Origin of the sequence: Agrobacterium vitis (assembly GCF_014926405.1) — a bacterium.
Classification (GTDB): Bacteria; Pseudomonadota; Alphaproteobacteria; order Rhizobiales; family Rhizobiaceae; genus Allorhizobium; species Allorhizobium vitis_H.
Genome location: NZ_JACXXJ020000003.1, coordinates 1,220,073 through 1,276,414 on the forward strand (window position 1 = coordinate 1,220,073; position 56,342 = coordinate 1,276,414).

Here is a 56,342-nt window from a genome sequence, read left to right on the forward strand (position 1 = left end):
TTTGGAGCTGGCGGTGACACGAAGAGGCACACCAGGGCTGTTTCTGGCAAATGCCGTTTTCGATCCCATTCGGGATGACAGCCGCTTTTCCAGAATTCAGCACCAGATGGAGCTGGCACATTAGGCCCAATATGTCGGCAACAAGGCCGTGTGAGCACCCTAAAACACATCGACCGCAGGAAGCAGTCATGCTGCCAATGGGGTAATTGCACTATGCCGATCTCATGGGGCGCTCCACCAAGGTCTTCGCTGACGCAGTGGTCGACGATATAAAAACCCGTTCGATCAGACTTTCACACGCTGCACGCCGATTGCGATAATGGAGGCCAGCACTGTGTATGCACAGCACGCCAGCGCCTGCCATGACAAAGGAAAGCCGGCATCAATCAGCAATCCCATGATCACAGGTGAAGCACCGCTTGCTATAACAGATCCGGCTTCGACCGCAGAGCGCACGCGCGCCAGCTCATTGGCTCCAAAAAGTTCGACCCAAAGCGCGGTGGCAAGCGTGGACCCGAAGGCGGAGGATATGCCCATCAGAACCATATAGACCAGCGCAACCCATGACGAGGAAAGCAATCCCAATGCAAGCATTCCAATGGCTTGTGGCAAGAGAAAATAAGGCAGAATTCGCTTCGTTCCAAAACGGTCGATAACCGGACCAATCACCACGACGGAGACCGCCTGTACAATGGCAAAGACCACAAATCCGGCAGCGAGCCATGTGATGTCCCAGTGCTTCTGCTCCGCCAGGCGGCCTTGATGGAAGAAGAAGCCTGTAACGATGAAGGGGCTTGCCAGAACAGCTGGCAGGGTCATGAGGAGCCGTCGGTCGAGCAACAAGGATGTCCGCCTGGGCTCGGTTGAGGCCTGTCCTTTGGGCCTGCGCTGACGCAAAGGCCGATCGCCCGCCCTTGGCAAGACCGCGAGTGCTACGCCGACAGCGGCGAAGACAAAGAGCGCGTTGATAGCCCAGGATGCACGCCAACCGAACGTGTCGTTCATCGTTACTCCGGCCAGTGGAAAAGTAGCCTGCGCGACAGACATGCCCAGAGCGATAATGCCGAGCGCTTTACCAGCATCTGCTGGAAACGTGCGGGCTGTTGCAGTCAGCGCCGTATGAACCATCAGGCCCTGGCCGCCCAGGCGCAGGAGGTAGAACGCAAGTAGGAGCACATAGACATTGGGGCTGAACGACACCAGTCCACATGCGCAAGCCAGCAGAACGGCCACCGCCCAACTGAACGCTCTTACCGTTGTGTAGTCGATCAGGCGACCGGCCCAGGTGAGTGTCACGGCGCTTAAAAACGTGCCTATTGCATAGACAGTCCCCAAGCCACCGTCGCTTAAACGAAAAGCGTCTCGAAAATGCGCCCCCGAGATCGAAATGAAATAGGTTTGGCCGAAACTCGAAATGGCCAGAAGCATTGCGCCAAATGTCAGATGCTGCCAATTGCGGCTGGAAAATTCCCAATAGTTTTTGATCATTCTGGACTTTCAAACAAGGACAATGGCGCTAGCCAGAGTTCCTGCATGTTACATTACAGCGCTGTGCGTTGTAAAAAACGCACAGAAAAGAGTGTTCGCTTCGAGATCAGCGGAAAATCAACACAGGCACTTTGCAGGCCCGGATCATTTCCGTTGTCGTTGACCCTAGGAAAAGTGCGCGCAGCCTGGAATGGCTATAGGCGCCCATTATGAGCAGGTCGCATTCCTCACGCTCGACAATGTCAGAAATCGCCTTATCCGGTTGCCCTGCAACAATGGCCGTCTCAACCGGCACATCCGCATCCGTAAACCTAAGCTTACCTTCAACAAGGGCTTGACGGGCTTCCGGCGTATCGTCCCCCACCGTTACCAGTTTGATAGAGAGCCCGGCAAACATCGGATTCCCTGATATATAGTCAACCGCCTTCATCGCCATCGCGCCGCCGTCATAGGCGATCAGCACTTTGTGGATCGGCTTGAAGGCACGTGATGCGATGGCGATCATCTTGTGACTGGAGCGGACTACCCGTTCGAGATTTGAGCCAAGGTGCAGTTGCGCAAAATCGGCGCCTTCGCCACGCTTGCCAATCACGATCAGGTCGGCGCTTTCCTCCAGCTCTTGCAGGGTTTCAGCCAGATCGCCATTGCGCAGCATGGTGTTGACGCTATCGATGCCCATGGTTTGAAGGCGCGCCTTTGCGTCTTCCAACAAAAGCCGTCCACGGTGTTGGGCGGTTCTTGCTTTTTGCGCGTCCAGTTCCGCCAGTTCCGCCAGAAGCGCCGTTCGGGCGCCCAAGCCGATATTGCCGCTGAGATTGACCGGCTCCGTGGAAAGGTCTCGACGGCCAATGACATGCAGAATGTCCACGGACACCTCGGAACGGCCGGCAATCCATGCGATATGATCGCAGACGCTCTGGGCATATATCGAACCGTCTATCAGTCCTATGATCTTGATCATGATTGTCTCCCTCAATGGCCCATAAGGCGTTCCATGGCGCCGGGCTTGTCGTGAATTGCGAGCTTGTCAACGATTGTCTCGCTTGCCCGGTTCAGTCCGAGGATAGAAACCTCGGCTCCCTCTCTGCGGAATTTCAGCACGATCATATCCAGTGCCGCGACACTGGATATGTCCCAGATATGGGCGCGGGATACGTCAATGATGACGTTTTCCAACGCTTCCTTGAATTCAAATGCCTGGTTGAAATCCTCGACGGAGGCGAAGAAGATTTGACCTTCGACCTTATAAGTGCGCGTTTTACCATCCGGTGAGAGGGTCGAGGTTATCTGGAATATCTGGGCGATTTTCCAGGCGAAGAAAACCGCCGATAACAGCACGCCAACCAGGACACCGACGGCCAGATTATGGGTGGCGACGACGCCGATCACCGTGGAGATCATCACGAAAGAGGACGAGCGCGGGTGATCCTTCAAATTGCGGATCGATGACCAGGAAAAGGTGCCAATGGAAACCATGATCATGATCGCCACTAGAGCGGCCATGGGAATTTGACGCACCCATTGCCCAAGCACGAGAATCATGAACAGCAGGAAAACACCGGCGCACAAACTCGACAATCTGCCGCGCCCCCCGGATTTCACATTGATCATCGACTGGCCGATCATCGCGCAGCCTGCCATGCCCCCCAAAAACCCGGTTATCGTATTGGCAACTCCCTGGCCGATGCATTCGCGGTTCTTGTTGCTCGGCGTATCCGTCAATTCATCGACAATCGCAGCTGTCATCAGCGTTTCAAGCAGGCCGACAACGGCAACTGCCGCGGAATAGGGCAGAATGATCAGAAACGTTTCAACATTCAGAGGGATATTGGGAAGGAGCAGGACCGGCAACGTCGAGGGCAACTCACCCATGTCGCCGACAGTTCGAATGTCCAATCCGAAATAGATCGAAACCGCCGTCAACACGACAATACAGACGAGAGGCGACGGAATGGCCTTCGTCACATAAGGAAATAGATATATGATCGCCAAACCCGCCGCCACCAGCACATAGGTCAGTGCAGGGACATGGATCAGCTCCGGCAGCTGCGCCATAAAGATCAATATTGCCAATGCATTGACAAAGCCAGTCATGACGGACTTGGACACGAAACGCATCAGGCGGCCGAGTTTCAGCAGACCGGCAACAATCTGGATGATGCCGGCCAATATGGTGGCGGCCAGCAGATATTCCACGCCATGGGTTTTGGCCAGCGTGATCATCAACACGGCGGTGGCGGCGGTGGCGGCAGAAATCATCCCGGGCCTGCCACCCACGAACGCGATCAGCACCGAAATGGAGAAGGATGCATAAAGGCCAACCTTGGGGTCGACGCCAGCGATGATGGAAAAGGCGATGGCTTCTGGAATAAGCGCCAGGGCCACAACGACGCCGGCCAGCGCATCCCCTTTGATATTACCGAACCACTCTGTTCGAGCTTGATGTAAACTATTGCTAGACAATGATATTTCTCCTGACCGCCATATATTTCGGCCAATCTTGAGCAGAGCGCTGAATGCCCTGCAGGTGTAACGATGAATGGATGAATGCCCGCGCCTATTCGGCGACACGGCTTAAGGGAACGGGCTTGCAGATCTCCAGCTCCCGCAGGCGGCTTTCGGCGGCATGAATATAATCGCGCCGCAGAGGAGCCGCGGACTGATCGCGCGCCAGCTGAATTTGAAAAACCATCATCCCCTGATACCGAAATGCGGTCTCCGATGACGCCAGATAGAATTCCCACATGCGGGCGAACCGCTCGTCATAAAGGGCCACCGCTTCGTCCCGCCGGGCTAGGAACCGCTCGCGCCAAGCTTTCAAGGTTTCGGCATAGTGCAGGCGCAATATCTCGATATCGCAGACCACCAGCCCTTGCCGTTCGATTGCCGCCAGCACTTCCGAAAGAGATGGAATATAGCCGCCTGGAAAGATGTATTTCTGTATCCAGGGATTGGTATGGGAGGGCCCATCGAATACGCCGATGGAATGCAAAAGCATCACCCCGTCAGGCTTGAGCAAAGCCCGGATTTTCGCAAAAAACTCATCGAAATGGCCAATCCCGACATGTTCAAACATGCCGACGGAAACGATCCGGTCGAATTGTTGCTTGATATCCCGATAATCTTGCAGCAAAAATCGAGGCCGACGCGAGGATGCAATGTCCTTGGCACGACCATTCGAAATTGCATGCTGATGTTGCGACAACGTGACGCCCGTGACGTCCGCCTGGGTCATCTCGGACAGATAGAGCCCAAGTCCACCCCATCCTGATCCGATATCGAGAACACGATGCTCCGGCTCGATCAACAGCTTGGCAGCCAGATGCCGTTTTTTGGCAAGCTGCGCTTCTTCCAGCGAACTGCCCCGCCCTTCAAAATAAGCACAGGAATACTGACTGTCGGAATCGAGAAATAACCGATAGAGCGAGCCATCGAGGTCGTAATGGTGGGCCACATTGCTCTTTGATCGCCCGACCGGATTATACTGGTGAATACGCCGTTTCAAGCGTGTGAAACGCCGCATAAATCGGGCGACGCCCGTCAGGCGATCCACACCCGTGTTCTGAAATACCAGTTCAAGCAGTTCATAGATGGTGCCTTGCTCAATGCACAACTTGCCATCCATAAACGCCTCGCCAAGCGCGAGTTCGGGATTGAACATAATGGACCGTTGGGTTGCACGGTCTGCGAAACGGATAACGATCGGCTTGCCGCTTTCGTCTCCGATACGCGTATGGTGACCATCGCAGGTGATGACAATGAGGTTGCCCACCTTGATGTGGTGGGACATGAAACGAGTGAAAAACGAAGACATTCAATATCCTGAAATGCGTCGTCGTACCCTGAAAACATGCGTCATCGAACTGAAAACCCATATACGAGCTGATCAGTGGAGACTGATAACGTTAGACATGATCAAGCCGCTGTGTGGAGACGGCTATCGATCCCAACAGATATCAAGAAATTTTCATTTTCATGGGTTTAATCAACGGATAGCTCATAACGCCAAAAATGACGTTCGTGAGTTAACTGTGGCCGGGGGATAGGCGCCCGGAGAAGCCACTCGTCAAAACGAGTCCGATGCAGAAAAATTACTGCTACAAAATCTTGCCGATTGCAAGACACATATGTGTTATTTTTTAAACGCGAGATAGGAAATCTATACACCATGAGCAGACATGCCACTGCATGATTCCTTAGATCGAAATCGATTTAAGGAGAAAATTATGTAGCAGATTTAAAGTGTTACATCGCCGTACGTTTGACAAAACGCATAGCGATGTAACGTGCCCCCAGTGAGAAACCAGTGCATCGTGACCAACTGGTAGAAACGATAGGATCGAGGCGTTACGCGGATCGATACACCTTACCGGCGCTTCCCCAATGCTCGGCGAGCTTTCCATTGGAGATGCGGAACGCGTTGAAAACATACCGCAGACATATCTCACCGGGGTGCTCGGGATCGGGCTGAGGCATGACGGCGGAAAGAACCACCATGTCGCCTTCCGCGACGATAAATTCCGGCGGATGTTGGAGTTGTGGAGGCGTCGGCACCGGGCCGTCAGGAAAAATGGTGCGAACAAACGCTTCCAGCGCGGCTAGGCCACTCGGAAGCTGGTCGGTGTGCTGGATATAATCCTCGGTAACGAAATCGCGCGCGGCATCCGGGTTACGCGCCTCGAAGACACAGCGGAAGAAGTCGAGCACCAGGCGTTTGTTGGCAGCGGCGCGATCTTCGCTCATAGCATACCCCAATCGATGTCATTTGAGGGTGGATTGGTAAAAAATTTAAATGCGCAGCAGCTCACCAATGCTTGGTGCTGCTGCGCATATGTCACTCGACAGAGAGGCAAACCTCTCAGCCGATGAAACGTCCTTTCATAGCCGACTCCTGGAGCGGACGGCGCCCGTTTGGCTGCTCACGCTCCTGCAGGGGCGGCGGCAACAAGCTCTTGTCGCCGATCCTGCCGATCGCGATGACGGCTTCAACCCGAAAGCTGTCTGGGACCCCAAGCACTTCGTAGCTGCGTGGAACGTCGAACCCAGCCATGCCATGAGCATACCACCCGAGGCGCGTTGCTTGCAGTGCAAGATAGGCCCAGGCAGCACCTGCGTCGAAGGAATGGCTGTAAGAGGGAACCGGCTCAGTCTGCATTGGCATGATCGCTGTATTTGCGGAAACAATCACCACCAATACCGAAGCACGAGATGCCCACGCCTGGTTCATCGGCGCGAGCAGACCGAAAATATTCTGCCATTCCGGCGTATCGCGCTGCGCGTAAATGAACCTCCAGGGCTGGGCATTGAATGAGGACGGCGCCCAACGAGCCGCCTCCAAAATCGTCATCAGATCTTCCTCTGACATTGCCTGGGGATCAAGTGCCCGAGGAGACCAGCGATCCAGAAAAATCTGATCGATATCGTAATCCGAAGAGCGATTATTTGAAGAAATGGACACCTGAGTATTCTCCTTGGACTATTGACACAGCACTGCGCCACGATCAGCCGATGCGCAGAGTTCGTCGCTGTTATTTTTGCGGAAGACCGCCCGCGAACATCTTGAAGGGTGGCAGGCCCAGCACGTGCCGGCCGGCGATTTCGGCGGCCGGATCCTGACGGATAGCCCCGTGCGAGATAAGAACGCGTGCGTCACGCGCAAACCGCTGAATAGGATTCTTCAATGTGACCGTCGAGGACCCGAGGCAGATCTGCATCATATCGATAGCATCTGCGCAGAGGCGGGCAGCGAATACCAGGTTCATGGTATTCAAAGCCTCTTCACGCGGCTCGAAATCGAGACCGGAAGCTGCACGCCTGTCCACCTCATCGGCCACACCATGGATCAGTGTTTCCGCTGCATTGATCATTGCGTTCACCCGTCCGGCAACAACCTGGGTCGAAGGCGTTTCCGCAACAGTGTCATAAGGAAGGTTGAACGGTTTGCGGGCATTCGCCTGTTGGGAAAATTCCTGCAAACACCCTTTTGCCATACCAAGCGTGATCGCCACGTTGGAAATGGTCACTGTCAACATCATTCCAAAGGCACCGGTCTGGTAGCCGACCCCCTCAAACCGGTTGCGGATTTTCGCGAGGCGGATCGGCATTTCGGCCGAAGCCATCGTGCGGCGCGTGGGTACGAAGACTTCATCGAGCGCGGTGATACTATTGCTCGACGTACCCTGAAGACCCATGACGTGCCAATCGTCGACAATTTCATACTGGTCACGGGAAAGCAGGGCGATCCCCCGATGGGGAACGCCCCCCTCTTCCCACTGGATTCCGACAAATGCCCATTTCGCGTGTTTGCACCCGCTGCCGAAGCTCCACTTGCCGCGGACCATAAAACCGCCATCGACCAGTCTTGCATCGCCGACAATCTGCGAGAAGACCGATGCGCCAACCATGAGAGGCCCCACCCAGGAGCCGGCATCCGCCATCAATTCGGAAACAGTTTGCTCATCAAAAACAAATGCGTTTCTGAGGCCAACCGAGACAAAGCCTGACCATGCTGTCGATCCATCACCGGTCGCCGCTGCGCCCACAACCTCGGCAATGTCACGGGCGCCAAACCCATAACCACCATATTCGCGGGGCAAGGTGATTTTGAAAAATCCGACTTCATTCAGCGCATTGACGACCGCAGGCGTCATTGCGCCCAATTTCTCACCGGCTTCGGCTTCGCGTCGGATCAAAGGCACCAGCGCCAGCACTTTGTCGCGCATGATCTGTCCTGCCTCGCTTGGGCCAACAGACACAGCTGCGTAGGGTTGCCGGGCGCTTTCCTCATGCCGAGGCGCAGATGCCAAATTCATAGACTCTCTCCCTGCATGACGACATACGTTCTTCTCAATCCTCACCGAACAACGCTGTCGCCTGTTTTAATGCCTGACTAATGGGCTTTCACAGCCGCCCGCAAAAGTCACGAGAGGTTACAGATGCCATGTAACAATGAGCTGAGGCCTCAAATTTAACGCCTATAGATTGCATATCGTCGCCGCAGACATCAGGGCAGTCGGCTCCGGTCAATCAGGGTACAGATCGCGAAATGCAGCAGATTTAAAGCGTTACAGCGCCGTTTGTGCGTTTTATAAAACGCACGGCGCTGTAGAGGCGATGAGGGTATTTTCTCAAGTGTTGGCAAAAAGGTCAGCGACGACGTCGAGCGCCCAGCCAAGCGTGAAGCACCGGCTGGGCGTTGGCGAAGGACTGAGACGAATGCCGCTCAACGTTCACTTGCGAATATAATCCGGATATTCCGCACTGATGAGATCGATGATCGACAGCGTACCCGACAGGTGTTTTTTAAGCGCCGAGGCAGCTGCCTCGGGATTGCCGGATGCAATGGCTGCGACAATCGCTTCATGATCCTCGAGTACGGTCTGCATCTTGCCGGGCATTGGCAGGTTGAGACGCCGCAGCCGGTCGAGATGGACGCTTTGTCGTCGCACATTTGCCCATAGCTGTAGAATGCCGCTCTTCTCATAAAGTTTACGGTGAAACTCGCGGTCTATGCCATCAAAAGTGTCATAGGTCTCTTGTGTGGCCACCTCTTTTTGACGGGCCAGAATGGCGCCCAACTCCTTGGCGGTCTCGCCCGGCGCCTCCTCAGTCAGGCGCCGGACTGCTTCGAGTTCGATCGATAGCCGAAGGAATTGCGCCTGTCTGGCGTGATCGATATCGATCTTGGCAACGACCGTTGCATATTGCGGATAGACTTCGACAATGTCCTCTTCCTGCAAGCGCATCAGCGCATCGCGCACCGGTGTCTGGCTCACGCCGAATTCCAGTTGCAACGAGGCGCGCGACAAGATCGTGCCCGGCACCAATTGCACCTTTAATATCCTGTCACGCAGGATCTCATGAACCTGTAATGCCACCTGTCGCGAGCGGTCCAACTGCCCACCCCTGATCGTTCCGTTCATGCACCCATCCATCCATGTCGCCGTTAAAAACACTAGAGCACATATTCGGGGTTGATGCACTGATGTTTTAGTGCTTCAATGCATTTGTCCGCTTTGGGAGAGAGCGGCAAGCGTCAACCAACGAATTGAAAAATGGGAACCGGTTTTCGGAACATCTGATGCGCAACAAAGGGCGAGCATGATGAAGCGATCCTGTTTCCCGCTGCAAAGCGTTAAATCTGCATCCTTGGGAGGAGAACCATGCGTTTCTTTATCGGCGGAGTGACCGCCATTGCCCTTGCTTTGGGATTGGCCTGTCCAAGCCAGGCACAGGAGAAAACCACCCTGTCCATCACCCGCCAGCCTGGGATTCTTTATCTCGCAAGCCATGTGATGGAGACCCAGAAGCTGATCGAAAAACAAGCGGCGGCCGAAGGTCTTCAAGGTATTACCGTCGAATGGCGCACCTTCAGCGGTGGCGGCGCGCAGACCGATGCGCTGCTGGCCGGCAACGTTGATGTCGTCAATACCGGCACCGGCAATCTTCTGCTTCTATGGGATCGCACCCGCGGCAAGGTGAAGGGGATTATCACCAGTTCTGCCCAGCCAGTAATCATGGTCTCCAACGACCCGCGCATCAAAACACTGAAGGATATCCAGGACAGCGACAAAATCGCCGTGCCGACCGTCGGCGTCTCGACCCAGGCGATCCTGCTGCAAATGGCGGCGGCCAAGCTTTATGGTGACGATCAGGTCAAAAAATTCGACAAAAACACTGTGCAGCTTGGCCATCCGGATGCGCTGGCGGCAATTGCCAATTCAAAGCATGAGGTCAAGAACCACTTTTCCGCGCCCCCCTTTCAATATGTCGAGTTGAAGCAGCCGGGCGTGCATAAAGTCACGGATTCCCGCGAGATCATTGGGGGAGCACTGACCCAGGCAACCTTCTTCACCACGACCAGTTTTGCCGAGGCAAATCCGAAGCTGGTCAAGGCATTGCGGGTCGCAACGGAAGACGCCATCGCCTTTATCAAGAAAGATCCGAAGGCTGCACTTGAAGCCTACAAAACCGTGTCCGGTGACAAGACCAGCCTTGATGACCTGATGGTCATGATGAAGGAACCCGGCATGGACGAGTGGCGCACCGATCCACAAGGCACGATGAAATTTGCCGAACATCTCCATAAAGTCGGCACACTCAAATCCATGCCGAAGGCCTGGACCGATTATTACCTGCCCGACAGCGCCTATCTCAACGGGAATTGAACCTCATCGTCCCTGCAGCGGCATCGCCTGCCGCTGCACTTCCTTCCGCTTGTCAGGCATCGGGTTCCCCGACCCTGATATGCCGGAAGACGTTGAGTTCGACCTTCCCGAAAAACAACCGACACCACAGAGATCGAGAGTCTGCCCGGTTCAATAAGAATCTGAAGGACTTTAGGGAGTGACTATCATGATGCAGGCAACCGCTGCCGCTGAGCGCCTTGCGCCGGCCCCCGAAAAAGCGCCGCTTCTTTCCGTTGATCGCGTTACGCTGCGTTACAAAACGCCCAATCTGCTGATTACCGCCACCGAGGATGTCAGTTTCGATGTGCGGGAATCCGACCGCTTCGTGCTGCTCGGCCCGTCCGGCTGTGGCAAGTCGACGCTGTTGAAAGCCGTTGGCGGTTATATGACGCCGGTCTCCGGCACGATCCATATCAATGGTCGTCAGGTGAAAGCCCCGGGACCGGACCGGATGATGGTGTTCCAGGAGTTTGACCAGCTGATGCCCTGGAAGACCGTGCTGGAAAACGTAATGTTCCCGCTTCTCGTCGCGCGTAAAATGCCAAGGCACGAAGCCGAGGCACTGGCCCGCCATTATATCGACAAGGTCAAGCTGACCAGGGCCGTTAATAGCTACCCTCATACGCTGTCAGGCGGCATGAAGCAGCGCGTAGCGATTGCACGCGGCATGGCCATGCAGCCGGATATCCTGTTGATGGACGAGCCTTTCGCCGCACTCGACGCGCTGACCCGCCGGCAGATGCAGGACGAATTGCTTCAGCTTTGGGAAGACACCAAATTCACCGTGATTTTCGTCACCCATTCGATTGCCGAGGCGATCAAGATTTCCAACCGCATCCTGCTGCTGTCGCCTCATCCGGGGCGGGTGAAGGCCGAGGTCGTCGATGTCGACAAGGTGAGCCAGGCGGATGGCAGTGCCGCAGCTTTGGAGCGCGATATCCATAACCTGCTGTTCTCCAACGAACCCGGTCACAAGGAATAGAAACATGCTTTCCCCCAACATCATCCTTGCCGCCGATGTCGCAGCGGCCAAGCCCTATGACAATATCAAGCCGGTCGAACAGAAACTGAGCGTCTTTGAAACGCTTTGGGGCATCAGCGCCTTGCGCAAGACGCTGTTGATCGTGGTTCTGGCGATCATCTGGCAGGTCTATGCCTCCTTTCTCGATAATCCGCTGCTTTTTCCCACCTTGAGCGACACATTGGTGACGTTGACCGACCGCTTTGCCGACGGCACCCTGCCCGCCCGCATCTGGACGACGCTGCAAGTCCTGTTCATGGGCTATACTGTCGGCACGGTGCTTGCCGCGCTGCTGACGGTGCTTGCCATCAATACCCGCATCGGCACCGATTTTCTGGAAACCATGACAGCGATGTTCAACCCGCTGCCAGCCATTTCGCTGCTGCCTTTGGCGTTGATCTGGTTCGGGCTCGGTGCCTCCAGCCTGGTCTTCGTGCTGGTTCATTCGGTCCTGTGGGCCGTGGCGCTCAACACGCATTCCGGCTTTCTCGGCGTATCACGCACCTTGCGCATGGTCGGTGCCAATTACGGCCTGACGGGTATTTCCTATGTGCTGCGCATCCTGGTTCCGGCGGCCTTCCCTTCGATCCTCACCGGCTTGAAAATCGGCTGGGCCTTTGCCTGGCGCACGTTGATAGCTGCCGAACTGGTGTTCGGTGTCTCCTCGGGACAGGGCGGCCTTGGCTGGTTCATCTTCGAAAACCGCAATCTGCTGGATATTCCCGCAGTGTTTGCAGGCCTGCTGACCGTCATCATTATCGGCCTGATCGTAGAAAATCTGGTCTTCCAGACGATCGAGCGCCACACAATCCAGAAATGGGGCATGAAGGAATAGCACTTGCCGTATTCCACTTTCGCCCCCGCAGAAGGTCAGTTCCATGACAAGCAAGAAAACGCCTGAAACGCTGCGCAGCGCCCGCTGGTTCGCCCCCGACGATCTGCGCAGTTTCGGTCACCGATCCCGGATGATGCAGCTCGGCTACGCGGAAGAGGATTTCCGCGACAAACCGGTGATCGGCATCCTCGATACCTGGTCCGAACTCAACACCTGCCACGCCCATTTCAAGGAGAGGGTGCAGGACGTGAAGCGCGGCGTCACCCAGGCCGGTGGCTTTCCGGTCCAGATGCCGTCGCTGTCCGTCGATGAAAGCTTCACCAAGCCAACCTCCATGCTCTACCGCAACATGCTGGCGATGGAGACGGAAGAAATGATCCGCTCGCATCCGCTCGACGGCGTGGTGTTGATGGGCGGCTGCGACAAGACCACGCCCGGTCTGGTGATGGGCGCGATTTCGGCTGGCGTGCCAATGATTTACCTCCCAGCCGGCCCAATGCTGCGCGGCAATTATGCGGGCAAGATCCTGGGTTCCGGTTCGGATGCCTGGAAATATTGGGACGAGCGGCGGGCCGGATATATTTCCGACGCGGAATGGCTTGGTATTCAGGGCGGCATCGCCCGTTCTGCCGGCACCTGCATGACCATGGGTACGGCCTCGACTATGACGGCAATCGCCGATGCCATGGGCCTCACCCTGCCGGGTGCCTCCTCAATCCCCGCGGTCGATGCCAATCACCAGCGCATGTCGGCCTCCTGTGGCCGCCGCATCGTCGAGATGGTCTGGGAAGACCTGACACCGGACCAGATCATCACCGACGCCGCCTGCCGCAACGCCGCTATCGTCGCCATGGCCACCGGCTGTTCCACCAACGCCGTCGTTCACCTGATTGCCATGGCCCGCCGGGCCGGTGTCGATCTCACCCTCGATGACCTCGACGCGCTGGGCCGCGTCACACCGTTGATCGCCAATGTGCGCCCGTCCGGCAAGGATTACCTGATGGAGGATTTTTTCTATGCGGGCGGCCTGCGCGCATTGATGAAACAGCTCGAAGAGCGGCTTGACCTTTCAGCCATGACCGTCACCGGGAAAACCATGGGCGAAAATCTCGAGGGCGCAGAGGTTTATAACGACGACGTCATCCGGCCGCTGTCAAATCCGGTCTATCACCAAGGCTCGCTCGCCGTGTTGCGCGGCAATCTCTGCCCGACCGGCGCGGTCATCAAACCGGCGGCCTGCGACCCGAAATTTCACGTCCACCAAGGGCCAGCACTGGTGTTCGACAGCTATCCCGAGATGAAGAAGGCTGTTGACGACGAACATCTCGACGTGACCCCTGATCATGTTCTGGTGTTGCGCAATGCCGGACCTCTGGGCGGACCAGGCTTTCCTGAATGGGGCATGCTGCCGATCCCCAAGGCGCTGATCAAACAGGGCCACCGCGACATGCTGCGGATTTCTGATGCCCGGATGTCCGGGACATCCTACGGTGCCTGCGTGCTGCATGTCTCGCCGGAAAGCTATATCGGCGGCCCGCTGGCGCTGCTGCGGACCGGCGACATCGTCCGGCTGGATCTTCCCAATCGCAGTCTGGACATGCTGGTCGATGACGCGGAACTGGCCAGCCGCAAGGCTGCATGGACGGCACCGGAACCGCATTTTCAACGCGGCTATGGCTGGATGTTCTCCCGCCATGTGACGCAGGCCGACAAGGGCTGCGATTTCGATTTTCTTGAAACCAGCTTCGGCAAATCGGCCGGTGAGCCGGATATCTATTAAGCAAAAAAGGAACGACGATGACAGATTATGTGCTGAGCGACGCGACGCGCGCCAAATACAAGAAGATCTCCACCGCATCGATTGCCACCGCGCTGTTCAAACGCGGCTTGCGCAACCAGTTCATTCAAGGCGTCGTGCCGGTAGCGCCAAAGGCCGAGACCATGGTCGGCCAGGCGTTTACGCTTCGCTATATCGTGGCGCGCGAGGACCGCAACCCGATCACCGTGTTCCGAGACCAGAAGCATCCGCAGCGCGTCGCCATGGAAATCTGCCCTCCCGGCCATGTGCTGGTGATGGATGCGCGCAAGGACGCCCGTGCAGCGACCGCCGGCTCGATCCTGATCACCCGTCTGGCGCTGCGTGGGGCAGCGGGCGTCGTTTCCGATGGCGGTTTTCGTGATGCGGAAGGGATTGGTGCCCTGGACATGCCCGCCTATTACGCAAAACCATCGGCACCGACCAATCTGACGCTGCATGAGGCCATCGATATCAACGTGCCGATCTCCTGTGGCGATGTCGCGGTATTTCCCGGCGATGTGCTTGTTGGCGACCGTGATGGCGTCATGGTCATTCCCGCCCATCTGGCGGACGAACTGGCCGACGAATGCACCGATATGGAAAGCTACGAGGATTTCGTCCTGGAACAGGTCAAGGCCGGAGCGGTGATTATCGGCCTTTATCCCTGCACGAAGGACGAACATCAGCAAAAATACGAGGCCTGGCGCAAGGAACATGGGCGCTAAAGTTCCCTAGGGAAGGCGTAGCCCACTTTTCCATAAAACACATAGAACCAATATCATGTGTCGCATTTCAGCGTTTCCGTTAAACGCTGAAATGCTCTCCAGATGCAATACAAGCAAGCCGTCCAACACCGCTGAAATCAGGGCCAGTCGTGATAGTCCATATTGGTACCAAGACCGGGATTTACTGATGATTGCCGGACCATGCGCCGATAGGCTGCCGGGGAAAGGCCGGTTTTCCGTTTGAAAAAATGGCTGAAATGCGCAGGATCCCGAAACCCGAGTGCTTCTGAAATGTCGCGTGCACTGCTATCGGAGCGCTCCAGCCGGATACGGCCCTCCTGCGCCAACCGCTCATGCACAAGCTCAATTGGCGCGCGGCCGAGATGTTTGCGGCAAAGCGCATGCAAACGGTCGGTCGAGATCCCCAGGCGAGCGGCATAATCGGCAACGGGCCGATGATGACGATAGTCCGCCTCCACCAATTGACGGAATTGATGCAGGATTGGCGCTGCACCACCGGAAGACAGCGATGCAGCTGGTCCGGAAGGCATATTGTGGCGCCAGACCCAATTGATCAACAGCCGAAGATAGGCTGACACCACCATATGCGAAGGTTGTCCATCCCGGTTCAATTCGTCGATAAGGCCACGCATATGCGGTTCCAGTGCGCTTGCCTGCTGCGGCAACAGTCCCGTCATGATCGTTGTCGTTGTGATGAACAGTCTAATTGGCTGGGATTCAGGATAATCTCCGATGGCATCGCCGATAATATCCATGGCCGCGCCAATGACATGGCCGCATGAGCCAGCAGAAAGGCGCAGCCTTACCAGTTCCGAAGATGGTAGCAGCAGGAGACACGGGCCTTGCAGCACGCCCGCAGTGTCACCGGCACCAAGCCTGACCGTACCCAGCCGAATGAAGACCAGATGGGTAAACCAACGATAGGGATGGTTGCCAATACCGATGATGCGTTGTGAAAGCGTCGGCTCCAGGCTCTGGCCCCAGGCCCGCCGCATCAGCGCGTATTCCTCCACCATAGAGACAGTCTCCAAATTGCGGCAATTGACCAAAAATCGACAATAAGAACCCAGATATCTACATTCTTCTTTCTGTGCAAATCGTTAGAGTTGCCCGCAATACATGTCTGACGGATTTTCTCACCATGAAGAATTCCAGAAAAACAGCCTGAAACAGGCTGCTTCGGATCAATGGTGAAAACGCTGTCGGGGACACGCCTTTGGGAGGAGGCATTTCATATGGCCATGGAACGGTCCGCAACACCTGGAAATTCCAGCCTGGACTGGATGGATATGGCAAGTGGCACTCCCACGCCTTTTGCAGCCTCCCTGCTGATCGGAGGAAAGTCCGTCGACGCGCAAGGAGACAGGGTCTTTACAAGAGCCAATCCCCTGACCTCGCACATCGTCACTGTCGCTGCCGCCGCAAGTCTTGCGGATGCCGAAAACGCAGCACTTGCTGCTGCTGCTGCCTTTCCAGGCTGGTCAGCATCGCCTTGCGCCATGCGCCAGACTATTCTGGAACAGGCAGCCATCCTGCTGATCGAAGCCGCCGAGGTTTTCACCCGGACAATGATGGCCGAAACGGGAGCCACCCGTGATTGGTGCCGATTCAACATCGACTATGGAGCAAAGATCTTCCAGGACGCCGCTGCCATGGCCGTGCATGTGCCGGGATCGATTTGCCCGGATGATTTGATCGTTGGAACGTCCTTTTCATTGCGCCAACCGGCTGGCGTCTGCCTCGCCATCTCGCCTTGGAATGCGCCAATCCTGCTTGCCGTCCGCTCGATTGCCTTGGCACTGGCCTGCGGCAATTGCGTGATCTTGAAAAGCTCGGAATTGGCGCCCGCCACGCAGCGGTTGCTGGGCGATCTGCTTCAGCAAGCCGGTCTACCCGATGGCGTTTTGAATATCATCTCCAATGCGCCTGCCGATGCAGCGGCGATTGTCGAAACCCTGATTGCCCATCCCGTTGTTCGCCGGGTGAATTTCACCGGCTCAACGCGGGTCGGCAAGATCGTTGCGCAAATCGCCGCCCGCCATTTAAAGCGCTGCCTGCTGGAACTTGGTGGCAAAGCGCCGCTGATCGTGCTTGATGATGCCGATCTCGAACAGGCCGCCCACGCCGGAGCCTTCGGGGCGTTTTTCAATCAGGGTCAGATCTGCATGTCCACCGAGCGGATCATTCTGGTCGATGCCATCGCCGATGATTTTCTGTCGCTCTTTGTCAGCAAAGCGAAAACCGTCAAGGCCGGTGACCCGGCACTTGGCCTGACACCGCTTGGTTCATTGATCTCGATAGAGTCCGGACGCAGAATTGCCAGCATGATCGACGACGCCGTTGCCAGGGGTGCGCATGTTCTGGCAGGCGGACGCGTTCACGACACGTTGATGGATGCGACTGTTGTCGATCATGTCCTGCCCGGCATGCGGCTCTATCGTGAAGAAAGTTTCGGACCGGTCGTGTCGATTATTCGCGTCGCTGACGCCGATGAGGCCGTGACCGCCGCCAATGATTGCGAGTACGGCTTATCCGGCGCAGTGTTCAGCCGCGACCTGCACCGCGCCCTCGACGTCGCACGGCGGGTGGAAACCGGCATTCTCCATATCAACTGCGCCACTGTGGCCGACGATCCGTCCATGCCGTTCGGAGGCGTCAAGGCCTCCGGCTATGGCCGGTTCGGCGGCGAGGCGGCGCTGGACGAGTTTACCGAATTGCGGTGGGTGAGCCTCGCCTCAGGCCCGGCAGATTATCCGATCTGAACGCACAACTCCCGCATAATGCAGTAACCGAACCAACAAAGACTGCGACAGGGGTCGCATATAAGTGGAGGAAGAAGACATGCACGAAATCCAGCAAATTATCGGTGGCAAGAAAGTCGGAGCCTTGTCGGGCAAGACCTTCGACCGGATCGATCCATTCAATGGCGAGATTGCGTCCCGCGCCCCGGCCTCTGGCCTGGACGATGTCAAGGCAGCGATTGCCGCAGCCCAGGCGGCCTTTCCCGCCTGGTCACGCACCGGCCCCGGCGAAAGGCGGGCACTGCTGTTGAAAGCCGCCGACATCATGGCCTCAAAAGCGGCAGACTTCACCGCGCTGATGATCACGGAGACGGGCGCAACCGGTCCCTGGGCCGGTTTCAATACCATGCTTGCCGCTGGTGTGCTGCGGGAAGCTGCCAGCATGACCAGCCAGATCCAGGGCGAAGTCATCCCTTCCGACAAGCCCGGTACATTGTCCATGGCGGTGCGCCAGGCAGCAGGCGTCTGCCTTGGCATTGCGCCCTGGAACGCACCAATCATTTTGGGCACACGCGCCATTGCCATGGCAATTGCCTGCGGCAACAGCGTCATCCTGAAGGCATCCGAAGCCTGCCCCGGCGTTCATGTCCTGATCGGCCAGGTGCTGGTCGAAGCTGGCCTGCCGGATGGCGTCATCAATGTCATCACCAATGCGCCTGAAGATGCTGCCCAGGTGGTGGAGGCGCTGGTCAGCGCACCGGAAGTTCGCCGCGTCAATTTCACCGGTTCCACCAAGGTCGGACGCATTATCGGTGAATTGTGTGGTCGCCACCTGAAGCCCGCCCTGCTTGAACTCGGCGGAAAAGCACCCTTTCTGGTGCTCGAAGATGCCGATATCGACGCTGCCGTCAATGCGGCGGTGTTTGGCTGCTACATGAACATGGGCCAGATCTGCATGTCCACGGAGCGGTTGATTGTCCATGAAAAGGTCGCCGACGAATTCGTGGCAAAGCTGGCCGCCCGGGCAGCCTCGCTTCCCGCTGGCGATCCGCGCGGCCATGTCGTGCTGGGCTCGCTGGTCAATCCTCAGGCCGCCGTCAAAATGCAGGAATTCATCGATGATGCCGTCGGCAAGGGCGCAACTCTCGCCGCTGGTGGCAAGGTCACGGGCAGCGTGGTGGAAGCGACACTTCTCGACCACGTCACATCAGGAATGCGCAGTTTCGATGAGGAAAGCTTCGGCCCGGTCAAGCCGGTCATCCGGGTCAAGGACGAGGAAGAGGCCATCCGCATCGCCAATGACAGCGAATACGGCCTGTCTTCGGCGATTTTCAGCCGTGATATCCAGCGCGCCCTGGCGATTGCGGCCCGTATCGAAGCCGGCATTTGCCATATCAACGGCCCGACCGTTGCCGATGAGGCACAAATGCCGTTTGGTGGGGTGAAAAGCTCCGGTTTCGGTCGGTTTGGCGGCAAGGCGGCGATCAACGAATTCACCGACCTGCGCTGGATCACCATTGAAGATCCGAACCAGCATTATCCGTTCTGATCTGTTGGATTGAATGATAATACGAAGATTCATTGAAAATGACTCTTCGTATTCCGTTTGAAAATATCTCAAGCCTCTGACGCATTTGAGATATTTTCAATTCTTCAAGTCGAGGATGCGTCAGCATGTCAGAGACTTGGTATAAGATGGCATGCATTGTCAAAAATGCATGCCATCACACCCGCCCTTGGAGTGGACAGATTACGACATCCTTGCGTGGTCCTGCTCGATGGTGCCAATCATCGCCGCCGCTGCCTCTTCGGTAAGGCCGCGCTCAATGGCGGCGACGAGAGCCCGGTGGCTTTGTAGCACAGAGCTAAGATCGCAGACTTTCCCGTCGCGCACAGCGGGCAAATAAGCGAGCGCATGCGACAGTTCGATCACGCCCTGCAAGGCCCGCAGGAACGGATTGCTTGATGCCTCAGCGATAATCCTGTGCAGCTCGAAATCGGCCAGGCTGAAGCTTTGCGGCTCATCCAGGGCAAGCTCCATCTGCCTCAGCCAGTAATGCATCAGACGGATCTGGTCACCGGTATGATCGCGGGCAGCATCACCAGCCGCCAGCGGCTCCAGAGAGCGCCGTACCTCGCCAAGCCCGCGTAAAAAATCGTCATCCGGCTGGGTTTCGAGACACCAGGCCAACACCTGGCGATCATAGAGGTTCCAGCGACTTTTCTTGGCAACCTTGGTGCCGACCTTGGGCCGGGCTTCCACCAGGCCCTTGGCCTCCAACGTTTTCAAAGCCTCTCGTAGCACAGTGCGCGAAACGCTGAATTCATCCATCAGAGCAGCATCGTTGGGCAGGATGGAGCCAACGGCAAAGCGTCCGGAAATGACGCCAGCTCCGATTTCGTTGATGACGTGAGAGTGGAAATTGCGCGCCGTGATCCGCCCGGAAAGGGAGCGAAGCAGGCTGCCTGGTTCGATCATGCAGACGCCTTTTTCGTCCTCGTCCGTCCATTTCCGGCATGAAATACCAGCTTCTGCAACAGAATGAACATAAACAGCAAAGCACCGATGGCAATCTTCGTCCACCAACTGGAAAGCGTGCCTTCAAAAACAATATAGGTTTGCACCAGCCCTTGTAGCATGACGCCAATCAAGGTGCCGAAGATGAAACCATATCCTCCAGTCAGCAATGTGCCGCCTATCACTACCGCCGCGATGGCGTCAAGCTCTATGCCAACCGCAGCGAGAGGATAACCTGCCGAGGTATAAAGCGAATAGACGATGCCTGCCAGACCGGACAGGAAGGCGGAAAGCGCATAAATGCCAATCGTCACAGGCCCGGTGGGCACCCCCATCAGCGCTGCCGAAACCGGATTGCCGCCGATCGCATAGACGTAGGAGCCGAACCGGGTGCGGTGGGCGATAAAGCCGCAGACCAGAAACGCTGCCAGCATCAACAAACCGATGGCGCTCAACCGGCCTCCGCCGGGCAGGCGAAAATAGGCCTGCGAAATAGCACGGTAAATCGGATGATCGATAGGGATGCTGTCCTGGGTCAAAACCGAGGCGATGCCCCGTGCCAGAAACATCCCCGCCAGGGTGACGATAAAGGGCGGCACCTTCAGGAAATGGATAACCGCCCCCATCACCGCGCCGAAACAGGCCGAAAGTACCAGCACCAGCGGAAAGACCACAATCGGATCGAGCCCCGCATAGCTGATAAGGAGGGCGGTGATAACGCCTGTCAAGCCAATGACGGCGCCGACGGACAGATCGATGCCGCCCGACAGGATGACAAAGGTCGCCCCAACAGCAGCAATGCCCAGAAATGCATTATCCGTCAGGAAATTACCCAGGACACGGGTTGAAAACATGCCGGGATAGCTGATGACACAGAGGGTATAGGCAACGATGAAAATCAGGGTCGTGGCAGCAAGGGGCCGATAGCGCGGGTTCATCCTGTTTTCTCCGGAGCCTGGATTTTAACCTGAGTGTTTTTGGGCAAGACGGCTGGCCGGTGTTTCCAAAAACTGACCAACTCGCTGACGCGGTCCGATTGCAGAACCAGAATGATGATGATCACGCTGGCCTTGACGATGAGATTGAATTCCGGCGGCAGACCGGACACCAGAATGCCGGTATTCATCGCCTGGATAATCACTGCGCCCAAAACCGACATCGGAATGGAAAACCGTCCTCCCAGAAGCGAGGTGCCGCCGATAACGACCGCAAGGATAGCGTCCAGTTCCAGCCACAGCCCGGCATTATTGGCATCGGCGCCGCGAATATCGGCAGCGGCGATGGTGCCGGCGATACCCGCGCAGAGACCGCCAAACGCATAAACCCCAAGAATCAGTGAGCGGCTACGAAGACCGGTATAATTTGCCGCCGAAAGATTGGTGCCGATGGCCTCGATGAACAGACCAATGGCGGTGCGGCGCATGAAAATATGGGCTGACAGCATCAGCACCAGGGCAATCACCACCGGCATCGGGAAACCAAGCAGTGATCCTGTTCCCACGAAAATAAGCGCCGGATCGCTGAAGGTGACAATCGAGCCGGATGTAACCAATTGCGCCAGTCCCCTGCCCGCCACCATCAACACCAGCGTCGCCACAAAAGGCTGAATACCGAGATAGGCGACCAGCAGGCCATTCCAGATGCCGCAGGCGAGCGCCACGGCAAGCGCTGCGGCCAAGGTCACCACCAAGGGCTGGGCTGCGACGGCGCAGGTGGCGGCAACGGCACCCGCCACGGCCATGACCGCGCCGACGGAAAGATCGACACCGCGTGTTGCAATGATGGCTGTCATGCCGATGGCAAGAATGGCAACCGGTGCGCCACGATTGAGCACGTCAATCAGGCTACCGAACAACCGGCCATCGCGCCAGGCGATATCGAAGAAGCCGGGAAACACCATCCAGTTCAACAGCAGGACGGCGATAAGCGCTGCAAATTGCGGCTTCAAGACAGACGACATGGAGCGAATTTTCATGAGAATGCGCCTTCGGACTGGGCAGGCGTGTTGGATTGGGCGGCAATTGTCTGAACGATAACGTCAGGGGCAATATCAGCGCCGTGCAGTTCGGCCACCATGGCCCGGTCCCGCATGACGACGATCCGTGATGAATAGCTCACGACTTCGTCCAGTTCTGACGAAATGACGATCAGCGCCAGGCCATCCTCGCGCAGGCGGCTGATCATTCGGACAATTTCCGCATGGGCTCCGACATCGATACCGCGGGTCGGCTCATCAAGGATCAGGAAGCGAGGATCGGTTGCCAGCCAGCGCGCCAGAATAGCCTTTTGTTGGTTGCCGCCAGACAGAAGCTTGATCGGCAATTCGGCAGACGCGGTGCGAATGTCCAGCGCCTCGATGAATTGCCCGGCGATTTCCATCTGCTCGTCATAGCTCAATGTGCGCAACCAGCCGAGTTTGGCCTGCATGGCGATGATAATGTTTTCCCGAACCGAGAGATCCCCGAAAATACCGTCAGCCTTGCGATCCTCCGGGCAGAAGCCAAACCCCAGATCGATAGCCTGACGCGGCGAGCGGATCTTAAACGACGCTCCATTCAAGGTAAGTTCGCCCTTGTCAGCGGAGTCGATGCCAAACATCAGCCGGGCCATTTCCGTGCGCCCGGACCCGAGCAATCCGGCCACGCCGATTACCTCACCCTTGTGAATGGTGAGCGTGAAGGGTTGCACCTTACCGTCAAGCCCGTAGCCGGTAAATTGCATGAGGCTTTCGCCAACCTCCGCCTCAATCCCGGCGACGGCATCGTGATGCAGGGACAAGTCCTTGCCCAGCATCATCCTGACCAGGGTCGTCCGATTGAGGGTGTCGATCGGTTGGCTGCCGACCAGCTTTCCGTTTCGCAATACGGTGGCGTGGTCGCAGAGCTCGAATACCTGATCCAGGAAATGGGTGATGAAAACGATGGCCAGGCCCCTCGCCTTCAGGCCTCGAACAATTTCGAAAAGCTTCAGCACTTCGGACCGGTCTAGGCTTGCCGTCGGCTCATCCAGGATCAGCACCTTGCCGGAAAGCTCCACGGCGCGGGCAATGGCGATGATCTGCTGTACAGCAACGGAGAAAGTTGAAAGCTCGGCGCGAACGTCGATCTCCAGACCGTAGCCGGAAAGAATGCGGCGCGCTTCACGCTCCATGGTGCGATGATCGACCAGACCGAAACGGCGCGGCTGGCGCCCGATGAACAGGTTGTCGGCCACCGTCATATTCGTCAGTAGATTGACCTCCTGATAGACGGTGCCAATGCCTGCTGCCTGGGCCTGCTGTGGGGTGGAAAAACTCATGGGCGCGCCATCGACAAGAACGGTCCCGGCATCAGGCGTATAAGCTCCGGTCAGGATCTTGATCAGTGTCGATTTGCCCGCGCCATTTTCGCCCAGCAACGCATGCACTTCACCGGGACGGAAGGCAATATCGATAGTGTGCAGGGCGACATGGGCGCCGAATGTCTTGGTAATGGCCGTCGCGGCCAGCACCGCCTGTTGGCTGATCGTCATCGTTTCACCCGGCTATGCCTGTCGATAAAAGAGCAATCCGCGTCCGGCGACACCAGTTGCCGGACGCGGTCAGATTAGGATATCAGTAGCCTAAGCCCTTGCGGCGCTCATATTCACCCTTTGGATCATCCGAGGGAGTGTAGAGCTTGGACTCGGTGATGATGAATTTTTCCGGCTGCTTGCCGTCCTTCAGATAGGCAGCGAGAACATCAAATGCCGGACCGGCCATGTTCGGGGTCAGTTCGACGGAAGCGTTGGCCTCACCAGCCACCATGGCCTGGAAAATATCCGGAACGCCATCGATGGAAACGACCTTGATGTCCTTGCCCGGCTTCAGACCCGCATCCTTGATCGCCTGGATACCACCGACTGCCATGTCGTCATTATGCGCATACATGGCGCAAATGTCCTTGCCGCCATTTTCCGCCTTTAGGAAACCTTCCATCACTTCCTTGCCCTTGGCGCGGGTGAAATCGCCAGTCTGGCTGCGGATGATGGAGATATTGGAATGGCCCTTGATCGCGTCTTCAAAGCCCTTCTTGCGATTGATGGCCGGTGTGGAGCCAACGGTGCCTTGAAGTTCGACGACCTTGCAGGGCTTGTCGCCGACTGACTTCACCAGCCAATCGCCGGCAACCTTGCCCTCCTTGACCTGATCGGAGGCGACGGATGTCAGATAGAGATCCTTCGGTGCATCAATACCGCGGTCCAGCAGGATCACCGGGATCTTGGCTTCCTTGGCTTCGCTCAGCACGTCTTCCCAACCCGTCGCAACAACCGGTGCGATGAGAATGGCATCGACGCCCTGGGCAATAAAGCCACGGATAGCCTTGATCTGGTTTTCCTGCTTCTGCTGCGCATCGGCAAATTTCAAGGTGATCTTGCGCTTTTCGGCTTCCGTCTTTGTAACCGATGTTTCAGCCGCGCGCCAACCGGATTCCGAACCGATCTGCGAGAAACCAACCGTCAGATTGGCCGCGACAGCTGACGAGCAGGCAAGCGCGGTCATGCTCACGCCAAGCGCGAGTTTGCAAAGCTTATTCATGGATGTCCTCCCAAAAAAACGTCACCTCCATGACGTCTGCTTAAATTCATAAGCAGAAATATGAGAGCTGTAAAGCTGATTAGTAGTATTATATATGCTGCATTGCAGCATATACTTTCCACTGCACAATTACAGAATACCCCAGGCACGGTAGCGCCCTCGTCCGGTCAATTCGCGCAGCGGCAATTGCCGGATCAGGCCAAGCGCTCCTTGCGGCGTAATCTCCAGATACTTGGCGACAAGGCCCGCCGATACGAGTGGACGCGACAAGACGAGATCAATCAGGTCGGGTAGCTTTGACGAGCCACGCTTGCCAATAGTCCGCCGCTCCAGATTGCCCCGGGCCAATATCAGCCGGTCATGTTCCTTCAAGCCCAATTGCGCGCCTTTTTCGAATGCCTCAAGAATGGCGAGCAGACGCTGGGTGCGGTTGGGAGATTGGCGCTGTTCACGCGGTACAGCCCGCAATCCGACCGATAGTGCCGGAAGATGAAATTGCGCCACACCGGCCTTTTGCAGATAGGCTGCCGCCAAAAGACGGCCAAGCCAGGGACTATGCTCACTGACCTCCTGGCTCTGCCAGGCATCAAGCAGGCAGGCTGCGGCAAGCACTGGAGGAAGCGCCTGAACGTCGCCTAGCAGTGTCTGCCATTCTGCAAGCCGCGCCTCTTCATTCCAGTCCGGATCATATACCACAGCTTGCGGATCTTCGGCACGCGGTCGCAACCGCATCTTGCCGACATCGTCGAGTACGGTTTCACTTCGCTTCAAAACCGCATCGAAGCGATCCAATTCTGCCTGAAAGGCATCGTCGACGCTGCCTTCGGCAGCAGGTTCCTCAGGCTCGGATATGGCCTGCGGCATAGGCAGCGTCATCTCCTGCGAAAGCCAATTGCCACGACCGCGTAGTCGCAGCAAACCCAACGTGCTGAACGCCCAGGAAGGCTCATGCTGAACAAGCTCTCGACGGCTTCGCAAAATCAGATGGGCAATGGTCAGTTCGTGGGTGGGCGTGCGCGTGTCCATTCGGGCATCATGAAAGACCAAATCTTCCATATGAACCAATTCTCCATCCACCCATAAGGAGGCAATGGCATCGGCATAATGCAGCCGTTCACGCAATCCGCTTCCGACCCCTGAACGAGCAGCGCGCTCATCCAGACGCACAAGTGCTTCACCTGCCGCTGCGAGCGGCAGAACAAGCTTTTGCCAGGGCAATGAGTCGATCACGTAACGCATTGAATTTACGTTACACGAATGAGACAATGAAAAGGAAGGGGGCTTTAGATTTCGTCAGGGATATTGCTAAAATCTACGAAAATTAGCGCCCTGACGTTTTGTAAGCCCATTATGCCACGGTTGGCACCGGATGGAAAGCCCATTTTCGCTTTTCACCAGGCAATGGCGAAAAACATATGCCTACACCTTTTCATGTAGGTTACGGCAAAGGTAGAAAAAATCCTACCTTTCCGTAATAGATTTAACCTCATGGGAACGAGTAAAAACGGAGAACCTTGAGTGATGCAGCATGTCGTTTATATCGCTCCGCGAACATGAGCCACTTTAAGGTATCAATTATCCGCGCACTGGAAGCCTATGAATGGCATTGGGCGATTCTAGTCCCTTGGGGTTAAAATGAACCCTCCATCACAGCTGCAGAATGATTTTATAGCACCCTACCCTGATCGGCTCCCGTTGCCGTTACTACGGCAGTAAGATCTTAGACGCCATGATAAGGGACGAAGGAAATCGATTGCGCGGGTACAGGTCCGTTATAAGAGTGAAGAAGGGCTTCTTCACATTCCGAATACGCTTACAGCGCCTACAGCATGATGCGGGTTTCTTCGCGAATCTGGATTACTCTTTAGTACCGAGATTTTCATCGTCCTGAGAAAAAAGCGATCCAATCATCACGTGTTGCTCGTCGTCATTCTCCGTTGACGACGGACCCGTGACTTTCCTTTCGGCAGCCTCAAGAAGGTTCGCCTGACTTTGGCGCAAATCGAGATGACGGAGAATATCTGCGGCATAGACCGGATTGCTGCGAGGATCATAAAACGCGGCGACCGACACACCCATCTCTCGCCGCTGCGTTTCCAGACGAACCCGTAAGACACGCGCTGCATCACGCACTTCGAAAAATTGCCGCATAATATCGGCCAGTTGGTCTTCATGATCGAAACGAGCCATGGACCCACTCCTTTTTTTATTGGAGCAGTGCGCTGACACGATTCGCATGGCAAAGTCGAGGCAGACCTTAAAAAACTAGGGATGTTTTATCGTGGAGGGCAGGGGCATCTTGTTGGAGCATAAAAGCCAATTGCTTCTGCTCAGAAGAAAACCGCGCGTACGCACTACATTTCGCGCTTGGCTGAGTTATGCACTGGCAGGAGTAAAGAAGTGGTGAATTTTGCGCGCGCTAACCATTTTTTAGTTTGCGCACGCACTCAGGCCACACACCCAAAACGATGCGGAACGCTTAGAGTGAATGGCGGCCTTTGACGCTGCATCTTTTCGAATAGAACTCTCCAAGAGCACCCTCTTCTTTACAGCGCCGAAGCCCGTTTACTGACGTTACGGCAGAAAGAAAGTCACTGTTGACAGCTGTCAACGCCGCTCATTTTCTGACGTTGACAGCTGTCAACAGCGCAAGATCCGCCTCCTTAAAATGCGCCTTCCGCAAAACAAAAAAAACGACTGACCTTCTCTAACCTCCAGACGATCGAAATCTCAGCTCGGGCCAATAGAAACACGCGACGTAGGCGCATCCATAGCAGTACCTTCGTTTAAGCGAACCAATGAGCCACAGGATCAAGCCTCCGCATAAAAGCCTGCTTAAAAGGAAACGTTCAACTCTACGAATTTAGACACCCAGCGAGCAAACGAGCAAGACCCAGACAATTTAAAGGCCGCAAAATCACAAGCACCCAACAATAATATTCCAATGCATGCCCAACAAGACTTCGGGGAAGGGCAGGGCAGCGGGGAACCCATCCGTTACGCCGCATCCAATAAACCGACAACAAGATCGAAACATCTCACGCATTAAACACAAACGTCATCGTGAGAAGTACGTTAAAGTCGCTATAATAAAAACTAGCGCGCTGAGTTCGGCCCAAACGATTAAGACGACAATAATCAAGAGAGGCACGACCCAAGCCTATTTAGATTATCGCTGACCACCAAAAAATGCCCACCAATATTCAAGACATGAACACTCCCGCCACCCCAGCGACGACACCCTAGAAACCAACTGACAACATCACCTTCATGTCAAAGCTCACCTTCATCAAGGCGCCCTTTTTCTCCCCATAGCACCGTTGAAAACGAACCGCGCAAGACCGAAAGCTCTTACAAAGTCCATCGGCTCGGCCCCACTTATAGCGGCACCTCCTAGCCCAGCGCACAATCTGTAAAAGCAAAGCACGACGGAAAAACAGCCACAAAGGTTCGTGACGAAGAGAGACCGAAGCTTTCATGGCTGTTGAATTAAAGCATCGCCTCCCAAAGAGCACTTGCTTCAGCTTGCCCTTCGGAAAACAGGTCTCGACTTCTCCTAGCCCATGACCCTCTGTCATATAGCGTAAAAGTTGTAACTATAATTTTACTACTTAAAGTAATTCCCGCTGATAATCTACCTTTACGTGCTTCTTAGAAGGACACTTGACGACATGTTATCGATAACATACGCTAAGTTTCTGTGACTTTGGGAGGAGTAACAATGGTCGACGAAAAACTACTGGAATTTTGTGCGATCACAAAAACCTTCGGCGGAACGCGCGCCCTGTCAAATGTCTCGCTTGACCTGCGACCCGGTGAAATCCTGGCACTGCTTGGCGAAAACGGTGCTGGAAAATCAACCCTGATCAAGACCCTCGCAGGTATTTACAAGCCAGACACCGGTGAAATCAGATTTCGTGGACAAACCTATAATCACCGGCCACCAAAGCCAAACCAGCGCCAACCCGTTGCCTTCATTCATCAAGATCTCGGCCTGATCGAATGGATGACCGTTGCCGAAAATGTCGGCCTTGCCCAAGGCTACTCACTACGCAACCGCCTTATCAATTGGAAACAAACCGAACAGCGGACCGCCGAAGCCCTTGCTCTCGTCGCCTGCAACTTCGATCCCTCCACACGTATCCAGAGCCTGACACGGACAGAAAAATCACTGGTCGCCATTGCCCGTGCACTCGCCGTCGAAGCCGACGTGCTGGTATTGGACGAACCGACTGCGAGCTTACCGGCTGATGAAGTCGAAAAACTCTTTGCGGCGATCCGCCCTTTAAAAGAACGTGGCGTGGCGATGATCTATGTCTCACATCGCCTTGATGAAATCTTCCGCATCGCCGACCGCGTCGCCGTCCTGCGAGATGGACAGCTGGTTGGTGAAAAGCCCGTAACCCAAACAACGCCTGATGAATTGATCAGGATGATCGTCGGGCGCAAGGCCGACCAGCTCTTCACCAAGAGCACAAGTCCAGCAGGACCCGCCATCGTCACCGTCAGAAATCTCGCCTGCCACGGCGCAGGGCCGGTTTCTTTCGACATCCGCCAAGGTGAATTGCTCGGACTTGTCGGACTGCGCGGCGCGGGTCATGAATTGGTCGGTCGCGCACTATTCGGCGCAGAGCCCGCCTCCGGCTCCGTTACGATTTCCGGCCGCCCTGTCGATCTCACCAACCCCTCAACAGCCATGGCAAGCGGGGTCGGATTGATCGCCCGCGACCGAACAGAAGAATCGGTCGCCATGTCCTTGAGCCTGCGGGAAAACACCTTCATCAATCCTGCCGCTTCGGGACGCCGTCTCCTTTCCTTTCTGACCCCTGCCAAGGAAGCCGCGCAAGCCTATGCGATTGGCGCGCGCGTCGGCTTGCGGCCCAACGACCAGAGCCTTGCCATAGAAGCGCTTTCCGGTGGCAACCAGCAAAAAGTCGTTGTGGGTCGCTGGCTGGCAACAGGACACCGCCTGCTGGTGGCCGAAGATCCGACCGCCGGTGTCGATGTTGGCGCCAAGGCCGATATCTATCGCCTGATCGCCGAGGCCGTCGAGGGGGGATTGGCTGTCCTGGTGGTCTCCACCGATTTTGAAGAAATCGCCCATATCTGCCAGCGGGCGCTGGTATTTTCTCGCGGCCAAATTTTGAGAGAGCTGAGCGGGCCGGACCTGACAACAGAAGCGGTGATCGCCGCAGCCTCCGCCTCGGACGCGGCCTGAACCTGGGAGAGAACCAATGCAATCCATCGAATCCAACGCGCTGGAGCCGACGCGAGCCGAGCTTTCCGGCATGAGCACAGCGCAGAAAATCCAACGTCTGCTGCCAGTTTACGGTCTCGTCATATTGACCGTGGGGCTGATCCTGTTGTTTTCCATTCTTTTGCCACAGACCTTTCCGACCGTTCTGAACCTACGCTCAATCATCTCTGACAAGACGATCATTGCCATCCTGTCACTGGCGGCGATGATCCCCATGGCAGCGGGACGGATCGACCTCACCATTGGCTATGGCATCGTGCTCTGGCACGTGCTGGCCATCAGCCTGCAAACCATGTTCGGCCTGCCTTGGCCGGTGGCCGTGTTGATCGTCATTTCACTCGGTGCCTTTACTGGCTTTCTCAATGGCCTTCTGGTCGAAGTCGCCAAGATCGATAGTTTCATTGCCACACTTGGCACCGGCACAGTGCTTTACGCCATCGCGCTCTGGCATACCGGCGGGCGACAGGTGGTCGGCATGTTGCCGCAAGGCTTTTATAGCCTGAATGGTACAATGGTTTTCGGCCTGCCAATTACCGGATTCTATGTCCTGGTGTTGGCAGTCATAATGTGGCTGGTGCTCGAATACACACCGCTTGGACGATACGTCTACGCCATCGGAGCCAATCCGAAGGCCGCCGCGCTGAACGGCATTCCCGTTCGCCGCTTCGTTATCGGTGCCTTTGTCACGTCAGGCACACTCGCCGCAGTGGCGGGCGTGCTGCTCGCCTCAAAGCTGCGGATCGGCCAGGCCAGCGTCGGATTGGAATATCTGCTCCCAGCTCTGGTTGGCGCTTTTCTTGGCTCCACCACCATCAAGCCTGGCCGGGTCAATGTCTGGGGTACTATGATCGGCGTGATTATTTTGGCCGTCGGCATTGCGGGCATCCAGCAGATCGGCGGGTCCTTCTATGTCGAGCCATTGTTTAACGGCGTCACCCTGCTGGTCGCCATCGGCATTGCTGGCTACGCACAACGGCGGCGCAGCCTGTCGGGTCGCATGGCGGCACCCAGCACGCCTCAACCTAAGCAACAATAACAGCATCGAGTCAATAATTTCCAGAGGGAGGAATGGACATGAAACGCAGACATATCCTGCAAGCAACCGGCGCCTTGATCCTGCTTACGGCGGGCAACGCCTGGGCCGATCCGATGGCAGAAGCCAAGGCCGTGGTCGATAAATATGCCAGCAAGGTCACGACTTGGGACGGACCGAAAAGCGCCCCAAAACCACAGCCGGGAAAAACCATTGTTGTTCTGGCTGGTGACCTGAAAAATGGTGGCATTCTGGGTGTCAGCAATGGCGTCGAGGAAGCCGCCAAGGCCATAGGCTGGCAGGTCAAGGTGCTGGATGGCGCAGGCTCGATCGGTGGGCGTACCGCAGCTTTCGGTCAGGCCATGGCCTTGAAGCCTGATGCCATCATCATCGACGGTTTCGATGCCGTTGAACAGGCTCCGGCTCTGGAACAGGCGAAAGCCAACAAAATCCCGCTGGTCGCCTGGCATGCCGGTCCCACCATCGGACCGGACGAAAAGAACGGCCTGTTCGCCAATATCAGCACTGACGCCATGGAAGTGTCGAAAGCTGCCGCCAATTGGGCCTATGTCGATGCCAAGGGCAAGCCGGGCGTCATCATCTTTACCGACTCCACCTATGCTATCGCCATAGCCAAGGCTGACAAGATGAAGGCCGAAATCGAGCGGCTGGGCGGCAAGGTTCTGGCCTATGTCGATACGCCGATTGCCGAAACCTCGCAGCGCATGCCACAGCTCACCACTTCGCTGTTACAAAAATACGGCGACAGCTGGACCCATTCTCTGGCCATCAACGACCTTTACTTCGATTTCATGGGGCCGTCGCTCGCCTCGGCAGGGAAGGGGGGAACCGATGCACCGATCAATGTTGCCGCAGGGGATGGTTCCGAATCCGCCTATCAGCGCATCCGCGCTGGCCAGTACCAGAAGGTGACGGTGGCCGAACCCTTGAACCTGCAAGGCTGGCAATTGGTGGATGAGCTAAACCGCGCCCTCAACGGCGAAAAATGGTCCGGCTATATGTCGCCGCTGCATGTGGTGACCGCCGACAATGTCGAATTCGATGGCGGACCGAAAAACAGCTTCGATCCCGACAATGGCTATCGGGATGCCTATAAGAAGATCTGGGGCAAATGAGCTGATACCCGTGCCATGCGCCTTCACTGGCGCATGGCTTTACCATCATAGACTGCTGTCACGCAGGATCAGTTCGGGCGTAATGGTAATGTTTCCCGCCAATGGCCGCCCGTCCAGCAGATCCAGGATCAGCCGCGCTGCTTTTTCGCCGATGTCGCGGGAAAAGGCATTGATGGTGGTAATCGTCGGCACGGAAATTGCGCCGATTTCATAATTACCAAACCCGGCAATGGCGATCCCCTCTGGCACGGCGATGCCACGCCGCTGACATTCCGTCAAAGCCCCAAATGCAGACAGGTCGGATACACAAATCACCGCGTCGGTATCGGGAAGGGTTTCCAGTAACCGTGCCATGGCATTCGCCCCTTCGCGCATCGAGATCGGTGGCGGACCGGCAGCGATCAATCGCGATGCATCCAGCCCATGGCGGGTCATGGCACCAATAAACCCGTTGCGGCGATCACTACCGCGTGTGTCTCTCCCGACATCACCGCCAATGAAGGCCAGTCGCCGATAACCAACAGCAACAAAATGATCGACCATGGCGCAGACCGCACCGGCATTGGAAAATCCAACATAATGGCCTATCGGCTCGGACGGCACATCCCAGGTTTCGATCACCGGAATATGGGCATTGGCCAGTAATTTGCGGGCACGGGGCGTATGCTTGCCACCGGTCACAACAATGGCCTGCGGCTTACGGCGCAGCAATTGCTCGATCAGCCGTTCTTCCTCCTGCATATCGTAATTGGTATAACCAAGCAGAATTTGCATTTTCCGGGTAGCGAGCGTTTCCGAAAGACCACCAACCGTATCGGCGAAATTGGCATTATTGATCGAGGGAATAGTAACCGCAACAAAATCGGAGCGCTGTGACCTTAGATTGGAGGCAGTGGAATCAAACACATAGCCAAGATCCTCCGCCGCCAGTAAAATGGCATCGCGGGTTTCCTTGCTGATCAGACTATCAGTCTTGAAGGCCCGCGACACCGTCATCGGCGACACACCCGTGACGCGGGCAATATCGGCCATGGTTGGCGGTTTGCGGAAATCAGTCACCCAATGGCCCCCGTTATGGTTATCAGCGCGTTACACTGCGTTTATAAGGCGCGTAAAAGCCAGATAAAAGCATTCCCAATCGGCAAACCCACCCCAAACAGGGGAGGGGAAGCCACAGGCGTCTGATCAGAGCGCGAATTCGTTGGCAAGCGTCACATGATGATGGATGCGTCCATCGAAAAACTGCGAGAGCACCGCTTCTGTTGCCGCACGAGCTTCGGCGCGAACCGGGCTGGCCAGCGCGGCCTCGACCGCCTCCATATCCGGATAGTTGATCGCCAGTATCATCGGAAATTCCGGTGCGCCATCATCACGGGCCTCGGCAAACGACACTCTGACATCAATCGCCTTCGGAAACTGCTTCCATTTCGGCAAGATGGTTTCGAGAACAGCAGCCCGGAATGCCTCCGTCTGCCCCGGCTTTACCGTACCTTCAAACAAGGCGTAACGTGTGATCATTAGGAGGTCTCCCTTTTTGCTCCGGTGAAAAATTCCATCAACATCGCCTGGTCTTCTCCACCCAAGCCTGCCGCTGTCAGCATGCGGTGCACCTCGGCGCAGACTGCCGTCAACGGCATGGCCGTATTGGTGCGCCGCGCCAGATCCTGCGCGCCGTTCAGGTCCTTGACCATATTATCGATCCGGCCCGTGCGACGATAATCCTTGGTGACATACCGTGGCATATATTCCTGGAGGATGGCGCTATCGGCCCGGCCGCCCTTCAAAGCCTGCGGGATTTTCGCGGCATCGACCCCGGCGTCCAGCGCCAATTGCGTTGCCTCGGCCACAGCCAGGAAATTCAGGCCACACAGCACCTGGTTGATCAGCTTGGTGGTTTGGCCAGCACCCACCGGCCCCATATGGGTATAGTTGGATGCGACATGCTGCAAAACCTGATGAGCATCGGCCACGTCCTGCTCTGTCCCGCCAGCCATCAACGTCAATTCACCAACCGCTGCCTTGGGCGCACCGCCAGAAAGCGGGCTATCGACCCAGCGCAACCCCTTTTCCGCCGCATCCCCAGCCAATTGCCGGGTTGCCTCTGGGTCGATGGAGGACATGTCGATAATCAACGTCCCGGGTTTCGCGCCGTCCGCCACTCCGTCCTTGCCGAACACCGCGGCCCGAATGATGTGCGGCGCATTGAGGCTGAGAATAACATAATCGGAGCGCGACGCCGCCTCCGCCGCAGTCTGTGCAGATAACGCACCAAGCGCGGTCAACTCCGCCACCTTTTCAGCATTGAGGTCGAAGACCGTCAGTTGGTTGCCGGTCTCAACCAGCCTTCTGCCGATTGCGCCGCCCATGGCACCCGCGCCGATCAGCGCCACTGTGTTGGTCATGATCATTCCTCCCCTATGGCCGAAACAATCGCCGCAACGAGACTGTCAAGCGGCTGATCGATATCGACGGTCACCGCCTGTTCATCCGCAAGCGGCGGCTCAAGCGCTGCAAATTGGCTGTCGAGCAGCGAGGCAGGCATGAAATGCCCTGGTCGCTCGGTGACACGTCCGGCAATCACGGCATGGCTGCCAGCCAGATGGATGAAACGCACAGCACCACCAGCCTTTTCCCTGATCCTGTCGCGGTAAGCCCGCTTCAACGCCGAACATCCGATAATGGTCACGCCTTGTTCCCCGGCAAGGCGGGTTCCGACCGCCTCCAACCATGGCCATCGATCCGCGTCATCAAGCGGAATGCCCGCCTGCATCCGGGCAATGTTTTGCGGCGGATGCAGGTCGTCCCCGTCGATATAGACCGCCCCGAGCCTTGCCGCCAATGCAGCACCAACGGAGGATTTCCCGCAGCCGGACACGCCCATGAGGACAAGCTTTGTCATCGCCCCGCTCCTAGAGCGAGGCCGTGATGCCGCCATCGACATACAGAACATGGCCGTTGACAAAAGATGATGCGCCAGACGCCAGGAAGATGCAGGCACCCACCAGTTCCTCAACCTTGCCCCAGCGCCCTGCTGGCGTACGTTTTTCCAGCCATGTGGAGAAATCAGGATCGGCAACCAGCGCTGCATTCAGCGGCGTATCGAAATAGCCTGGCGCGATGGCATTGCATTGCAGCCCATATTTTGCCCAGTCGGTCGCCATGCCCTTGGTGAGATTGCCGACCGCGCCCTTGGTGGCCGTGTAAGGAGCAATCGAAGGCCGGGCCAGCGCCGTCTGCACACTGGCGATATTGATGATCTTGCCAGCGCCGCGCTTGATCATATGGCGGGCCGCAGCTTGGCCGACATTGAAGACGCTGGAAATATTGGTGCGCAACAACCGCTCGAAAGCGTCAGCCGGAAACTCCTCCAGAGGGCCGCGAAACTGCATGCCGGCATTATTGACGAGAATGTCGATAGGGCCTTTTTTGGCCTCGAAGCCATCGACGGCATCGCGCGACGCCTGATGATCGGTGACGTCGAAAGCCAGAATATCACAGCCATCGCCGATCAGGGCGGCGGCGGCGGCAAGTTTGGCTTCATCGCGTCCATTCACGATGACGGTCGCGCCCGCCGCCCGCAAACCTTGCGCCAGGGCAAAGCCAATGCCTTGCGAAGACCCTGTCACCAGCGCGCGGCGTCCCGTCAGATCGAAAAGACCAAGCGACATGGCATCCTCCACTTTTATCTCGACAACATTTGTTGAACCTGTTTATGTTATCGATAACATTTCCTGTCAAGTTTTTTAGAACAGGTTCATCAAGGAGAGGAAAAGAAAGTGGCAAAGCCGGAGATTTTGCAGGTCGGACCCTATCCCGCCTGGGATGAAGGCCCTTTGAACGACCAGTTCACCGTGCACCGCTATTTTGATGCAGCCGACAAGAACGCCTTCCTTGCTCACGTCGGACCAAGCATTCAAGGCATTGCCACAAGGGGCGAACTCGGTGCTGACCGCGCCATGATAGACGCCTGCCCGAAGTTGGAAATCATCTCGGTCTACGGGGTCGGCTATGACGCTGTCGATCTCGCCGCCTGCCGTGACCGCGGCATCCGCGTCACCAATACGCCCGATGTGTTGACCAATGACGTCGCCGACCTTGGCATAGCAATGATGCTGTGCCAATCGCGGGGCATGATCGGCGCTGAGACCTGGGTGAAGGATGGCAGCTGGGCTGCAAAGGGCCTTTATCCGCTGAAACGTCGGGTCTGGGGCAGGCGGGCAGGGGTGCTGGGCCTTGGCCGCATCGGCTTTGAGGTCGCCAAGCGCCTCAAAGGCTTCGATATGCAGATTTCCTACAGCGATGTCTCAGCCAAGCCATATGCCGAGGGCATGACATTCGTTGCCGACCCGGTGAACCTGGCAAAAAACTCGGACTTCCTATTCGTCACGCTGGCTGCATCCGCCGATACACGGCATATCATCGGACGCGATGTCATCGAGGCGCTAGGACCGGAGGGTATGCTGATCAACATTTCCCGTGCCTCGAATATTGATGAAGCCACCTTGCTGGAAGCACTCGAAACCGGACGGCTTGGCTCCGCCGCGCTGGATGTGTTCGAAGGTGAGCCCAAGCTAAATCCACGCTTCCTGGCGCTGGACAACGTCCTGCTCCAACCCCACCACGCCTCCGGCACGCTTGAGACCCGCCAGGCCATGGGCCAATTGGTCCGCGACAATCTAACCGCACATTTCGCCGGCCAGGCTCTGCCCACCCCGGTTTTATGAGGATAAATCCATGAAAGCCATTGTTGCCCATGCAGCAAAAGACGTTCGCATCGAAGAGGTGGACGAGGTCGAGCCCGGTCACGGCGAAGTAAAACTGCGGCTTGCCACCGGCGGCATCTGCGGCAGCGACCTGCACTATTACAATCACGGTGGTTTTGGTGCTGTAAGACTGAAACAACCGATGATCCTCGGCCATGAAGTCTCGGCCTATGTCGAGACATTGGGGGCAGGGGTCACAGGACTGGAGATTGGCCAACTCGTCGCCGTCTCACCGTCACGACCGTGCCACACCTGCGCCTATTGCCAGGAAGGTCTGCACAATCAATGCATCAATATGCGGTTTTACGGCAGCGCCATGCCCTTTCCGCATATCCAGGGTGCGTTCCGGCAAAGCCTTGTCGCCGATGCCAGCCAATGCGTGGTCGCGGATGGACTGAGCGCGGGGGAGGCGGCGATGGCCGAACCGCTGGCCGTCACATTGCATGCAACGCGGCGGGCAGGCGAAATGCTCGGCAAGCGGGTTCTGGTCACCGGTTGCGGCCCGATTGGCGTTTTGTCGATCATTGCCGCTCGCAGAGCCGGAGCGAAAGAAATCGTTGCCACCGATCTCTCGGACTTCACGCTAGCATTGGCCAAGGCGGCGGGTGCTGACCGGGTGATCAACACCGCAGCCCAGCCGGACGGCCTTGCAGAATACGCTGTGGGGAAAGGCACATTCGATGTGCTTTACGAATGCACCGGCGTTGCCTCGGCGCTAGCAGGCGGAATTTCCGCCATGCGCCCACGCGGCGTCATCATGCAACTCGGACTTGGCGGCGACATGACACTGCCGATGATGGCGATTACCGCCAAGGAGCTTGACCTGCGCGGCTCCTTCCGGTTCCACAGTGAATTTGCGGTCGGGGTGGAGCTGATGCGCAAGGGACTGATCGACGTTAAGCCGCTGATTACCCACACCGTGCCTCTGGAAGACGCACTTTCAGCCTTCACCATCGCATCCGACCGGAGCAAGGCCATGAAAGCTCAAATTGCCTTTTCCTGAGAATAGCTTCAAGGCGAGGATGCACCAGCATGTCAGATGCTTAGTATAAAAGCGCATCAGGCCGAAGCAACCACCACTTCGGCTTCTTTCAACTTGCGCTTTTCCGCATATTTCTGGGCGATCACCGCGCAAGCCATCAGCTGGATCTGGTGAAACAACATCAATGGCATGACGATGGCACCGATGCTTTGTCCGGCAAAAATCGCGCTGGCCATCGGCACGCCGGAGGCCAGGCTTTTCTTTGAGCCACAAAAGGTGATGGCAATTTCATCCTCCTTGGAAAAGCCGAGCAACCGGCTGCCGAAGGTGGTGATGATCAGCGCCAATGCCAGCAAGACGATATCGACCACGACGACCGCGCCAATATCGGCCAGCGAGAAATGCTTCCAGATCCCCTCGATGACCGCCTCGCTGAAGGCGGCATAAACCACCATCAGGATTGAGCCGCGATCAATTGGCGACAGCAAGGATTTGCGCGCCCTGACCCAATTGCCGATAAAGGGTTGCAGCAACTGCCCCACAATGAACGGAAGCAGCAATTGCACGAAGATTTGCAAGACCGCATCGAGCGAAATCCCCCCATGGCCACCGGCCGATAGCAGCAGCCCGCAGAGCAGGGGGGTGAGGATCATGCCGAAAATATTAGAGGCCGAGGCTGAACAGATCGCCGCTGGCACATTGCCGCCTGCCATGGAGGTAAAGGCAATCGACGATTGGACGGTCGATGGCAGGACACAGATATAAAGAATGCCAAGATAAAGCGAGGACGGCAGGAAGCCCTGCACGAAAAACCCCAGCCCGAGGCCGAGCAAAGGAAAGATCACGAATGTCACGGCCAGGATCGACAGATGCAGTCGCCAATGCAGCATCCCGGCAATCACGACATCGCGCGACAGGCGGGCGCCATGCAGAAAAAACAGCGCCGCAATCGCAACTTTCGTTGCCCAGCCGAAATAAACGGCCGGCTGCCCGCTGATCGGCAAGACTGAAGCCAGAGCTACTGTAAGCACAAGCATCAGGGTGAATTTATCGGGTAAAAACCGCGTCATAATCGCCGCTCGTCCATTCTTCACTGACAATGCGAGGGCAATGGCGCCTCTTGGCATTTGTCATATGTCAACTATTTCACGCCTTAGGGAGTAGGCCATTCATCTCAACGATGCAAACCCCACTGGTGCACACCTGCCATCACTTTTCAGCGTTTCAAACAAATCCGGTCATACATCCGGCTCGTTTTCTGAAGGCGGATCAAAGGGATCAAAGGCTTGAAATATTCGCAAACACAATACCTCACCCAGGTTCAACGCAGCGTGACAGCCCCAAGAGGAACAAATGCCGTGAAGTGATGTTGATAGCAGCAACGCATAATTGCCGCATAGAAAGCGCAACAAGCAAAAAGTCCAGAACCATCACCCGGACAGGAGTCTCATGAGGCAAGGGAAAACGTCATGCAATGCGCCGGACCGGAAACTCTAGAAAGCGGGAACACATTGCCGTGACCACACAGGCTTTTGCAGATACGGACTGGCTGACCCAATGGCAACAGCATGGCACAACGGGCGAAGAAGCAATTGCCAGGTTTCTCCAACTGCCTGCCCTTGAAGTCGATGACATGATCGGCATGTGGGTCGGGCAGGAGTTAGCGACAAATCATCCTATAGATGGCCTGATGCCGCCTTTTGGTTGGCACGGAAAGAATTTCGTCTCTGCCGACGAAGGGCATCCGCTTATCATGCGCGACCGTTTCGGTTTCTATCCGTTAAACCCGTTCTTCATTCCACTGCGGCTTTTGCTGGCATCACCTAGACTGTTCAACAACGTCGTGGGAAGGGTGGCAGTCCGTAACCTAGGGCGGTTTTTTGCCTCGGGCCGGCCAAAAGCAAGACTAAGGCCCGTCGCCCTGGGCGGCACTGTCAGTGCAGCGATGATCTATGACGAAAAGCCGATCATTGACCATTTTCGCCGTATCGATGACCGCCGCTGTCTCGGACTGATGGAGCATCGTGATTTCGACAGGCCATTCTTCTTTTTGCTGACCCGCGAGTGACGCACATACCTTTGCGCGCACAAGCCCTCAGTCGGCCCCTCAGTCGGCGTTGACAGATGTCAACCTGTCAACTTTTGGCCAACCGGTCTTATGCCATGATCAGTTGTCATTATTTCCCGTACCACCGATGGTGCTGGTCGTCGCCATCGAGACAGGGTCACTGGCAGGGAAGGTATCTTCCAGGGCATCGTTGAGATCACGGTCCCCCTCATCCCGCCGGGCTTGGTCGGCGTGGCGTGTACCGCCCTCAACGACCTCTTTTGTGCTGATTTCCTCCAGCAAAGACCTGGCTGCCTCAGGCGCATTTTCGCGTGTCAGAGACCGTCCTTCGCTTTGTTTGAGTTGTACGGAGACCACATCGCCACTGTCGGAAACAAACTCGACATTGTATCCAGACCGTCCGCCCTTTTCAGGATGCACCAAGGTGCCAATCAATTCCATTGTCTTCTCCTTTGTCCCACTGTCTTCTCTTCGTGTGTGACGCTCGGGTCGAAAACAGATGGGCGAGGGTTATTGTTCCTGAAAAAGCGATAATTCCTTGTCTGCCAAGGGCGTTGATGGACCGCATCTCTACGCCCTTCTGCCTATCCGTGAAGTCAGCGATGAAAATTTCACTAAATGACCGCCGTTCGCGGAACAGAAACGGCCGATTTCACGTTAGAGGGGTGGTCAATGGGAGATAAACGATGAAGCCGTCCGACAAAGAGTGGATCGAAAAGCGAGCCTATAGCCTTTGGGAAGAAGAGGGCAAGCCACACGGGAAGGACGATGCCCATTGGCAACAGGCCCATCGTGAATTTTACGAACTTTCGCAATCTGCGCAAAAGGCCAAGGCAGGCGCGCTCAAGCGCGCGAGCCAGGCCGCCAAAACGCAAACTTCTAAGGCTCCAACGACCAAGGCTCAGGCCGCCAAGACCAGACAAAGCCCAGAAGCTGAGATCGCCGATGCGCACCAAGATCCAAAGCCTGCCGCAGCGACGAAACGCAAGCGAAAGATAATCTGATGGCACCTGTTTTTTCAGACCGGCAGGACATGGCGACCGCTGCGGCTGGAATCCGCTGCCTTCCGCAACGCATGCAGAAAGGCAATGTCATCGATCAGAGTCTGCGATCGCTCTCCGTCACTTCGGAAATTTTTCCACTCGTTAAAACTGGCGGTCTCGGCGATGTCACGGGCGCTCTGCCAAAGGCGCTCGCCAATTTTGGTGTAGCCACCCGGACACTGATTCCAGGCTATAGCAATGTCCGCAGATTGATCCGGGACCAACCGCCGCTGTTGGTTTTCGAAGACCTTCTTGGCGAATCCGCCGCGCTCTATGCCGCAAGCATTCATGGTCTCGACCTTTTCATACTCGATGCGCCGCAATTGTTCGACCGTCCGGGTGGCCCTTATGTGGACGAGAACGGCCTTGACCATGCCGACAATTGGAAGCGATTTGCGGTCCTGTCTCTGGCCGCCGCCGAAATTGCCGCTGGCAGCCTGCCGGGCTGGGTTCCCGATGTCGTTCACACTCATGACTGGCAAACTGCTCTGACCTCCGTCTATTTGCGGCACATGGATTGCACAACGCCTGTGGTCTTGACCATTCACAATCTGGCCTTCCAGGGCCAGTTCAATGCTGCCCTGCTGCCCTCCATCGGACTGCCGCCAAGCGTGATGTCGACGGACTGCATGGAGTATTATGGGGATATCAGCTACCTGAAGGGTGGTCTGATGACGTCGAGCATGATCACCGCCGTCAGCCCGACTTATGCCCGCGAAATCCTTTCGCCACGCTTTGGCATGGGCCTTGAGGGCGTTCTCAGGCAGCGCAAGGACAAGCTGCGCGGCATCGTCAATGGCATCGATCCGGAAATCTGGAACCCGGCCACCGATCCGCATCTGTTCTCCCGTTTTGATCAGAAAACCATCGGCCTCAAACGGTTGAACAAGGTGGATTTGCAAAACCAGTTCGGCCTGGACAATGATGATGGTCCACTGTTTGCCGCCATTACCCGTATTACATGGCAAAAAGGGATGGATATGCTGGCAGAAGCCGCCAGCGAGATCATCGACGGCGGCGGTAAGCTGATCGTGCTCGGGCAGGGGGATCGCGGGCTGGAACAGGCGCTGATCGAGACCGCACAGCGTTTTCCTGGCCGCATGGCCGTCAAGATCGGCTATGACGAGGAAACCGCGCATCGCATTCACGGTGGTGCCGATTCCATCATTCAGCCATCGCGTTTCGAGCCCTGCGGCCTGACGCAGCTTTATGCCCTGCGCTATGGCTGCGTGCCGGTGGTATCACGCACTGGCGGGCTGGCGGAAACCATTATCGATGCCAATGACGCGGCAATGTCTGCGAAGGCGGCAACTGGTTTTCAGTTCGACCAGATCACCACCGAAGGCCTGCGTCATGCGCTTCGCCGGGCGCTAGATGCCTATGCAGTACCCCGCCATTGGCGGCGGTTGCAGCTTCAAGCCATGCGGGCGCATTACAGCTGGGAGCGAAGCGCCGAACAATATGCTGCCCTTTACAATGCCGTCACCCATCGCCGTACCCCAGCGCGGACCAAGCCGGCTCGGAGCCTGCATTCATGACGGACGCAACGCCGGAAACCATGCGGGGGCGTATCAACGCCCACCGCGAATTGTTGATTTCACTGCTGACAGCAAGCCTGCAAGGACCGGAAGCATTGAAAGGTCTGATCAGCAATCTGGAGCAGGAAAGCCTGCTTAGCGACGGCCAGGAAGATCCCGGTGCGGTTCCAAACCAGGCGCTTTCCGAAGTTGCTGCCAAGGCGCGCGAAACCAGCGATATTCTTCAGGCAGCCAAGGCCCGCGCGGCAGACACAAGCACAGAACCGCTCTCCTGAAGCAGCAGAGCAGGCTTTCCGGATGACTAACTTTCCATCACAAAATCCAATTGCCTGGTAAAACAGCGGATAAAAGCTTGCCGCTGAGCGCCAAGCTTTTATGGTTGGCGGGTGTTTATTGTCAAAGGTGCCCCCATGACCGTTTCCCCCAATTCATCCGCCGCACTTTGGTCGATCATCGATACCAAGACGCCTGACTTTATCGCCTTGAGCGACCGGATCTGGGGCATGCCGGAAACCTGCTACATGGAAGAATCCTCCGTCGCCGAGCATGTCGCCATGCTGAAGGCCGAAGGATTTAGTGTCAGCGAACAATTGGCCGGAATCCCAACAGCCGTGATGGGCGAAGCAGGGGAGGGCGGCCCCATCATTGCGTTTCTAGGCGAATATGATGCCCTGTCCGGGCTCAGCCAGGAAGCAGGCGTGGCTGAACATAAGCCGATTGCCGCAGGCGGTAACGGCCATGGCTGCGGCCACAACCTTCTCGGCTCCGCGGCTCTCCTGGCCGCCGCTGCCCTGAAAGACTGGTTGAAAGAAAAGGGCTTGCCCGGACGCGTGCGCTATTATGGTTGCCCGGCGGAAGAGGGCGGAGCCGCCAAGGCTTTCATGGTCCGGGCAGGGGCCTTCGAAGGGGTGGATATTGCCATCAGTTGGCATCCAAACTCCTTCGCCGGCGTGCAGCGCACCACCTCGCTTGCCAATTCCCGTGTCGATTTCACCTTCCGGGGGAGGGCGGCCCATGCCGGATCAAATCCCGATCTGGGTCGTAGCGCTCTCGATGCGGTGGAACTGATGAGCGTTGGCGTCAATTATATGCGCGAACACATGCCATCCGATTGCCGCGTACACGCCGCCATTCTCGATGCGGGCGGCATTTCACCCAATGTTGTCCAGGCCTATGCCAAGGTTCGTTATCTGATCCGCGCCCCTGAGCTACAAGGCATGAAGACCCTCGTGGAACGGGTGAAGAAAATTGGCGAGGGTGCGGCATTGATGACCGAGACCCGGCTGGAAACACAGGTGATCAGCGCCGTTTCCAACGTGCTGACCAATGGCCCACTGATGGCCGCCATGCAGGAGGCCTGGGAGGAACTCGGCCCACCAGCTTTTGATGCGGCGGACCGAGCTTTTGCCGAAACGATCCGCGCCGTGTTGACGCCGGAGGAAAAATCGGCGCCCTGGCGTTTTGAAGGCCTGCCGGAGCGCGATATCCCGCTTGCCGATTTCATCTTACCCGCCCATGACCGCACGCCGCTGCTGACCGGGTCAACCGATGTCGGCGATGTCAGCTGGGTGGTGCCGACCGTGCAGGCCGATGGGCCGACCTGCGCCATCGGCACACCTTTCCACACCTGGCAATTGGTGACGCAGGGGAAAAGCCCTCTGGCGCACAAGGGCATGGTGGCTGCGGCAAAGGTCATGGCCGCCACAGGCCGCGCCGCCTTCGAAAGCGAGCAGTTACGCGAAGCAGCCCTTGCCGATCTGGTCGCCCGTCGTAAGGGCCAACCCTATCAAAGTCCCTTGCCCGCCGACGCAGAACCGCCAATTGTGGAAATGGGTGGCCGTAAGTAAGAGGCCGTATCCAGGGTCACTTTCAACGGTCTGCCTCCTTAACACGTAAAGCTTGTCCGGATTTGTTCGGCTTGGCACCAAGCCAACCGAACAAATCCACGCTCTTTAGCTTGACCCATTTTATGTAACGTTATAACAAAACCATCCTATCGATATAGTTTGAAAACGGACTTGTGCGGAACCGCAACCCATGTCAGTGATAGATCCAAATGGTGCTGTGGCCTTGCAAAGAAGGCTGCGGCTGAAAAGGGAATACGGTGAGGCTTACCCAACAGGGACCGAAACCGTGGCTGCCCCCGCAACTGTGAGCGGCGAGTGGGCCTGCACGATGCCACTGGCGATAAGCCGGGAAGGCGCAGGCCAACAGCGACCCGCAAGCCAGGAGACCTGCCATTTAGATGTTCAACCGCAACGGACGGGGTGTTCCGATGGCAGCGATAAGACTTCAGGTCCGCCGAGAGGCGTGGCCATCCGTTCCTTGTTCAGACGATCCGGCCCGAGGCGCGGCACGCCTGATGTCCGGTCAACCGATGCAGGCTCCTGCATGAGCTGTGACGGTCATGGTGCCTCGCTTGAGGTGAGGGGGCTCAGCTATGGGCCAACTGGCGCGCGATCGCTGATAAAAAATATCGATTTTACGCTTACCGCTGGTGAGCGCCTGGCCATTCTCGGCCCGAATGGGGCGGGTAAGACAACTCTGCTGCGCTGCCTTTATCGTGCCGTGCGCCCGGGTGAGGGCAGGGTGCTACTGGACGGGCAGGATGTGTGGACAATCGATCCGCGGACGGTCGCCCGCCGGATCGCCGTCGTAGTCCAGGAAATGCCAGCAGATTTCCCTTTTACCGTCGAAGATATCGTCATGATGGGCCGAATTCCCTGGCAAAAACGCGCCTGGAAAAGGTCGCAAAGCACCGGAGACGACAAAGCCAGAGCGCTGCATGCCATGGATCACCTCCATGTCACCGATCTGGCGCGACGTGATTTTGCAACTTTGTCAGGCGGCGAAAAGCAACGCGTTCTCGTCGCCAGGGCGCTGGCGCAAGACCCGCAATTGCTCATTCTGGATGAGCCATCCAACCATCTCGATATTCGCAACCAGTTGGAAATTCTCGATCTGCTGCGCGGTCTCGGCATTACCATCGTCACCACGCTGCATGACATCAATCTTGCCGCAGGCTTTGCCACAAGAGCAATCATTCTGAAGGATGGACAGATGATTGCCGAGGGCTGTCCGCGCGATGTCCTGACCGCAGACCATCTGTCCGCAGCCTTCACCGTTCAAACCCATGTCCACAGCCCGGATGGCGGCGCAACCCGCAATTTTTCCTTCGCGCTCAGTGCCTGATCCGCAACCCATTGGACCATACATGAAAAACGCTCTTCTCATTTTCACACTCTCAAGCTTTTTTGCCGCAGTCAGCCTCACCGCAGCCACAGCGGAACCAGTTACCGTCAAGAGCTGTAACCGTGAGGTTACCTTTGATACAGCCCCGCAACGCGCCGTCTCCAATGACGTTAACCTGACCGAAATGATGCTGGCGCTGAAATTACAGGACCATATGGTCGGCTATACCGGGGTCTCCGGCTGGAAGACACTGGATAAGAAACTGCGCGAGGGTGTCAGCCAACTGCCAGAACTATCGCCGAAATATCCGAGCAAGGAAGTCCTGCTCAATGCCAATGCGGATTTCTATTTCGCCGGCTGGAACTATGGCATGAAGGTCGGCGGCGAGGTGACACCGGACACCCTCAGCCCATTGGGCATCAAGGTCTATGAACTGACGGAAAGCTGCATTCACATCATGGCCAAGGCCAAGCCAACGATGGACGATATGTTCATCGACCTCATCAACTTGGGCCGGATATTCCGGGTCGAAGACAGGGCAGAGGCATTGGTTTCAGGCTATCGCCAGCAATTGGCAAAAATCCAGGCCAAAATCAGTCCAACAGACAAGCCTGCAACCGTTTTTGTCTATGATTCCGGTGAACAAAAGCCGTTCACATCCGGTCGCTTCGGCATTCCGACCGCAATGATCGAGGCGGCTGGCGGCGTCAATATCATGGATGACGTGCAGAAAAGCTGGACGGAAGTGTCCTGGGAACCGGTGATCGAGCGGAATCCGCAGGTGATCATCATCGTCAACTATGGCGAAGTGACCGCGCAGCAGAAGATCGATTACATGAAGCATAACCCGGCCTTCCAGAATATCGACGCCGTGAAAAATGATCGTTTCGTTGTGCTTGACTATGTCGAGGCAACGCCGGGACCGCGTAATATCGATGCCATCGCCCGGCTGGCCCAAGCCTTTCATCCGCAAAGTCTGTAAGTCTTGACTTTCATTAAACGCTTATGCGTGCCGATCCTGCTGGTTCTGACGATCCTTATCGTCGTCAGTGCCGGTATTTCGCTGGGTGCGGCTCCCATTCCTGTTGCCACCGTCTGGAAGATTATTGCCAATCACTTGGTCCCGGGCAGTTTTACGGTGGATTGGCCAACGGGACGGGTCAGTATCGTTTGGGATGTTCGATTTCCCCGCGTGCTGCTCGGTGGACTTGTCGGGGCTGGGCTGGCGCTAACCGGGGCGGTGCTACAACCAGCGACCCGCAATCCACTCGCCGATCCGCATCTGCTCGGCGTCTCCTCCGGCGCTGCCTTTGGTGCAATCCTCGCTTTGCTGCATACCGGCATGGTCTTCGGACTGCTGACCGTACCGCTTTTCGCATTTGGCGGGGCGCTGCTCGCCACCGCCACGGTGGGACTGGTGGCGGGATTGACCCGCAGCCTTCAGGCCGACCGGCTGGTACTGTCGGGCGTGATTGTCGGATTTTTCTTTACCGGGCTCGGCAATCTGCTGGTCTTTCTCGGAGATCCCCGCGCCACCCAAACCGTAACCTTCTGGATGCTCGGTGGGCTCGGCCTTGCCCAATGGCAGCACCTGATTTACCCAGCCGCTGTGCTCGCCGCCGGGCTTTGCTATCTGCTGCCCAATGCCCGTTTGCTGAATGCCTTGGCGATGGGCGATGAGACGGCGGCAACCCTGGGCGTGCCTGTCGTCCGGTTTCGCATGATGTTATTTGTGATCTCTGCACTCATCACCGGGACAATGGTCGCATTTTCAGGTGCCATCGGCTTTGTCGGCCTGATGGTTCCCCATATGGTGCGCGCACTGGCGGGATCAGACAATGTCCGTGTCCTGCCGCTCTCGGCGCTGACGGGCGCATTGGTGCTGATCCTCGCCGATCTCGTGGCAAGACTGGCCGTTGCACCGGAGGACATGCCGATTGGCATCGTCACAGGTCTTGCCGGATGCCTTGCCTTTCTCTGGATCATGCGCAAGGCCCGACCCGGCGCATAGACGGCGAGACTAGGCAGACAGAGCCTTGGACAATTGGTGTATATGCGCCGCGCCAATGCCGCAGCAACCGCCAATCATCGTTGCACCCGCATCAGCCCAATCGCAGGCAAAGCGGCAATAGGCATCATCAGTCAGGTCGGCGCGGGTCTCATGCAGGCCTTCATTCGCCGCAGCCTCCCCCTGCTCACCTTCAAAGGCATTGGCATAGACACCGATGTCCAAGAAAACACCTTTTTGCCTGAATGTCGCGGCCGCCACATCCACGGCCGCCTTCATAACTTCCGGCTTGCTGCAATTGAACAGCAGCGCCGATACGCCAGAGCCAGCAGCCCAAAGAGCCGCATCCTCAACCAGTTCGCCGGAGCGAAGCTTCGGCTGGCCTCCAGCTTCCTGTCCCGCTTCATCGGCCAGTGTAAACGAAATCCAGAAGGGCTTTCCTGTTGCGGCAACCGCTTTTTGAACGGCTTCGCCTTCGGCAATCAGGCTGAGCGTTTCTCCAAGCCACACATCGACGAAGGGCGCAAGGTTGGCAACCAGCACATCCAAATACCCATCAACCCTTGATGGATCGAAATTCTGCGGCTCATAGGAACCGAAGATCGGAGGCAACGAACCAGCCACGAGCACCTTTCGACCCGAGGCATCCGCCGCCTGCCGCGCCAACTGCCCCGACAGGGCAATCAGCGACGGGCCTTCATTCCGAAACCGTTCTTCGCCAATGTGAAACGGCACCAGTGCGTAACTGTTGGTGGTCACCACATCCGCACCCGCCGCAATGAATTCCGCATGCACCTGGCGAACGATGTCAGGCGCATCAATCAGGGCCAGCGCCGACCATTCCGGCTGCTTCAACTCCGCACCGAGCCGAAGAAGTTCACGGCTCATGCCGCCGTCGAGAATACGAACCTTTGTCATATATATAGTCCTGTTGTTTATCGCCGGATTGGAACCTGCGCCTCGACCACCCGGAAGCACCGGGCAATGATCGCGGTAAGAGCGAGATAGAAGAGGGTGACGACGATCAGCGGCTCATAGACGAGCAGCGTATCCTGCCGCACCTTGTAGGCAACCGCATAGAGATCCATAACCGTCACGGTAAAGGCGAGGGGGGTCGCCTTCAACTGCATGACCACTTCCCCGGCGATGGTGGGGAGGGCGATACGGATAGCACGCGGCAACCAGACACGCCGAATGAGCGTGAAGCGTCCCATGCCGAAAGCACGGCCCGCCTCAAGCTCACCCTTGGGCACGGCCAGCAATGCTCCCCGCAAAACTTCGGCCTCATAAGCCGCGTAATTGAGCGTGAAACTGACCGCCGCAAAGAAAAATCCTTCCCGCAGCAGCGGCCAGATCAGACTTTGACGAATGCCCGGGATCATCGGCAGCAATGATCCGACGCCGTAATAAAGCAACCAGACCTGGATCAATAGCGGCGTGCCGCGAAAAAACGTCGAATAGCTGCGCGCAAGGACCCGCGTCACCGGTCCGCCGCTGACCTGCGCAAAGGCGAGGCCAATGGCCATTACAAATCCGAGAACGACCGAAATCACCAGCAATGCAAGGGTTTGCCATGCTCCCGTCAGCAGCAGAGGCCAGTAATTGCCTATCCAGGAGAAATCCATCACATCTCCTAGGACAGCAGCGGCTGACCGCGCCGCACCCGGCGCTCGATCAGCTTGAAGAACAGGTTGGAAACAAGAGTGATGGCGAGATAGAGCAGGGCGGCGGCCAGGAAAAACAGGAAATAATGCTTGGTGCTCGCCCCCGCCAGCCGGGTCGCCAGCGCCAGTTCCTGATAACCGACGACGGCAACCAGCGCGCTATCCTTGGTGACAGCCATCCACAAATTGGCAAGGCCGGGCAAGGCGTTGGGCAGCAACGCTGGCAAGGTGACCCTGTGAAACCGCAGGAACGGCGACATGCCGAAGGCTTTTGCCGCCTCACTTTGACCAATCGGGATCGCCAGGATAGCCCCCCTGAGCACTTCCGTCATATAAGCACCCTGGACGATGCCCAGAACTGCAATTGCGGCAATCAACCCATTGACTTCAACCATTGGCATGCCAAACGCCAGCAATAGTCGGTTAAGCCCATCAGTGCCTGCATAATAAAGACCGACGATCAGGATCAGTTCCGGCACGGCACGCACCGCTGTCGTATAGACATCGAGCAATCCGAGCAGCAGACGGTTGCCAGATAGCTTGCCCAAAGCGCCGCCAATCCCAATCACCAGCCCTATCAGAAAAGCGCCCGCAGAAATGACAAGCGTTGCCCCGGCACCCCATAACAGCGTCCCGCCCCATCCAGGTGGATAGGGGAAAGCAGATCGAATATGCCGGGGGAAACAGCCATTTACGTAAGCTACCGTTTACTTACCATAGATATTGAAATCGAAATATTTCTTGGTGATCTCATCATATTTACCGCTGGCCCGAACAGCGGCCAGTGCCGCATTCAGCTTTGCCTTCAAAGCGGTATCGTCCTTGCGCAAACCGCCACCGACGCCTGAACCAAGCACGGCGGCATCAGCGGCGACATCGCCCATATTGGCGCAGCAATCCTTGCCGGCATCACTCTTGACGAAAGTGTCGAGCACGATGGAATCGCCGAAGACGTAATCGATCCGTCCCGCTGCCAAGTCCTGAAAGGCTTCATCGAGCGTCTGGTAGGTCTTTTCCGAGGCCACCTTGGCAAAATACTTTTTGTAATATTCAGACTGAATGGTCGACACCTGAATACCGATGGTCTTGCCCTTGACGTCATCAGCGCTGGCACCCGGCTTCATGTCCTTCGCGCCGATCAGCCGGCTGGGGGTATTGTAATATTTATCGGTGAAATCGATCACCTTCTTACGCTCGTCGGTAATCGACATGGAAGACCAGATAACGTCAAACTTCTTGGCGCCCAATGCCGGGATCAACCCATCCCAGGACAGTTCGACAATAGAGCATTTCTCTTTCATCTCAGCGCAAACAGCATCCATCAGGTCGATTTCCCAACCCTGCCACTTGCCGCTCGCATCCTTGGCGAAGAAGGGCGGATAGGATTCGTTCATCACACCAAACCGCACATCGGCCTGGGCCGAAAAAGCGGAAAAGGCGAAGGCAGCGCCTGCCAACAGCAGCGGGAAGAATTTCATAAAAGGCTTTCTCCTGGTTGAATTTTAATTTTTCAAAGATCCGGTCAAACGCCGATCCCGCCGGTAAATTCTCGACAACGGGCGCTGAACGGATTGCCGAAGACCTGTTCAGGCGGCCCCTGTTCCTCAACCTGTCCTTGGTGCAGAAACATGACATGGCTTGAAACATCGCGGGCAAAGCGCATCTCATGGGTGACGAGCAGCATGGTGCGGCCTTCCTCGGCCAGATCCCGAATGACCTTCAGAACTTCACCGACCAATTCCGGATCGAGCGCCGATGTTGGCTCATCGAACAACATGACGGCAGGCTCCACGCAGAGCGCCCGGGCAATGGCGGCACGCTGTTGCTGCCCGCCCGAGAGGAAAGCCGGATAAGCATCGCGCTTATCGTAGAGACCGACCTTCTGCAGCAAGGACTCGGCACGTTCGATAGCTTCCGCGCGCTTGACGCCCATCACATGCACCGGCGCTTCGATAACATTCTCTAAAACGGTGCGATGCGCCCAGAGATTGAAGTTTTGAAACACCATCCCAAGTCCGGTCCGCAACCGTTCGACCTGACGCCAGCTGGCGGGCTTTGGCTCACCACGCCGCCCCAGCTTGATGGCAACCTCTTCACCATTGACGACGATGCGCCCACGGTCCGGCATTTCCAGGAAGTTGATGCAGCGCAGGAACGTGCTTTTTCCAGACCCCGAGGACCCGATGATCGAAATGACATCGCCTTTCGCAGCACGCACCGACAAGCCCTTCAGAACCGCGTGCGCGCCGAAGCTCTTGTGGATATCTTCCACCTCAAGGGCGAAACCGCTGCCATCTATCATACAGGATCCAGTTTTCACATTGACTGTCACAATAATGGCTTATCCGTGCAGTTTATGCGCGCAATTTCGAACTAGATTGCATAATTACCGCAGAAAATCCTTGCATAAAGCGGATAGTCCCTGGAAAAATAAGGTGAAACGCACACTTGGAGGATCAGCCATATGGACGATTTGGATCGGTTCGATCGCCAGATCATCGATATCATTCAGAGAAATTGTCAGCTGAAGGCTGAGATTATTGCCGAACAGATCGGACTTTCTCTGTCTGCGGTACAAAGACGTCTGAAACGGCTGCGGGAAGAGGGGATCGTCAAAAGCGAAGTCGCGGTTGTCGACCGCAAGATAACCGGCCATCCCATGGTGTTTATCGTCGGCATGGAGATTGAGCGCGACAATTACGATGCGCTTGCCCGCTTTCGTACCTGGTCGGAACGTCAGGATCATATTCAGCAGGTTTATTATGTAACCGGGCAGGTCGATTTGATCGCAATTGTCACTGCCCGGGATGTTGAGCATTACGACGATATCGCCGCCCTTATCATGGCTGAAAACCCGCAAATACGCCGAATGCATACCAATGTCGTGCTGCGGGATATCAAACTCGGGCTATTCGTACCGATGGCGAAATAGAGACAATCTCCTTCACCACCAGCAGAAACGCTAAAATGCCCAGGTCAGCAGGTTTCCAGCGGCGGTGACGAGATAATAGGTCACGACACCGGCGCCAGCTGCAACGAAGAGCGAAAAAATCACCACTAGGCCATCGCGCTCGGCAAGAGCGATAGCAATCAGGATGATTGCCAGCGCTGGAGCGGTATTGCCAAAGGGGATTGGCAGGGAGATCAGCACTGCCAGTACGAGAATGGGCAGCGCCAGGATCATTCGCGCCGTCTTGCCCGTGAGAAACGGCAGACGCCCGGCGATCAGCCAGCTTTCGAGTTTCAGCACCCAGGGCCGTCCGAGCCGCACCATTGTTTCCACAACCTTGAGCGACACCGTTCGCCGCGCAATGAAACCCGGAAGCCAGATCCGGTCTGCACCATACAACATTTGTACGGCAACAAATGCCAGGCAGGTGCCGAAAACCATCCCGAAAGGACCGGGCAGGGGGACCAGGGTCGGCAGGCAAAGCACCAGCAAGGTGAAGGCTATCCCGATTCGACCCCGCCGACCGATCAGTTCACCAATGGAAATACCACCACGCAAACGAGCAGTTTCCAGCACCTCCAACAGGAAGCCGGATCCCCGCACAATGTCGTCACCTGCGGCAGGACCGTGCTGTCGAGACATCATCATGATCTTAATCCGTGCAACCGCTATCCCGTAGCGCTTGCTGATGCGACGAGCGCAACGCAAGGTGAATATCGGCTGTGCTGATTGCCACCTCAGCCGACGCGAAATCTGCTTGAATTTTTTCAACAAGATCGAGATCACCAGGCAATCGATGATCCTCCACATGCAGGGCCTGGGCGTAAAGCACCAATTCCTGGCCGCGCAATCCCAGGCGCTCTCCGGCCCAAAACCCCGTCAAAACATTCCGACGGGCGCGGATTGTGAAGGTGGTATCGTCCTTTGGGCACCAATCCAGCCCTGAAACGCTCTGAACCATCGCATGTCCTCTGTCGTGAAGTTTTGTCATAACCTGTCCTTGTTTAAATCGTCTATACATCGCCGCCGGTCTCAGATCCAAGCATTGAGAAGGCGGTCCGGCATTCGGGAGAAATTTCCGAGACAACCGCAACCGGTGTAGTCCAGCCAAAAGAAATGCGTAAGCCAGAGGCAACAGCCCAGCTTGGATCATTAAGCGCTTGTTGTAATAACTTCGGAGCTGAATCTCGCACGCATGTTTGCACCTGTTCTATTGTACTTGCCGATGAATTCATCGACGCCAGGCGACTGCGAAGATCCGCCTCTATCGGGTCGATCAAAAAAAAGCTGATCAAAGTGGCAAAGATTTCTGTAAACATAACCCTGCTCCTAGCGTAAGATATTCAAAAGCTTAGGGGCGGGGATACGGTAACGGCAATCACGACCGGCGCGGTGCGAGATGTTTATCGCCATCGATGACAAGCAATTGACCTGGGAAAAAGCGCGCGAACCACCTGACAGAACCAAGACCATGGCTACAATCCTATGCCGGCGCATGTGTCGAAAACGGTCCGACATCGCAGAAGCGCCGGCGGCTGCTGCCAGAGGGGCCCGGACCACGGGTTGACCTGAAGATGGAGCCGTAAGTCGTCTGTTTCAAGGCGTTTGCTCGGCAATTTCAAGGATTTTTCAGTCCAGAAAATCCACGACTATCCAAATCCCATATGCTGCAAAGCAGGTTTTCAAAGGAAAAGACTTAGGTTCACGATTCCTGTTGCTCGGTTTATGCGATACAAGATAAAGGAACCAATCCGGAGAAAAACCGAGGCCGCATGACCCAGAACAGCTATTTCACCAATTATGGGGGCCTGCCGCCCCAGACGCAGTTGCTTTCGGGCAAGGCTGTTTTCAAAACCGCCTATGCGGTCATTCCCAAAGGCGTGATGAGCGACATCGTCACCAGTCTTCTGCCGCATTGGGAAAAAACCCGCGCCTGGATCATCGCCAGACCCATGACAGGATTTTCGGAAACTTTTTCGCAATATGTAATGGAAGTTCAACCCGGAGGAGGCAGCATAAGACCGGACCCAGATGCTCAAGCCCAAACAGCGATCTTTGTAGTAGAAGGTGCGTTTAGACTTACTCTTGGAACCACAGAGCATGATCTTCGTGCCGGATCTTTCGCTTTTCTGCCGGCCGGTTCGACATGGACAGTTCTCAACACCAGCGACGCGCCGACAAAATTCCATTGGGTTCGCAAGACATTCCAAGCGGTAGACGGATTGGAGCCACCACCGGCAATCTTCACCCACGAAGACGAGCATGAAATTGCCATGATGCCTGACACCGGCGGGGCCTGGGGGACAACCCGGTTCATCGATCCAAATGATATACGCTATGACTTCCACCTGAATATCGTCAGCTTCCAACCTGGCGGCATCATTCCGTTCATGGAAACCCATGTGATGGAACACGGCCTCTATGTCCTGGAAGGCAAAGCCGTCTACCGACTGAACGACGACTGGGTCGAGGTGGAGGCCGGTGACTTCATGTGGTTGCGCGCCTTCTGCCCACAAGCCTGCTACGCTGGCGGTCCCGGCAGGTTCCGCTATCTGCTTTACAAAGATGTCAACAGACACGCCCGTTTGTGGCCTTGAGCCAGATCACTTCATCGGTGGGAAAATCGAAATGCGAGGGCTGGATATCCCTTCGCATTTCACAGATGAACCCACCTCAGATCGGTGTCGGCTACGGACAAGGGATCGACGTCTCTCGAAAGCCATTTTCGCGCTCGCCGGTTGGTATTTTCGACCGTTCCTTTTTGCCAGGGCGATTGTGGGTCACAAAACCATGTTTGCGTGCCTATGCCTGCCTGAAGGTACGGCCAGTCAGTGAATTCGGTGCCTCGGTCAAATGTCATCGATCGGCGGGCGAGGTGAGGGAGGCTCTTCAGCGCCTGGATGATGCCATCCATGACCGGGCGGGACTGGCGATCATTGTTACGTAGCAAGATCGTAAAGCGGCTCACCCGCTCAACAAGCGATGTCACGTTGGCCTTGCCGAACTTCTTCCGGAACTGAATCAGATCGCATTCCCAATGTCCGAACTGCTTGCGTTCAGCAACGACATTCGGACGATGCAGAATGTTGAGTTCCGGGCCAAACCTTTGACCATGCTTACGTCTTGCATGTCGTGGTCGTCGCTTAGCTCGATGCTCCGGCAGGTGACGCCACAGCTTGATGGCATGACCGTCGGCCGAGTATGCGAACTTGTAAATTGTCTCGTGACTGACAAAGATCGGATGCTGTTCCAGCCGCATGCGACCGGCGATCTGCTGGGGCGACCAACCATGCATGATCCGGTCGATCACAGACTGCCTCACATTCGCAAAGCGCGCCAGCTTCCGCAGCTTGGGGGCATTTGCGGGAGGGGGCGAAATCCTACGCTAAGGCTTGGTGAAGGATTACAGTGCCAATGGTAATTCGAAACTTCGCTTGAGGGTTTCCATCGGAACATCCGTTTTTACGTTCAGCACGCTCGCGATACGAGTCAGATGATCCGCTTGGAAACGCCAATAGCTATGGAGGTCGGCGGTGACGATGCGCAGAATGGCGTCGCATTCTCCGGTGGTCAGGTAGCATTCCATGACTTCCGGTAGGCGCCTGACAGCTTCTGCAAATTGGAGGGTGACTTGTGCATCCTGCGTTTTGAACCAGACGCGGGCAAACACCGTCAGGCCTGCACCCACTTTGGTCGGATCAAGAACGGCCACGTAGCGATCAATGATACCCGCCTCTTCCAAAAGCCGAACGCGGCGCAGACACGGCGAAGGAGACAGCCCCACCTCTTTCGCCAGGTCGATATTGGAAATGCGTCCA

At 56.6% G+C, this 56,342-nt stretch carries 54 protein-coding genes, 2 pseudogenes, 1 riboswitch and 1 other annotated feature (2 of these 58 cut by a window edge); of the genes and pseudogenes, 23 read left to right on the top strand and 33 right to left on the bottom strand.

All coding sequences use genetic code 11. From position 1 onward, the window contains the following. A protein-coding gene (locus IEI95_RS06755; protein ID WP_194416173.1) for a tetratricopeptide repeat protein crosses the window boundary here: on the top strand, positions 1–124 show its 3' portion. The gene continues 1,001 nt to the left of window position 1, outside the view; only the last 124 of its 1,125 coding nucleotides appear in the window; its start codon lies off the left edge, out of view; its stop codon occupies positions 122–124. Between the two features lie 161 nt (positions 125–285). On the opposite strand, the gene IEI95_RS06760 is transcribed toward IEI95_RS06755, so the two are convergent. From IEI95_RS06760 to IEI95_RS06795, 8 genes are all read right to left on the bottom strand, one after another. Then, positions 286–1,488: an MFS transporter gene (locus IEI95_RS06760; RefSeq protein WP_156531942.1), complete on the bottom strand. Its 1,203-nt coding sequence runs from the start codon at positions 1,486–1,488 to the stop codon at positions 286–288. Between the two features lie 106 nt (positions 1,489–1,594). Then, entirely contained in the window at positions 1,595–2,449 is an 855-nt protein-coding gene (locus IEI95_RS06765; RefSeq protein WP_156531941.1) for a universal stress protein, read from the bottom strand. Positions 2,450–2,460: 11 nt separating this feature from the next. Then, a complete protein-coding gene (locus IEI95_RS06770; RefSeq protein ID WP_156531940.1) occupies positions 2,461–3,951 on the bottom strand; it encodes a SulP family inorganic anion transporter in 1,491 nt (496 codons plus the stop codon). Between the two features lie 94 nt (positions 3,952–4,045). Then, positions 4,046–5,302, bottom strand: coding sequence for a cyclopropane fatty acid synthase (locus tag IEI95_RS06775; protein ID WP_194416174.1), 1,257 nt, complete (start codon positions 5,300–5,302; stop codon positions 4,046–4,048). Between the two features lie 215 nt (positions 5,303–5,517). Beyond that, positions 5,518–5,570 (bottom strand) — a sequence feature (sul1 is cis-regulatory element that is thought to sense ions involved in sulfur or methionine metabolism; They are found in Alphaproteobacteria). Positions 5,571–5,835: 265 nt separating this feature from the next. After that, entirely contained in the window at positions 5,836–6,231 is a 396-nt protein-coding gene (locus IEI95_RS06780; protein ID WP_156531939.1) for a nuclear transport factor 2 family protein, read from the bottom strand. Positions 6,232–6,346: 115 nt separating this feature from the next. Continuing rightward, complete coding sequence (locus tag IEI95_RS06785; RefSeq protein ID WP_194416175.1) at positions 6,347–6,946, bottom strand: nitroreductase family protein; 600 nt, start codon at positions 6,944–6,946, stop codon at positions 6,347–6,349. A gap of 70 nt (positions 6,947–7,016) precedes the next feature. After that, positions 7,017–8,300 (bottom strand): acyl-CoA dehydrogenase family protein, encoded by a 1,284-nt coding sequence (locus IEI95_RS06790; protein ID WP_156531938.1) that lies wholly within the window; start codon positions 8,298–8,300, stop codon positions 7,017–7,019. Positions 8,301–8,717: 417 nt separating this feature from the next. Then, a complete protein-coding gene (locus IEI95_RS06795; RefSeq protein WP_156531937.1) occupies positions 8,718–9,422 on the bottom strand; it encodes a GntR family transcriptional regulator in 705 nt (234 codons plus the stop codon). Between the two features lie 228 nt (positions 9,423–9,650). Here IEI95_RS06795 and IEI95_RS06800 point away from each other — a divergent pair, with 228 nt between their 5' ends. The 5 genes from IEI95_RS06800 (at position 9,651) to IEI95_RS06820 (ending at position 15,055) form a co-directional block, all read left to right on the top strand. Continuing rightward, the gene (locus tag IEI95_RS06800) at positions 9,651–10,655 is read left to right on the top strand and encodes an ABC transporter substrate-binding protein (RefSeq protein WP_156531936.1); all 1,005 of its coding nucleotides are present in this window, start codon (positions 9,651–9,653) and stop codon (positions 10,653–10,655) included. A 187-nt stretch (positions 10,656–10,842) separates the two neighbouring features. Beyond that, on the top strand, positions 10,843–11,658 hold the full coding sequence (locus IEI95_RS06805; RefSeq protein WP_194416176.1) for an ABC transporter ATP-binding protein: 816 nt from the start codon (positions 10,843–10,845) through the stop codon (positions 11,656–11,658). Between the two features lie 4 nt (positions 11,659–11,662). Then, the gene (locus IEI95_RS06810; RefSeq protein WP_012653492.1) at positions 11,663–12,532 is read left to right on the top strand and encodes an ABC transporter permease; all 870 of its coding nucleotides are present in this window, start codon (positions 11,663–11,665) and stop codon (positions 12,530–12,532) included. Between the two features lie 43 nt (positions 12,533–12,575). Next, on the top strand, positions 12,576–14,312 hold the full coding sequence (gene araD / locus IEI95_RS06815) for an L-arabinonate dehydratase (RefSeq protein WP_194416177.1): 1,737 nt from the start codon (positions 12,576–12,578) through the stop codon (positions 14,310–14,312). A gap of 17 nt (positions 14,313–14,329) precedes the next feature. Then, positions 14,330–15,055 carry a ribonuclease activity regulator RraA gene (locus tag IEI95_RS06820; RefSeq protein WP_060716253.1) on the top strand — a complete coding sequence of 242 codons (726 nt, stop codon included), beginning with the start codon at positions 14,330–14,332 and terminating at the stop codon, positions 15,053–15,055. Positions 15,056–15,192: 137 nt separating this feature from the next. Here IEI95_RS06820 and IEI95_RS06825 read toward each other — a convergent pair whose 3' ends face one another. Further along, entirely contained in the window at positions 15,193–16,092 is a 900-nt protein-coding gene (locus IEI95_RS06825; protein ID WP_156531934.1) for a helix-turn-helix transcriptional regulator, read from the bottom strand. A 273-nt stretch (positions 16,093–16,365) separates the two neighbouring features. Between IEI95_RS06825 and IEI95_RS06830 the strand changes: the two genes are divergently transcribed. Together IEI95_RS06830 and IEI95_RS06835 are read left to right on the top strand one after the other, a co-directional pair. Next, positions 16,366–17,838: an aldehyde dehydrogenase family protein gene (locus tag IEI95_RS06830; protein WP_156538047.1), complete on the top strand. Its 1,473-nt coding sequence runs from the start codon at positions 16,366–16,368 to the stop codon at positions 17,836–17,838. Between the two features lie 79 nt (positions 17,839–17,917). Then, on the top strand, positions 17,918–19,366 hold the full coding sequence (locus IEI95_RS06835; protein ID WP_156537929.1) for an aldehyde dehydrogenase: 1,449 nt from the start codon (positions 17,918–17,920) through the stop codon (positions 19,364–19,366). A gap of 201 nt (positions 19,367–19,567) precedes the next feature. Here the strand turns inward: IEI95_RS06835 and IEI95_RS06840 are convergent, their stop codons facing one another. From IEI95_RS06840 to IEI95_RS06870, 7 genes are all read right to left on the bottom strand, one after another. Continuing rightward, on the bottom strand, positions 19,568–20,296 hold the full coding sequence (locus tag IEI95_RS06840) for a FadR/GntR family transcriptional regulator (RefSeq protein WP_156531932.1): 729 nt from the start codon (positions 20,294–20,296) through the stop codon (positions 19,568–19,570). After that, positions 20,293–21,273, bottom strand: a complete 981-nt coding sequence (gene yjfF, locus IEI95_RS06845) for a galactofuranose ABC transporter, permease protein YjfF (RefSeq protein WP_156531931.1) — start codon at positions 21,271–21,273, stop codon at positions 20,293–20,295. Before yjfF ends, IEI95_RS06840 begins: the two co-directional genes overlap by 4 nt. Next, a complete protein-coding gene (locus tag IEI95_RS06850; RefSeq protein ID WP_156531930.1) occupies positions 21,270–22,310 on the bottom strand; it encodes an ABC transporter permease in 1,041 nt (346 codons plus the stop codon). Before IEI95_RS06850 ends, yjfF begins: the two co-directional genes overlap by 4 nt. Next, positions 22,307–23,845 carry a sugar ABC transporter ATP-binding protein gene (locus IEI95_RS06855; protein WP_156531929.1) on the bottom strand — a complete coding sequence of 513 codons (1,539 nt, stop codon included), beginning with the start codon at positions 23,843–23,845 and terminating at the stop codon, positions 22,307–22,309. Before IEI95_RS06855 ends, IEI95_RS06850 begins: the two co-directional genes overlap by 4 nt. Before the next feature lie 82 nt (positions 23,846–23,927). Continuing rightward, on the bottom strand, positions 23,928–24,890 hold the full coding sequence (gene ytfQ, locus IEI95_RS06860) for a galactofuranose ABC transporter, galactofuranose-binding protein YtfQ (protein ID WP_156531928.1): 963 nt from the start codon (positions 24,888–24,890) through the stop codon (positions 23,928–23,930). Between the two features lie 129 nt (positions 24,891–25,019). Further along, complete coding sequence (locus IEI95_RS06865) at positions 25,020–26,129, bottom strand: RHE_PE00001 family protein (RefSeq protein WP_194416178.1); 1,110 nt, start codon at positions 26,127–26,129, stop codon at positions 25,020–25,022. Between the two features lie 618 nt (positions 26,130–26,747). Continuing rightward, positions 26,748–27,080 carry a hypothetical protein gene (locus tag IEI95_RS06870; protein WP_194416179.1) on the bottom strand — a complete coding sequence of 111 codons (333 nt, stop codon included), beginning with the start codon at positions 27,078–27,080 and terminating at the stop codon, positions 26,748–26,750. Positions 27,081–28,611: 1,531 nt separating this feature from the next. Between IEI95_RS06870 and IEI95_RS06875 the strand changes: the two genes are divergently transcribed. Genes IEI95_RS06875 through IEI95_RS06885 form a run of 3 tightly spaced genes read left to right on the top strand, consistent with a single transcriptional unit; the run spans position 28,612 to position 32,316 of the window. Next, entirely contained in the window at positions 28,612–30,108 is a 1,497-nt protein-coding gene (locus IEI95_RS06875) for a sugar ABC transporter ATP-binding protein (protein ID WP_194416180.1), read from the top strand. Positions 30,109–30,124: 16 nt separating this feature from the next. After that, entirely contained in the window at positions 30,125–31,183 is a 1,059-nt protein-coding gene (locus tag IEI95_RS06880; RefSeq protein ID WP_156531925.1) for an ABC transporter permease, read from the top strand. 38 nt (positions 31,184–31,221) lie between these two features. Then, positions 31,222–32,316 (top strand): ABC transporter substrate-binding protein, encoded by a 1,095-nt coding sequence (locus tag IEI95_RS06885; RefSeq protein ID WP_156531924.1) that lies wholly within the window; start codon positions 31,222–31,224, stop codon positions 32,314–32,316. 45 nt (positions 32,317–32,361) lie between these two features. Here IEI95_RS06885 and IEI95_RS06890 read toward each other — a convergent pair whose 3' ends face one another. From IEI95_RS06890 to IEI95_RS06910, 5 genes are all read right to left on the bottom strand, one after another. Continuing rightward, a complete protein-coding gene (locus tag IEI95_RS06890) occupies positions 32,362–33,348 on the bottom strand; it encodes a LacI family DNA-binding transcriptional regulator (RefSeq protein ID WP_156532151.1) in 987 nt (328 codons plus the stop codon). Positions 33,349–33,501: 153 nt separating this feature from the next. Then, positions 33,502–33,834, bottom strand: coding sequence for a hypothetical protein (locus tag IEI95_RS06895; protein WP_156531923.1), 333 nt, complete (start codon positions 33,832–33,834; stop codon positions 33,502–33,504). Then, entirely contained in the window at positions 33,834–34,718 is an 885-nt protein-coding gene (locus IEI95_RS06900; RefSeq protein ID WP_156531922.1) for an NAD(P)-dependent oxidoreductase, read from the bottom strand. The genes IEI95_RS06895 and IEI95_RS06900 overlap by 1 nt, the downstream gene beginning before the upstream one ends. Positions 34,719–34,720: 2 nt before the next feature. Further along, positions 34,721–35,215, bottom strand: coding sequence for a gluconokinase (locus IEI95_RS06905; protein ID WP_156531921.1), 495 nt, complete (start codon positions 35,213–35,215; stop codon positions 34,721–34,723). A gap of 10 nt (positions 35,216–35,225) precedes the next feature. After that, positions 35,226–35,984 carry an SDR family oxidoreductase gene (locus tag IEI95_RS06910; RefSeq protein ID WP_156531920.1) on the bottom strand — a complete coding sequence of 253 codons (759 nt, stop codon included), beginning with the start codon at positions 35,982–35,984 and terminating at the stop codon, positions 35,226–35,228. Between the two features lie 108 nt (positions 35,985–36,092). Between IEI95_RS06910 and IEI95_RS06915 the strand changes: the two genes are divergently transcribed. Further along, positions 36,093–37,040, top strand: coding sequence for a 2-hydroxyacid dehydrogenase (locus IEI95_RS06915; protein WP_194416182.1), 948 nt, complete (start codon positions 36,093–36,095; stop codon positions 37,038–37,040). Positions 37,041–37,050: 10 nt separating this feature from the next. Next, a complete protein-coding gene (locus tag IEI95_RS06920) occupies positions 37,051–38,082 on the top strand; it encodes an L-idonate 5-dehydrogenase (protein WP_156531918.1) in 1,032 nt (343 codons plus the stop codon). A 56-nt stretch (positions 38,083–38,138) separates the two neighbouring features. On the opposite strand, the gene IEI95_RS06925 is transcribed toward IEI95_RS06920, so the two are convergent. Next, positions 38,139–39,131, bottom strand: a complete 993-nt coding sequence (locus IEI95_RS06925; protein ID WP_087729710.1) for a bile acid:sodium symporter family protein — start codon at positions 39,129–39,131, stop codon at positions 38,139–38,141. Between the two features lie 446 nt (positions 39,132–39,577). Between IEI95_RS06925 and IEI95_RS06930 the strand changes: the two genes are divergently transcribed. After that, positions 39,578–40,129: a DUF4334 domain-containing protein gene (locus IEI95_RS06930; protein ID WP_158212731.1), complete on the top strand. Its 552-nt coding sequence runs from the start codon at positions 39,578–39,580 to the stop codon at positions 40,127–40,129. A gap of 99 nt (positions 40,130–40,228) precedes the next feature. On the opposite strand, the gene IEI95_RS06935 is transcribed toward IEI95_RS06930, so the two are convergent. Then, positions 40,229–40,570 (bottom strand): hypothetical protein, encoded by a 342-nt coding sequence (locus tag IEI95_RS06935; RefSeq protein ID WP_156531917.1) that lies wholly within the window; start codon positions 40,568–40,570, stop codon positions 40,229–40,231. Between the two features lie 245 nt (positions 40,571–40,815). Here IEI95_RS06935 and IEI95_RS06940 point away from each other — a divergent pair, with 245 nt between their 5' ends. The 7 genes from IEI95_RS06940 (at position 40,816) to IEI95_RS06970 (ending at position 47,913) form a co-directional block, all read left to right on the top strand. Beyond that, positions 40,816–41,133: a DUF2934 domain-containing protein gene (locus tag IEI95_RS06940; RefSeq protein ID WP_156537931.1), complete on the top strand. Its 318-nt coding sequence runs from the start codon at positions 40,816–40,818 to the stop codon at positions 41,131–41,133. A 101-nt stretch (positions 41,134–41,234) separates the two neighbouring features. Continuing rightward, the gene (gene glgA / locus IEI95_RS06945; RefSeq protein ID WP_194416277.1) at positions 41,235–42,710 is read left to right on the top strand and encodes a glycogen synthase GlgA; all 1,476 of its coding nucleotides are present in this window, start codon (positions 41,235–41,237) and stop codon (positions 42,708–42,710) included. Then, entirely contained in the window at positions 42,707–42,985 is a 279-nt protein-coding gene (locus IEI95_RS06950) for a hypothetical protein (RefSeq protein WP_156531915.1), read from the top strand. Before glgA ends, IEI95_RS06950 begins: the two co-directional genes overlap by 4 nt. A gap of 135 nt (positions 42,986–43,120) precedes the next feature. Continuing rightward, the gene (locus IEI95_RS06955; protein ID WP_194416183.1) at positions 43,121–44,557 is read left to right on the top strand and encodes an amidohydrolase; all 1,437 of its coding nucleotides are present in this window, start codon (positions 43,121–43,123) and stop codon (positions 44,555–44,557) included. 193 nt (positions 44,558–44,750) lie between these two features. After that, a riboswitch (cobalamin riboswitch) is annotated at positions 44,751–44,966 on the top strand. Between the two features lie 135 nt (positions 44,967–45,101). Then, positions 45,102–45,902 (top strand): ABC transporter ATP-binding protein, encoded by an 801-nt coding sequence (locus tag IEI95_RS06960; protein WP_194416184.1) that lies wholly within the window; start codon positions 45,102–45,104, stop codon positions 45,900–45,902. A gap of 22 nt (positions 45,903–45,924) precedes the next feature. Then, positions 45,925–46,884 carry an ABC transporter substrate-binding protein gene (locus tag IEI95_RS06965; protein ID WP_194416185.1) on the top strand — a complete coding sequence of 320 codons (960 nt, stop codon included), beginning with the start codon at positions 45,925–45,927 and terminating at the stop codon, positions 46,882–46,884. A gap of 3 nt (positions 46,885–46,887) precedes the next feature. Beyond that, a complete protein-coding gene (locus IEI95_RS06970) occupies positions 46,888–47,913 on the top strand; it encodes a FecCD family ABC transporter permease (protein WP_420481786.1) in 1,026 nt (341 codons plus the stop codon). 9 nt (positions 47,914–47,922) lie between these two features. Here IEI95_RS06970 and IEI95_RS06975 read toward each other — a convergent pair whose 3' ends face one another. The 5 genes and pseudogenes from IEI95_RS06975 to IEI95_RS06995 all read right to left on the bottom strand — a co-directional run bounded on the left by IEI95_RS06975 (position 47,923) and on the right by IEI95_RS06995 (position 51,876). After that, positions 47,923–48,828, bottom strand: a complete 906-nt coding sequence (locus IEI95_RS06975; RefSeq protein ID WP_194416186.1) for a homocysteine S-methyltransferase family protein — start codon at positions 48,826–48,828, stop codon at positions 47,923–47,925. 17 nt (positions 48,829–48,845) lie between these two features. After that, complete coding sequence (locus IEI95_RS06980; RefSeq protein ID WP_156531911.1) at positions 48,846–49,535, bottom strand: ABC transporter permease; 690 nt, start codon at positions 49,533–49,535, stop codon at positions 48,846–48,848. 8 nt (positions 49,536–49,543) lie between these two features. Beyond that, a pseudogene (locus IEI95_RS06985) lies at positions 49,544–50,265 on the bottom strand (ABC transporter permease). Positions 50,266–50,281: 16 nt separating this feature from the next. Then, positions 50,282–51,052 carry a transporter substrate-binding domain-containing protein gene (locus IEI95_RS06990; protein WP_156531909.1) on the bottom strand — a complete coding sequence of 257 codons (771 nt, stop codon included), beginning with the start codon at positions 51,050–51,052 and terminating at the stop codon, positions 50,282–50,284. Positions 51,053–51,096: 44 nt separating this feature from the next. Further along, positions 51,097–51,876: an ABC transporter ATP-binding protein gene (locus tag IEI95_RS06995; RefSeq protein ID WP_156531908.1), complete on the bottom strand. Its 780-nt coding sequence runs from the start codon at positions 51,874–51,876 to the stop codon at positions 51,097–51,099. A gap of 162 nt (positions 51,877–52,038) precedes the next feature. Here IEI95_RS06995 and IEI95_RS07000 point away from each other — a divergent pair, with 162 nt between their 5' ends. Further along, on the top strand, positions 52,039–52,506 hold the full coding sequence (locus tag IEI95_RS07000) for an Lrp/AsnC family transcriptional regulator (protein ID WP_156531907.1): 468 nt from the start codon (positions 52,039–52,041) through the stop codon (positions 52,504–52,506). A gap of 30 nt (positions 52,507–52,536) precedes the next feature. On the opposite strand, the gene IEI95_RS07005 is transcribed toward IEI95_RS07000, so the two are convergent. The 3 genes from IEI95_RS07005 to IEI95_RS07015 are packed head-to-tail and all read right to left on the bottom strand — an operon-like array spanning position 52,537 to position 53,843. Then, positions 52,537–53,172 (bottom strand): exopolysaccharide biosynthesis protein, encoded by a 636-nt coding sequence (locus tag IEI95_RS07005; protein ID WP_156531906.1) that lies wholly within the window; start codon positions 53,170–53,172, stop codon positions 52,537–52,539. 4 nt (positions 53,173–53,176) lie between these two features. Continuing rightward, positions 53,177–53,515, bottom strand: a complete 339-nt coding sequence (locus tag IEI95_RS07010; RefSeq protein WP_194416187.1) for an ATPase inhibitor subunit zeta — start codon at positions 53,513–53,515, stop codon at positions 53,177–53,179. A 22-nt stretch (positions 53,516–53,537) separates the two neighbouring features. Continuing rightward, positions 53,538–53,843: a hypothetical protein gene (locus IEI95_RS07015; protein ID WP_194416188.1), complete on the bottom strand. Its 306-nt coding sequence runs from the start codon at positions 53,841–53,843 to the stop codon at positions 53,538–53,540. A gap of 453 nt (positions 53,844–54,296) precedes the next feature. On the opposite strand from IEI95_RS07015, the gene IEI95_RS07020 reads away from it, so the two are divergent. Beyond that, positions 54,297–55,121, top strand: a complete 825-nt coding sequence (locus IEI95_RS07020; RefSeq protein WP_156531904.1) for a bifunctional allantoicase/(S)-ureidoglycine aminohydrolase — start codon at positions 54,297–54,299, stop codon at positions 55,119–55,121. Between the two features lie 74 nt (positions 55,122–55,195). Here the strand turns inward: IEI95_RS07020 and IEI95_RS07025 are convergent. Together IEI95_RS07025 and IEI95_RS07030 are read right to left on the bottom strand one after the other, a co-directional pair. After that, positions 55,196–55,870 (bottom strand): annotated as a pseudogene (locus IEI95_RS07025) (IS30 family transposase); the annotation flags it as partial. Positions 55,871–55,927: 57 nt separating this feature from the next. Further along, positions 55,928–56,342, bottom strand: partial view of an Lrp/AsnC family transcriptional regulator gene (locus tag IEI95_RS07030; RefSeq protein WP_180641694.1) — the 3' portion only. It continues 56 nt past the right edge of the window; the window shows 415 of its 471 coding nt (coding positions 57–471); the start codon falls outside the window, past its right edge; the stop codon is at positions 55,928–55,930.

What these genes read in the sequence shown, in the direction of transcription:
- IEI95_RS06870 (WP_194416179.1), bottom strand. Translation starts at nt 27,080, where the DNA reads ATGGCTCGTTTCGATCATGAAGACCAACTGGCCGATATTATGCGGCAA.
- IEI95_RS06780 (WP_156531939.1), bottom strand. Translation starts at nt 6,231, where the DNA reads ATGAGCGAAGATCGCGCCGCTGCCAACAAACGCCTGGTGCTCGACTTC.
- IEI95_RS06980 (WP_156531911.1), bottom strand. Translation starts at nt 49,535, where the DNA reads ATGGATTTCTCCTGGATAGGCAATTACTGGCCTCTGCTGCTGACGGGA.
- IEI95_RS06825 (WP_156531934.1), bottom strand. Translation starts at nt 16,092, where the DNA reads ATGGTGGAGGAATACGCGCTGATGCGGCGGGCCTGGGGCCAGAGCCTG.
- IEI95_RS06995 (WP_156531908.1), bottom strand. Translation starts at nt 51,876, where the DNA reads ATGATAGATGGCAGCGGTTTCGCCCTTGAGGTGGAAGATATCCACAAG.
- IEI95_RS07000 (WP_156531907.1), top strand. Translation starts at nt 52,039, where the DNA reads ATGGACGATTTGGATCGGTTCGATCGCCAGATCATCGATATCATTCAG.
- araD (WP_194416177.1), top strand. Translation starts at nt 12,576, where the DNA reads ATGACAAGCAAGAAAACGCCTGAAACGCTGCGCAGCGCCCGCTGGTTC.
- IEI95_RS07020 (WP_156531904.1), top strand. Translation starts at nt 54,297, where the DNA reads ATGACCCAGAACAGCTATTTCACCAATTATGGGGGCCTGCCGCCCCAG.
- IEI95_RS06830 (WP_156538047.1), top strand. Translation starts at nt 16,366, where the DNA reads ATGGCAAGTGGCACTCCCACGCCTTTTGCAGCCTCCCTGCTGATCGGA.
- IEI95_RS06990 (WP_156531909.1), bottom strand. Translation starts at nt 51,052, where the DNA reads ATGAAATTCTTCCCGCTGCTGTTGGCAGGCGCTGCCTTCGCCTTTTCC.
- IEI95_RS06855 (WP_156531929.1), bottom strand. Translation starts at nt 23,845, where the DNA reads ATGACGATCAGCCAACAGGCGGTGCTGGCCGCGACGGCCATTACCAAG.
- IEI95_RS06875 (WP_194416180.1), top strand. Translation starts at nt 28,612, where the DNA reads ATGGTCGACGAAAAACTACTGGAATTTTGTGCGATCACAAAAACCTTC.
- IEI95_RS06880 (WP_156531925.1), top strand. Translation starts at nt 30,125, where the DNA reads ATGCAATCCATCGAATCCAACGCGCTGGAGCCGACGCGAGCCGAGCTT.
- IEI95_RS06890 (WP_156532151.1), bottom strand. Translation starts at nt 33,348, where the DNA reads ATGGCCGATATTGCCCGCGTCACGGGTGTGTCGCCGATGACGGTGTCG.
- IEI95_RS06900 (WP_156531922.1), bottom strand. Translation starts at nt 34,718, where the DNA reads ATGACCAACACAGTGGCGCTGATCGGCGCGGGTGCCATGGGCGGCGCA.
- IEI95_RS06895 (WP_156531923.1), bottom strand. Translation starts at nt 33,834, where the DNA reads ATGATCACACGTTACGCCTTGTTTGAAGGTACGGTAAAGCCGGGGCAG.
- IEI95_RS06840 (WP_156531932.1), bottom strand. Translation starts at nt 20,296, where the DNA reads ATGATCGAACCAGGCAGCCTGCTTCGCTCCCTTTCCGGGCGGATCACG.
- IEI95_RS06925 (WP_087729710.1), bottom strand. Translation starts at nt 39,131, where the DNA reads ATGACGCGGTTTTTACCCGATAAATTCACCCTGATGCTTGTGCTTACA.
- IEI95_RS06795 (WP_156531937.1), bottom strand. Translation starts at nt 9,422, where the DNA reads ATGGATGGGTGCATGAACGGAACGATCAGGGGTGGGCAGTTGGACCGC.
- IEI95_RS06960 (WP_194416184.1), top strand. Translation starts at nt 45,102, where the DNA reads ATGAGCTGTGACGGTCATGGTGCCTCGCTTGAGGTGAGGGGGCTCAGC.
- IEI95_RS06865 (WP_194416178.1), bottom strand. Translation starts at nt 26,129, where the DNA reads ATGCGTTACGTGATCGACTCATTGCCCTGGCAAAAGCTTGTTCTGCCG.
- IEI95_RS06820 (WP_060716253.1), top strand. Translation starts at nt 14,330, where the DNA reads ATGACAGATTATGTGCTGAGCGACGCGACGCGCGCCAAATACAAGAAG.
- IEI95_RS06935 (WP_156531917.1), bottom strand. Translation starts at nt 40,570, where the DNA reads ATGGAATTGATTGGCACCTTGGTGCATCCTGAAAAGGGCGGACGGTCT.
- IEI95_RS06950 (WP_156531915.1), top strand. Translation starts at nt 42,707, where the DNA reads ATGACGGACGCAACGCCGGAAACCATGCGGGGGCGTATCAACGCCCAC.
- IEI95_RS06965 (WP_194416185.1), top strand. Translation starts at nt 45,925, where the DNA reads ATGAAAAACGCTCTTCTCATTTTCACACTCTCAAGCTTTTTTGCCGCA.
- IEI95_RS06920 (WP_156531918.1), top strand. Translation starts at nt 37,051, where the DNA reads ATGAAAGCCATTGTTGCCCATGCAGCAAAAGACGTTCGCATCGAAGAG.
- IEI95_RS06805 (WP_194416176.1), top strand. Translation starts at nt 10,843, where the DNA reads ATGATGCAGGCAACCGCTGCCGCTGAGCGCCTTGCGCCGGCCCCCGAA.
- IEI95_RS06910 (WP_156531920.1), bottom strand. Translation starts at nt 35,984, where the DNA reads ATGTCGCTTGGTCTTTTCGATCTGACGGGACGCCGCGCGCTGGTGACA.
- ytfQ (WP_156531928.1), bottom strand. Translation starts at nt 24,890, where the DNA reads ATGAATAAGCTTTGCAAACTCGCGCTTGGCGTGAGCATGACCGCGCTT.
- IEI95_RS07015 (WP_194416188.1), bottom strand. Translation starts at nt 53,843, where the DNA reads ATGTTTACAGAAATCTTTGCCACTTTGATCAGCTTTTTTTTGATCGAC.
- IEI95_RS07005 (WP_156531906.1), bottom strand. Translation starts at nt 53,172, where the DNA reads ATGATGATGTCTCGACAGCACGGTCCTGCCGCAGGTGACGACATTGTG.
- IEI95_RS06800 (WP_156531936.1), top strand. Translation starts at nt 9,651, where the DNA reads ATGCGTTTCTTTATCGGCGGAGTGACCGCCATTGCCCTTGCTTTGGGA.
- IEI95_RS06765 (WP_156531941.1), bottom strand. Translation starts at nt 2,449, where the DNA reads ATGATCAAGATCATAGGACTGATAGACGGTTCGATATATGCCCAGAGC.
- IEI95_RS06955 (WP_194416183.1), top strand. Translation starts at nt 43,121, where the DNA reads ATGACCGTTTCCCCCAATTCATCCGCCGCACTTTGGTCGATCATCGAT.
- IEI95_RS06905 (WP_156531921.1), bottom strand. Translation starts at nt 35,215, where the DNA reads ATGACAAAGCTTGTCCTCATGGGCGTGTCCGGCTGCGGGAAATCCTCC.
- IEI95_RS06940 (WP_156537931.1), top strand. Translation starts at nt 40,816, where the DNA reads ATGAAGCCGTCCGACAAAGAGTGGATCGAAAAGCGAGCCTATAGCCTT.
- IEI95_RS07010 (WP_194416187.1), bottom strand. Translation starts at nt 53,515, where the DNA reads ATGACAAAACTTCACGACAGAGGACATGCGATGGTTCAGAGCGTTTCA.
- IEI95_RS06975 (WP_194416186.1), bottom strand. Translation starts at nt 48,828, where the DNA reads ATGACAAAGGTTCGTATTCTCGACGGCGGCATGAGCCGTGAACTTCTT.
- IEI95_RS06775 (WP_194416174.1), bottom strand. Translation starts at nt 5,302, where the DNA reads ATGTCTTCGTTTTTCACTCGTTTCATGTCCCACCACATCAAGGTGGGC.
- IEI95_RS06790 (WP_156531938.1), bottom strand. Translation starts at nt 8,300, where the DNA reads ATGAATTTGGCATCTGCGCCTCGGCATGAGGAAAGCGCCCGGCAACCC.
- IEI95_RS06760 (WP_156531942.1), bottom strand. Translation starts at nt 1,488, where the DNA reads ATGATCAAAAACTATTGGGAATTTTCCAGCCGCAATTGGCAGCATCTG.
- IEI95_RS06810 (WP_012653492.1), top strand. Translation starts at nt 11,663, where the DNA reads ATGCTTTCCCCCAACATCATCCTTGCCGCCGATGTCGCAGCGGCCAAG.
- yjfF (WP_156531931.1), bottom strand. Translation starts at nt 21,273, where the DNA reads ATGAACCCGCGCTATCGGCCCCTTGCTGCCACGACCCTGATTTTCATC.
- IEI95_RS06885 (WP_156531924.1), top strand. Translation starts at nt 31,222, where the DNA reads ATGAAACGCAGACATATCCTGCAAGCAACCGGCGCCTTGATCCTGCTT.
- IEI95_RS06835 (WP_156537929.1), top strand. Translation starts at nt 17,918, where the DNA reads ATGCACGAAATCCAGCAAATTATCGGTGGCAAGAAAGTCGGAGCCTTG.
- IEI95_RS06850 (WP_156531930.1), bottom strand. Translation starts at nt 22,310, where the DNA reads ATGAAAATTCGCTCCATGTCGTCTGTCTTGAAGCCGCAATTTGCAGCG.